Source organism: Caballeronia sp. LZ024 (assembly GCF_031451455.1).
GTDB lineage: Bacteria > Pseudomonadota > Gammaproteobacteria > Burkholderiales > Burkholderiaceae > Caballeronia > Caballeronia telluris.
Genome location: NZ_JARUXL010000006.1, coordinates 1 through 53,832, shown reverse-complemented (window position 1 = coordinate 53,832; position 53,832 = coordinate 1). Strand labels below are relative to the sequence as shown.

Below are 53,832 nucleotides of genomic sequence, written 5' to 3'. Positions count from 1 at the left end.
GACCTCGTGCAACTCACAACTTCCATTCGCCATTCGAGGTCTTCGCCGCGACCCTCGCATCAGCAAGTCAACCTCAAAGCTCTAAACATTAACCCCGGTGTTGCGCTTCACACTTGAAACCGCCCTTCTTTTGCTGGCTATTGCTTAACACAAAACGCCGGATGCCGTGATAATGGTCGTCGCTGCCAGCCGTCCGATTCTTGAGCTAGTGACACAGATCGTGCACCGAGTCTCAGTCGTTTTGCCGGTTCACAGCGACGTGGCATCGGTCTGGCTCTCGCAGCGCAGTCCCCACTTCTCGGTTCACTCATAACCGAGGCCGCCGCGATGACCTTGGCGGCGCTGCTACTGCGTGATCATTGCTTCACGACGCCAGCCGAGGAAAAATGGAAATATGGTGCCTCAACTGTTTTGTTCGACGTTAACGTCTCGATCGGTGATACGCTGACCGCCTATGCTGCTCCACCGGTCCTGATGGGCGCGTCGACCTGGAGATGGGACGCGGCTTTTTGGCCAGCACGTTCGGCTGGAAGGCGGCGCTCGCCGTGCTCGTCAACACCACTGTTTTCGTAGCATTGATCGCGCGGCACATCCAAGCACCGAGTAGCGATGGAGATAGCGCACCGCAGCGCAATGTCATCCCGTTCAGCGTGGCGTTCGTACATGTTGGTTTCTTGATCGCGATCGTGCGATACGCGCATCAGCAGCCATGTTCATTGGCGTCTTCCTATTTTCTTTGAGATTCACTCAAGCATACGAACGATATCAGGCGCCGTTGCTCCTTCGCGAAAGTTTGCTGGTCGGGTCTTTTCTATGTGTTTTTCGCGATGACTTCATTTAACAGGAACGCATGACGAAATACTTAGTCGGACCTGCAAAATTGGGTTTTGTTCGTGGACGCCTCGGGGCGTTCATCAGGTGGCCTTGTACTTTTCGAACTCAGGCAGTTGTAGGAGGTGGGAGCAAGGTTCCTCGCGAGGCGTTGTGGAGGCTGCGCAGCCACTCGAGAACAAAAAACACGGGCGCAAGCCCCAGGCGAACAATAGCGCGCAGCAACCAGCGAAGGTTATAGCCCACCGCGCATAGCACCGCATGTAAGGCGTCGCCGGTTTGCCCTTTGAGCCAGCAACGCTGCATGCCGTGGTCCTGCTTCACATGCCCGATGATCGGTTCTATCGCTTGCCGGCGTTTCAGCCATCGTCGTTGTGTACTGCTTAGCGACTTGTGTTTACCTCGGTGAATCAACTGTACTGGCGCGAGATCGGCATCCACACCGCGATACCCGAGGTCCGCCAGAACGGTCTTCGGCTTTGACACGCCCGGCAGATCCTGAAGCAGGATGGACGTTTGTTCAAGTTGTCCGGACAGAGTATGCCCGTCATAGGGGTTGCCCACAAACGAGCGTGCACCGACAATCAGGCCTTGCTTCTCCGTGATTGCGAGGCTCACCTTGACGCCAAACTCATACGGCTGGCGAGCCTTGCCTTTTGAGATGCACTCCACTTCTGGCGCATGAAGCGCATAGAGCTTGTGCTTATCTTTCGCTCGCTGGCGGCAGATACGCCAGGCGCGCTCAAGCCAGATGCTTAAGGATGCCTGTTGCTCAGTGGATGCGTTCGGTAACTTTCTCTCGATGTCGCGCAGCAATCGTCCGAGGATCGTGCGCTGACGCTTGAGCACCCGGCGCAGTCGCTTGAACTGCTTCGCATGCGCATAGCCACCGGCGCGGCGACGCAATTGTTTCCCCTCTCGCTCGTATGTTTGCTTCAGTGCCAGTCCGGCACGTTGCGCGAGCCTTGCGAGTTTGCCTCGTGCAATCTCCAGCAAACGGCTGTCAGTCGGATAGGCAATCGCTTTTTGTTGGACCGTCGTATCGACAATCACGCGCTCGAACTCGGCCGGCCTCACTGCTTTCATTTCCACGGCCGCTGCAATTGTCGTCGCGAGCAACTCCTCGACACCAGCTTCGCCCAGCGCCTGCCGAAAGCGCACGAGGTTGGTCGGATCGCACGGCATGTGGGGTTGAAAATACTCCTCGCCGCAGAAAAACTGGAAATACACGTCTTGTGCCCAGCGCTCACAAACCGATTCGTCACTTTCGTTGTAGGCGTGCTTCAGATAGAGCAGCCCGACCATCAGCCGGATCGACAGGCGCGGACGTCCGGCAGCGCTAAGGCCCGCACCCGCCAGCTTGGGCGCCGTGCCAAAAAGATCAGTCTCCTCGCTCGTTCGGCCTTCGCGAGCACGTCGCTCGAAGATCGGTGTCAAGGTCGCTTCTATCGACCTCCACGGCATCCGGTTGGCCAGTACCGCCAGCGGATGCCGCAAATCGATCATCGCGTCCAGGCGGCTGCGGGAGAAATCCGGTGTGCTCATCGGCGCTTCTCACTCCCAGAAGATAGGCCCATTTCATATTGAAACTGGGAGTTTCGCAACTGCTTATCTGCACCTATCCGCACGCTGCGCTTGGCTTCGCGCGATTCTGCAAGACCGACTACTTAAAGGGCCCACAATGGTTCCCAATGGTTCAGGGATTGTCCAATGCACTCCGTTCCCAGGAAATAACGAGGCTTGCGTTCGCCCATTGAAGATTAGGAGATATCTCTTCGTGCTGCCCATCGGCCTCCAAAACGCCTCATAACCGTTTCGATAGCGACCTATCTCAAGGCGACCGACCGTGCGCCGTCCATTCGTTCGGAAGAGGGAGACCGATTCACCATCATCGAGCTTGAAGGAGCCCCTACGGAAGGTCCCGCCCTGATCGACCGGTAGGTGCATGCCGCGTCCGATGAGGATGCCACAGCCGCCTTGCGCGGCGCCCAAAGAAACCGGCGCCGCGCTAGCAAAGGCGCATGCACCAAAGGTAAAGACAGCGATTCGTCGTGATATTTTGTTCACCACAGAAGTTATCCGAAAGGCCGTCCGCGTCTGACGTATCGTCGACGAACCTAAAGACTACTTCAAACAAGCGACCGAAGTCGAGATCGAACTTGAGCCGACGGATGAAGGAACACGAACGCGCGCTTGTGCCGCTACATTGGGCCCTTACTAGCCTGGCGTGGTTGAAGCGCGTCGTCAGCGGGACAGGTGCCTTTTCCCCTGCGTCTTAAATATTCTTTAACACGGCCGGCGCACCGCATTTTCAAGTAATGGAGGTGTGCCGTTGCGCTGGTGATTATCGTTATCAATGCATTTCCACATCCTATAGAATAATGCCTATAGCGTACTGGCAAGGCCTCCTGATCGAAAACATTCACGATGCTTGTATGACCGACTTCGATGCGTCGGCCCCGCAATTTTGTCACTTTCGCGCGGGGGTCACCGAGATTTATTGTGCGCGTCCACGTATTCGTGTGCGATGGTTCGACCCGCATCTCATCGGCGGCCGTCGATGCGTTGTTCAATGAGTGCAGATGTCTTCCGCTTTGAGAGACCGCGTTGATGTCCGGCGCGGGTGTATAGTCTTGCTCCCGTGATTGCATTTCCTGATAGGCGGTAATTCCTGCTCCCACTCGCGGATGCTCAAACGAAGATCTGCACAGGCGCTCGTCAACAAGGCGCCGACTGAGGCCTCTTGCTCTATTTCAGTGACCGCGCTCTAGGTGACAGGGCAACACGGTCAACCCAAAGAATAAATTGATGCATATCCTAACATCGCTCTACATCTTCTCAACTGCACTTTGCCTAGTCTGGACGGCATTTGCAGCCATAGCAAACCGGTATTTTTCGGGCAGTTGGGTTCGCACGAACATCGCAGGGCTTCATCCTATGAACATCCCAGTGCATCGCTCGGGACCGTCGCCGACCGTAAAAACAGTGGGCTTTTGGGGAATCGTTAGCCTCATGCCCTTTATGAATGTCTCGACGATATTGGGGTGGACCGTGTTTGGCGCCGGGGTGAGATTGATGTCCAAACGTGTCCCGACCTAGAGCGGAGGACCCCGTTGCTGATTTAATCGCGTCGAGGGCCTCGACTGGTTGGGCGAACGCGAATGACCGGCGTTGCCTGCCAACGAGACGTGCCTAGATTTCTCGTTCGGCAACTCGCCCGCCCCGGTTGGCACTGGACACTTTTTTTGCCCCGAGTTCACGTCCCGGCGTCGGACACGATGTCCATTTTTTCGCGGCTGACTTCTTGACGAACCACGACTGTCTTAGGCGCAAAATCCGGCGTTGACCGCAATGGGCGTAAGCGTCTGACGAAACCGACAGCGGCGACATGACATGATTATCACGACTCGGATTTTGATAGCCACCTTTATAAACCCCCTCCCAATCAGGGCGGTTGCGCCATCGCCGATAGTAGTTCAATGTCGCAATTTGGCTGCAGCGGTCGTTAAGGGCAATGAAGGCCCTCCCGATAAGCGACTCTTCCGGACGCCAACTTCAGCTTCGCCGTTACGATAAGCAACCGACGTTTCGCTGAAAGAAAGTGGTCGAGCAGCTTTCGGAGCCCTCCCTAGAGCGAGGACGTGTAGCGCGGGCGGGCTCGGATACTTTCACGCATCAGGCACATCTTGGCTGCCCATCTGGGCGGATAGCAGACCATGCCGGAAAGATATATCGTATTGTCGTTGTTCGGTTTCTGGATTCTGAAGTTTTCCAGAACGTGACCGGCCACTATTGACACCATGTTCCTTTCGCGCATCGCGCGATCATTTTTCTGGCGTAACACGATTTAAGAGGTGCCGTCTTGACCAAAGATTCGGCCAAAAGTAGTGCAGCGGCGCTAACGCTAGGCGCTATCGGCATTGTCTATGGGGACATTGGAACCAGCCCGCTATATACGATGAAAGAGGTATTCGCCAAGCATCACGCCATCGCGCCGGACTACGAAAACGTGTTGGGGGTCGTCTCGCTGATCCTATGGGGGTTGCTAATTGTCATTTCTCTCAAGTATGTGACCCTAGTCTTACGGGCGGACAACCGCGGCGAAGGCGGCATCATGGCGATGACGGCGCTCGCACTCTCCTCCGTCACGAAGCGCTCGCGCTGGTACTATCCGGTGATGCTGCTAGGGATGGTCGGCGCCGGCCTGTTTTTCGGTGATGGCGTCATTACGCCCGCCATCTCGGTCCTATCCGCAATCGAGGGCTTGGAAGAGGCGACGCCTGCCCTCCGGCCGTATGTTATCCCCCTGACCTTGGCGGTGCTGGTCGCCCTATATGTGGCGCAGCGCCGGGGTACAGGAGGCATCGGCAAATGTTTCGGCCCGATTGTCCTAGTCTGGTTCATCACACTTGCCGTATTGGGCATCATCAATATTTCTCGAAACCCCATCGTCTTAGCCGCTTTTAACCCACTCCATGCCGTGGACTTTCTAATTCGCAACGGCTGGTTGGCTTTCGTGGCGCTCGGTGCGGTAGTCCTAGCGCTCACCGGTGCAGAGGCGCTTTATGCAGACATGGGTCACTTCGGGAAAAGGTCAGTCCGGCTGGCATGGTTCTCTATTGTCTTCCCCGCGCTAGCCCTGAATTATCTTGGACAGGGCGCCTTGCTGTTATCCAATCCCGCGGCAGTTTCCAATCCGTTTTTTCAGCAATTGGGTTCTTGGAGCGTCTACCCACTAGTCGTGCTCTCGACCATGGCGACTGTCATCGCATCACAGGCGACAATCTCGGGTGCTTTCTCGGTTACGCAGCAGGCGATTTCGCTGGGCTTTCTGCCTCGCATGCGGATTCGTCAAACATCCGAAATCGAAAAGGGGCAAATCTACATCCCGCTGATAAATTGGTTGCAACTCGCAGCTGTCGTATTGGCAGTAATCGGCTTCGGCTCCTCGTCGAATCTGGCTTCCGCTTATGGGATTGCAGCGACCGCCACCATGCTGACAACGACGTTGCTGACCTTCTTTGTGGTTCGTTTCGGTTGGAAATATCCGGTGCTACTTTCCGTGGCAGCGACAGGCGCCTTTTTGACGATTGACGTGGCGCTGTTTTCTTCGACGAGTTTAAAAATCGTCAGCGGCGGTTGGTTCACCTTGAGTATCAGCGCATTCATGGTTACCGTCATGATGACGTGGAGAACGGGGCGGGAGCTAGTATTTCAAAGCCTCCAGCGGCAATTAATTCCCATCAAGGACTTTCTCCAGTCATTGTTCATCGACCCGCCGTTGCGCGTCGCAGGCACTGCGATCTTTTTCCGTGCGGAAGGCGACGGGGTGCCGCACGCGCTATTGCATAACCTACTGCATAACAAGGTCCTGCATGAACGAACGATTTTTTTAACTGTGTACGGGACCGATATTCCTAGGGTTCCTGATGAGCAGCGCGTCAAGGTCACGCAACTTGGCCACAACTGCTATCAGCTCAATGTGCACTACGGGTTCTCGGACGAGCGCGACATACCACGCGCGCTGGAGAGATGCGATTTTGTTGGACTGAAGATCGACCCGATGCAGACCTCCTTCTTCATCGCTCGCCAAACAGTGCTTGCAACCCCCAAAGCTGGCATGGCACTATGGCGCGAAGCGTTGTACGCCGCAATGTCCCGCAATGCGCGAGATGCCGCAGACTACTTCAAAATCCCGCCCAATCGAGTGATTGAACTGGGCGCGCAAGTGGAGATCTGACTCAATCTACTATCGTAAGTTAACCTCGCTTCAGAGTACCGCAGGTGATACGGAAAGCCAAACGCAGTCCGGAGCTCGTGAAACGATGGATAACTCCGAGGTCGGAGCGTCGGATTGGTTAAACAATCCGCATGCACTTATCGATTGCATGACGCGCCGAACGCACCTCGATGGCGCGAGCGGTCCTCCCGCAGCTTATTCACAACCCGATGAAGGTGCAGATGGGAGCAGGTGCGTCGCGACGTTCCAGGGCAACAGTTCGTCGATGCGGTTGGCCTGGTGATCCGCAATGTGTGTAAAAACGTATTCCAATTGCGACACCATATCGTCGAAGAGTTGCCACACGCGAAACGGCAGCAGCCCCTGGGACCTCGCGCCAGCGCCTTCGGCCGCGTACCACTTCTACCAGACCGCCACGCTCATGTTGGCGATGTTGCCGAGCGTGACGTCGCGCAAGGTCTTGCGATCGCCGTCCGGCTGATCGATATCGGCGTAATGATTGGATGCTCAGGACCTTCGTTGCGCGCGTATTAGCAGCCGGTCAGAGAGGTGAAGGTCAGCGCTCCGTGAACGCGAGCAGCGGCTTGGCGTCGTGTGCTGCGCTCTCCGCAGCCGCGAAGGCTTCGAGTACGCAATCGACGCGATAGCAGCGCGCTGCCGGCGGCTTCAAAGTACCCTCGGCCATTCGATCGAGCAGGCTGCGCAGCGTCCAGCTGCCCCCACCCACCCCCTCGCGCGCGAGCCACGAGAAGATGAGCCAGCCGCGCACTTCCGCACTGGAGTAAATGAGCGCTGGGGCAAAAATCGGCATCTCGAAAGCCGCCGCATCGTTCTGACGATGCGACGACAACGCTCCATAGACGAGCAAGCGTCCGTTCGGGGCGAGCTGTCGCGCAAGCGTGGCGCCCGTGCGGCCGGCGACGCAGTCAATCGCGCTCGTGATGCCATCGCCGCCAATAGCCTGCCTCAGCTGGTCCGGCCAGCCTTCGTGCGCGGTGCATAGTACGACGTCACCCCCAAGCGCCTGAATCTCAGCGACCTGCTCTTCACGGCGTACGAGGTTGATGGTGCGAAACCCCTGCGTTCTGGCGATCTGCAGCACGAGGCGACCGACCGCCGACCCGGCCGCGCTCTGCACGAGCCAGTCACCGCGTCCGAGCTTATGCTCGCAAATCGTCATAGCCCATGCCGTCATCGGGTTGATGAGCGCCTGTGCGGCGTCCTCGTCCGAGATCGCCGCCGGTACAGGAATCGCCCGTTCAGCCGGACTGATCACCTGCTCTCTCCAGGTTCCCGGCACGTTCAACAACACGACGCGCTCACCGATCCGCGTGCGCGGCACGTCGCTGCCCACGGCGTCGATGATTCCGACGCCCTCCGACCCGGGCGAGGCAGGCAGTTCGGGCTGACGTTGACGTGCGAACCGTCCGCGGATGACGTGCAAGTCGGACGGGTGCACCGGCACCAGCAGCATCGCCACGCGGACTTCAGCTGGTCCGGGCGTGGGCGCGGGCAAATCGCGCCAGTGCACTACCTCCGACGGCTCGCCATTACGTTCGATGATCAAGGCCTTCATGTGCTTTCTCCTGCGCTTGAACTACGATGCTAGTCACGCCCCGCGGACGCGACGGCAAGCCTGCGTACCCGTGCGTAAATCCCCCCTGCCTGTGATCGCATAAAGTCTATACGCAAGCGCAACGGAAAGTCATTGTCTAAAGGCATGATCGCCGGATGTCCGCCGCTGACTCCCGCTATGGTTCGGAGCATGGCTCGCTCATTCACGGCAACGATTGGTGGTGCAGGCATTTCCGCCACCGCCGGGAGCTAGCTGCGGAGCTCGGCCCCGGGCCCGCAGCACCCAAGCGATGGAAGGCGAAGCCTGCCGGGCAGCACCTCAACCTTCACCCGGCTCATAGGGCGACGCCCGGTTTTCAATCTTCCATTTCTTTTCAGCTTCCGTATCAGGCCGAGGTGGTCGAATGCCGTCGATCAACCACAGTTCTCGCGGCGTTTCGCCTACGTGCAATTCGTAATGGTAGCCCCGATCCTGGACAAATGGCGCAATCGCGGCGTTCGCCTTGTGAAGCCACGACTTCGTCCATTCGGCATCCTTGGAAATATGCCTGGCGAATTGGTCCAATCTGATTCTGACAAAATCGCCTCGCGACTCACCGCCCATGAAGAAGGAGTCTTTGGGCTGTTCATGAAACAGGACGCCTACGTAGCAGCGAGGAATGATGTAAATGCCCACGATCCGCCGGGCCATCTCCTGCTTCTCCTCTGCCGTGTAGGCGCCCACCGGATGATAGATATTCCATAGTGGCATTTTTCGTCTCCATGCTCAATAGATGCCGCGCTTCGAGTCAGGCGGCGGGTGTCGGTAGCCCGGTGTCAGGCTGCCGGTTAAAAAGCCATGCTAGTTGCAACCGATGATCGGTTTCTATGGTGCGCTCGCCCCCTTGCTATTGGCGAGGGGGAAGTCCGAGTATGCTGCGAGCCTCATCGGGCGTCGCCACATCTGCGCCGATGCTTTTGATGATACTGACCGCACGTGTGACCAGCGCCGCATTGCCTGGCGCCAGTTCCCCTTTGCCAAGGTAAAGATTGTCCTCGAGGCCCACGCGGACATGGCCGCCGAGAATCACGCTTTGCGCCACGATCGGAAACTGGGCGCGAGAGATGCCGAACGCCGACCAACGTGCGTTCCCGGGCAGGTACCGCTTCATTTGAAGAAGGCTCTCCGTATCGGCGGACGCTCCCCAGGGCACACCCAGACATAACTGAAACAGCGGTGCCTGCAGAATTCCCCGCGTTTCGATCAGGTGGCGCGCCAGACGCACGTGCCCGAGATCGAATACCTCGATTTCCGGCTTCACGCCGGCTTCCTCGATCAACGTTGCCATCTTGATGAGATGGTCAGGCACGTTGACGAATGCCCGGCTGCCGAAGTTCATGGTCGCCACATCCAAGCTGCAGATTTCCGGACGCAGTTCGAGCACGTGCCGGACGCGGGCCTCAGGCGTCATCATCGTACTCAGTTCACTTCCCCGGTTCGGGTCTTCGTCGCTGGGGACGAAACGCGCACCCGGGCCCGTCGTCAGATTGATCAAAATCGGGCACCCGCTATCGCGGATACGCGAAACGACTTCTCTGTAGAGCGACAACTCCGTGCTCGGAACGCCGGTCCTCGGGTCACGAACATGAATGTGCGCGATGCTTGCACCGGCCTCACATGCTGCAATCGCCTCGTTGGCGATTTGCTCGGGCGTAACGGGCACTGCAGGGCTCTGCCTCGGGGTATCCTCGCTACCAGTGAGTGCACAACTGATAATCGTCTTGCTTGTCATGGTGTTCGTTCCAAGGAAATAGGAATGAAGCGCAACAGTCGCGCGCATAGGCGGCAGTACTGAATCCGTTCAAGACGCGCGCGCGGGGCCGAACGGCGCAGCCCCGACATCGGCGACCCTGATCAGCTTCTTGTTGACGAACTCGTCGAAGCCCAGTTGCGAAAGCTCTCGACCAAAACCTGAACGCTTGACGCCCCCGAACGGCAGTTCCGCCGACGTGCCGAACGGCTGATTGACGAACACCATGCCGCTTTCGATCTGCGCGGCGACCCGCTCGCCGCGTTCGGTATCCGCGGTGAATACCGACGCACCGAGACCGTACGGCGTGCCATTTGCGAGCGATATCGCGGCGGCTTCGTCCTCGACGACGTGGAAGGCCGCAACCGGGCCGAACAGTTCTTCGGCGAAGACCGGATTGTGCGGCGTGATCTCAGTAAGAACAGTCGGTTGCAAGTAGAATCCCGGGCGGTCCACGCGCCTGCCGCCACACACGATGCGCGCGCCGTGTGAAGTCGCACGGTCGATTTGCTCGAGCAGCAGATTCAAAGCGCGCTCGGACGAGACTGGCGCGACGGCGGTCGCCGGATCGGCCGGATCGCCGGTCTCGAGCGCTGCCATTTTCCGCGCGAAGCCTTCGAGGAACGCGTCGCCGCGCGCCTTGCCGACCACGATGATGCGCTTCGAACTAACGCAGAGTTGACCTGCATTGAACATACGGCCCGCGACCGCACTTTGGATCGCCCAGTCCAGCGGCACATCCTCGAGTACGATCAACGGGTCGCTGCCGCCCAGCTCGAGCACGACCTTCTTCAGATTGCGGCCGGCACGCTCGGCGACGGCAGCGCCGGCGCGCTCGCTACCCGTCAGCGTCACACCCTGGACGCGTGCGTCGTCGATGACGCGCCCCGCCTGCTCGATCGAAATGAACAGGTTCGTATATACCCCTTCCGGCGCACCCGCTTCCTCGAACAGCCGCGCGAAAGCCAATGCCGATTGCGGCACGTTTTCGGCATGCTTGAGCAATAGGACGTTGCCCACCATCAGTTGCGGGCCGGCCACCCGCGCAATCTGGTAGTACGGCAAATTCCATGGCTCGATGCCGAGCAGCACGCCAATCGGCTCGATATGCACCGCCGCGCCGGGCGCTTCCGCCAGCGGGCGTGGCTGGAGATAGGTTTGCGCGTGCTTTGCGTAGTACTCGAGGATGCTGGCCGCCGATTCGACTTCCCTGAGCGCCTCGCCGTAGCGTTTGCCCATTTCCAGCGTCAGATAGCCCGCGTATTCGACAGATTTTTCCCGCAACAGCGCCGCGGCGCGCGACACGATGCGTGCGCGATCGCTGACCGGACGACGGCGCCAGTCGGTTTCGAAAGCGCGATGCGCGGCAGCGAGCTTTGTTTCAAGCAACGGGTCGGATATGTCGTCGTAGGTGGCGAGCAGTTCGCCGGTAGCAGGATTGATAGTCGTGTAGGGCATGAAGTTCCCGCGAATACGTTGGTATCGAGTGATCGAATGACTGCATGTTAGCATCGTTAACACCAGCCCTGTCCACACTTTTGGGATCAGGAATAACCCTCATGGATATTCATGTTAACGCTGTTACTATGGTTATGCACTTTTCAGCGGAGGAAGGCGAAATGGCAAAGGGATATTGGGTGGCGGCGTATCGAGCGATTCATGACGCAAGCAAGCTTGCGGCCTACGGCGCCCTTGCGACAGCCGTGGTAAGAGCGGCGGGCGGAAGGTTCCTGGTGCGAGGCGGCGAGGTCGTTGCGTTTGAAGCGGGCCTGAAGGAGCGGACTGTTGTCGTCGAATTCCCGAGTTTCGAGCAGGCCCTTGCCGCCTATCGGAGCGAGACCTATCAGCAGGCGTTGGCTGTACTGGGAGACGGTGCCGAAAGGGACGCGCGCGTCGTCGCAGGTGTCGATGACTGAGATGCGCCCAGGTGAGCGCCCGCAGTGTTGAGGGCGCTATTCACCCTGGCCGTTTTTGCTCCGACATAGAAGCGAACCTCTTCGGCTGTTACTTTTTTCAGCGAAGAAAAGCACTGACGCCAGCCCATTATTTAACTATATGTTATCAATGTTAATTTGGAAATTATCGATTGTTTGAACCTGACGAAATGGAGCAAGCATGGACGAAGCAATTGTTCTGAAAGAACTCATAGGCCACGTGACGGTACTTACGATGAACCGTCGCCCGCATAACCTGATGGGTCCGACACTGTATCGCGCGCTGCTCGACGAATTCGACGAGGCAGTGAGACGCGGCTCGCGTGCGATCCTGTTGCGCAGCGGTCTTCGGCACTTTTCAGCAGGGGCCGAAGTAGCGCTTTTTCCGGATCGCATTGACAAGGAAGGAAAGGCGTTGATGGATCCGCTCGAGGTGCTTCGTGGCTTCGAGACACTACCGATCCCGATCGTCGTCGCGGTGAACGGCACATGCCTCGGCGGCGGCTTCGAAGTGGCGCTCGCCTGTGACTTCAGCGTAGTCGCCGAATCGGCAAAGATCGGCTCGGTCGAGGTCGCGCTCGGTTTGCATCCGCTGCTCGGCGGCATCCAGCGTCAGGTGATGCGAGCCGGTCCAGCGCGTGCGAAAGAACTCGCGTTGCTCGGTCGCCGGTACGACGCAGCCACGCTCGAACGATGGGGCCTGATCAATCTCGTTGTGCCTGACGACAAGCTCGATGAAGTGGCGCTCTCGATTGCGCAAGAACTGGCGGCCGGTCCAACCATCGCGCATGCCGCGACCAAGCGGCTAGTACAGGTCGCGATCGACGAGGGTGTCGCTGCTGCCGACGAGGCGATGTTCGAACTGCAGAAGCCGATCTGGGCGTCGCAGGATCTGAAGCGTGGACTGGAGGCCTTCGATAAGGCCGGTCCCGGCACTGCCGTTTTCGAAGGGAACTGACATGGCCGGACCACTCGAAGGACTGAAGGTCGTCGATTTTTCCCGCGTGCTGGCGGGTCCCCTGTGCGCGCGGACGCTAGCCGATCTCGGCGCCGACGTGATCAAAATCGAGCCACCGCGGCCCGATGTGTCGCGAGCGGCGTTCCCGAATTGCGATGGTATGTCGGGCTACTACGCGCAGCAAAATAGTGGCAAGCGTAACGTCAGCATCGATCTGAACGCGCCGCGCGCACGCGAACTTGTACTACGCCTGTGCGACGAGGCGGACATTATCGTCGAGAATTTTCGGGCCGGCACACTCAAGGGCTTTGGACTCGATTTCGACACGCTCTCGCGGCGCAATTCAAAACTGATCTACGTATCAATCACAGGCTACGGCCAGCGTGGCCCGTGGGCGTCGCGCATGGCCTATGCGCCAACTGTGCAAGCCGAAACGGGTTTCACGCACACCACTCTGCGCCATTTCGATGGCGCGGACGACGGCCGCAGGTGGACCGATCCGCTGTCGCACGCGGACGTCTACGCGGGCCTTCAGGCGACGATTGCCGTGCTCGCGGCCGTGCGCAAACGTGAAGTAACCGGACGCGGCCAATACATCGACGTCGCGATGGCTGCGGTGATGCTGTCGATCAACGAACGCGCTCACCTCGATCTGGCGGGTGTCGACACGGGCGCCGAGCCGGGCATCCTCGGTGCCGCCGACGGCCCGCATTTCGTTGGCCCTGGCGGAGAAGCGTTCGTCGCGGCTCAAAGCATCGTCGGCAGCAACACGTTCCCGAACTACTTGCGCGCCATGCGCCGCATGGACCTTGCGCAGGATCCGCGCTTCAGTACCGCTGAGCGCCGCCTGCAGAACTACAAGGCACTGCACGCAATGATCCAGACGTGGATGCTTTCATTCCGCGATCTCAAGACGCTCGATGCGCAGCTCGACGAAGCGAAGATCGCGATGGGCCAGATTCGTACCCTGAAGGAACTGGCCGAGACCGATTGGGCAAAGCAATGGGGTGCGGTGCACGAGATTCCGGATCGTCGCGGCGGCTCGTATCTGATACACGGCTACCCATGGCACTTTTCCGATGACGAGCTCGGAATGCGAAGCGCACCCGCGTTTCGCGGCGAGCACAACGAGCAGGTATTCCGCGAAGTGGGCCTGGCGGACATGGAAATTCGCAATGCGGTCGACACAGGGGTTCTCGTTGGAGGATCGCCGGTGTCCGCGAAGAAGATCGAGACTGCCGTACTTGCGGAAGCGCGTGCGTCGCAGAAAGTGACGGGCGATCTTTGATCATTGCAGTACGCCTCGCATGACCGGCATCAAACCCGACAGGTCGGAGGACCGAATGGAAGTGGTGAAACAAGCCTACGTAGACGCGTCATCGTCAGATGACAACGCCCTTCTTAGGAAGGCCTACGCTTCGGCGCAATGGAGGATATTGCCAATATTGTTTGGCCTATGGATGCTGGCGTGGGTCAGTCGTTCGAACGTTGCTTTTGCGAAGTTGCCAATGCTCGTGGATCTGCGATTCAGCGAAACCGTCTATGGATTGGGCGCAGGTCTTTTCTTCGTCGGCTATGTGCTGTTCGGCATCCCTACCACGATGCTGCAAAAGAAGTTCGGTGCACGCGCTGTGCTTGCTGGTATCGCCGGCGCCTGGGGACTGACGAGTGTCGCGATGACGTTCGTCAATAGCGCGCCGACGTTCTACGCGCTGAGGTTCCTGCTCGGTTTGTTCGAGGCGGGTTTCTATCCGGGCGTCGTGTTGTACTTCAATGCATGGTTCCCGGGGGAAAGGCGCACGCGCAACTTCAGTATCTTCCGCTCAGGGGCGCTTTTCTCGACGGTCACAATTGGTCTGACGGGAGGATTCGTGCTTGAGTACATGAACGGCCTGGCCGGCTTTCAGGGCTGGCGATGGATGTTCTTCGCTCAGGCCATCCCTACGGTCGTCCTGGCGTGCGTCGCGTTCATGATACTTCCGGATCTGCCCCGCAGCGCGAAGTGGCTCTCGGCGCGACAGCGTACGCTCATCGACGATGATCTCCGCGTGAACGCTGAAACGATGAACGATACCCGCGCAGACGAACGTCCTCTGTTACTCAATCCCGCCGTCTGGATTTTGAGCGCCGCCTACTTCTGCCTTCTCGCCGCCACCGCGGCATTGTTTTTCTTCTCCCCGACGATACTTCATGAAGCGGGGTTCCGCGGATACAGAGAGATCGGCCGTGCAGTCGCCGGCGCATGCATGTTGGGGGCGTTGGGCAATGTGCTCATCTGTAGTATTGGAGGCAGTGCGCATCGGCGGCGGCTTTTCTGTGCGCTCGCGTCGGTCTTCACGGCGGCGAGCCTCTCGGGACTGGTTTTCGTATGGCACAGCAGTGCTGCCGCGACGTTTTTCCTGCTTGTTCTGGGGTTCGCGGGAACGGGAGCGGGCATATCGCTATCTGGCAAATGTCGGTCGGCCTCCTCAGCGGCAAGTCGTTATTGGTGGGTGTTCCGTTGATCAGTTCCGTCGCCAACATCGCCGGCTTCGTTACGCCTCTTCTGATCGGGTATGTCCGCGACGCAACGGGAACGTATGCGAGTGGGTTCATCATGATCGCCTGTGTCCAGGCACTTGGCGTTGTGGTCTTGCTTTTCGGCGTGCAGCGCATTGCGGGGAGGCGATCTCCCGACAATGCATCGGTTCGAAGGGCGGCGTGATTAGTCGACTGATGTGGGCGCGCCAAGTACTTGGGCGAGCGTGCCCGCTGTGCACCGAACGGCTGCTCCGGGCGCTGCAGGTCCTGAGCGGCCCCGCATGCCGGTGTAGCCCGATCCTCCGCCGCTCTATAAGCCGTTAGAATGCGTGTAGCGACACACGCTTCTTTAACGCGTGATCCGCTACATTGCGCGACTCTTTGCGCAGAATCTACAATCGATTCCTTGTTTTTTTCCCTCGAACGAAGGTCACGTGAGTCCCAAATCATCTATCGCGAAGAATGCGGATTACCACCACGGCAATCTGCGTACCGCGCTCATCGAAGCGGGGCGTCGCGCGCTCATGGAGCTATCGGCGCAAGACTTGAGCCTGCGTTACCTGGCGCGCATGGTGGGCGTATCAGAGGCTGCGCCCTCTCGCCATTTTTCGGGTATCGATGAACTGCTGGCCACGATTGCGGCAAGCGGTTATCGTGACCTCGCCGCGCTGCGCGTTGCCATCCGCGACAGCGAAGATACGGCGCTTGGCAAAGCGTACCGGATGATGCGGGTATATGTTGAGTTCGCGCAGCGCCACAATGGACTCTTCGGTCTGATGATCGGGCCTCGCATCGTGGCGCATCAAGCGTATCCAGAACTCGCTGAGGAAAGTAACAGGTCTTTCGGGTTGTTTTCCGAGACGATCGAGGCGCTGGCCATCGAGAGTGGCTGGGCCCGCTCGGACCTGAAGCTCGTGACCCATGCCGCGTGGAGCGTGGAGCATGGTCTCGCTACCCTACTGCTCGCGAACCGCGCGCCGCGCGCGGACACGAAAGTCGCGATACCCAGATTGATCGACTTCGTCCTCGCCGCACTACTTGGCGCCATTACGGCGGGTCCGGATCATCTGCAGAACGTGATGCAGCAATGCGCGCTCTTGCAAAAGCCAGTGGTCGCACGCACAGTTCGAAAGCGCGCCAAAGCCTAGTCGTCGTCGGTATCGGGAGCACGGCGCGCGTGGCGCGCCCGTGGCGATTTGGTCGTCTTACCGGTTCAGCGAGTCCACGTCCGCGGTCGCAGTCAGCTTCTCCTTTTCGAGAAACGGTGAGACGTTTGCCATCGCGCGAGTGACATAGGTATCTTTTTCCCCCACCGGAGCGACGTAGTGAATCGCGCTGCGTGCCGCCTCGATGCCGGCCAGACGTGCGATGATCCAGGCCGCCAGATACTGCGACGACAGGCATCCGCCTGCCGTCGCGACATTGCCGCGGGCCGCGAATGGCCGGTCGAGCACCGCCACCCCCGCTTCTTCGACCCAAGGCTTGGTCGTCACGTCCGTGCAGGCCGGGACCCCGTCCAGCAACCCGAGCTTCGCGAGTATTAGCGTGCCCGAGCATTGCGCCCCCAGCAACTGGCGTGTCGGGTCAAGCCTCAGCCGCGCCATGAGTGCAGGATCGGCAACGACCTCTCGGGTGCCAATTCCGCTGCCGACCACCACCGCATCGGCGCTGCATGCGTCCTCCAGCGAGGTGTGCGCCTCGAGTACGATGCCGTTCATCGAACGCACTCTGGACGCGGGACTCGCAATGGACACTCGCCATCCGGTCTTCTTCACCCGATACAGGATATTGAGTGCAACCAGTGAGTCGATTTCGTTGAAGCCTTCGAAAGTCAGGATAGCGATGTGCATCGAGTCCTCGCACGAATAGGGGTTGCTTGTAAAACCATCGTCGAGCCCAAGGTCGACACAATCAGACTATTGCCGGCACAGGTGGCCGCGCATTCCACCGGCCTAGACTGCGATCCGATCAACTGCGCGAGCTTCACGTCGTACTTCCTGCGGCGGCAGGCCAAAGCCGCGCATGAACGCTTCGCGCATATGCCGCCGGTCGCGAAAGCCGGTCTCTTTCGCGATCACTTCCAGCGAGTGCCGGCTCTTTTCGATCATCAACCGCGCGGCTTCCAGCCGCAACCCTTCGATTGCCTTAGCGGGCGATTGTCCTGTCTCAACTGTAAACACCCGGCTGAACTGCCGCAGGCTCAAATGTGCGGTACTCGCGAGTTCTTCGACGGTGAGCGGCCGACTTAAATTCTTGCGCGCATAGTTCAGCGCATCCTGAATGCGGTCGGACTTGGGCGCCAGATCGAGCATTTCCGAATGCTGCGACTGGCCCCCCGCGCGCCGCTGATGCATGACGAGCTTGCGCGCGACCGAACGCGCTATATCGGCGCCGAGATCCTTCTCGACCATCGCGAGCGCAAGGTCGAGCCCCGCGGTCATACCCGCTGACGTCCAGATGGGTCCATCGATGATGTAGATGCGATCTTCCTCGACGTGGATGTCAGGAAACCGGGCCATCATCTCACGCGCGTGGGCCCAATGCGTCGTCGCACGCCGGTTCGCGAGTAACCCTGCTTCTGCCAGCACGAAGGCGCCCGTGCAAATGCCTGCGATGCGTCGTGCGCGCGTAGCCGCCTTGCGCAGGAACGCGACCATTTCGCGTGGCGGCGGCGAGTTGAGCGGTGCGTTGACACCCGCAGCGATCCACGTGTCTATTGCGGCACGCGCCGCAAGCGGGCGCGTGAGCACCGACATGCCCAGCGAGGAGCGCACCTCGCCACCAGCCACCGAAAAATTCTCGATGCTGTAGAAGCTTTCGCCGGTCGCAACGTTCGCATACTCGAAAACCGATTGCGACGCGAGTGCCATCACCTGGAAGCCATCGCTCAACAAATATCCGATCCGGTGCATATCTGCCATCCGCTGTTCGTCAGACTAAACATCGGTTGCAAGGCGATGTCCTGAATCATGACGTTATACGTCATTTACGTCGGCGTCAATCATGACGACAATCGTCTCGTGCAATAACCGATCAACCTCCAACAGGAGTCCCCATCATGACGCAGACATATCAAGGCACCGCGCTAGTTACGGGTGCATCCACGGGCATCGGCGCGGTCTATGCCGAGCGGCTCGCAGAACGGGGCTACGACCTGATCCTCGTTGCGCGCAGTCGCGACCGGCTCTTGAGTCTTGCCGAGCGCATCGCCAACGAAACCGGCAGGTCCGTCGAGATCATCGACGCCGATCTTAATGATCCGACTTCACGCGCCACGGTCGAAGCGAAGCTCACCGAAGACGCGAGCATCACGCTGCTCGTGAACAACGCGGGTGTCGGCACCCATACGCCATTGCTCGATAGCGATGTCGACGCCATGACGCGGATGATCGATCTGAACGTCACCGCACTTACCCGCCTCACGTACGCCGCGGTGCCGGGTTTTGTCTCGCGCGGCAAGGGCGCGATCATCAACATCTCGTCGGTCGTGGGCATCGCGCCCGAGCGCCTGAACGGCGTGTATGGCGGCACCAAGGCCTTCGTGCTGGCGTTCAGCCAGTCGCTTCATCACGAGCTTGCCAGTAAAGGCGTCAAGGTGCAGGCGGTGCTGCCCGGCGCTACGGCCACCGATTTCTGGGAGACCGGGGGCTTGCCGCTCGAGAACCTGGACCCGGCCATTGTCATGTCCGCAGGCGACATGGTTGACGCGGCGCTCAGCGGCTTCGACCGGAATGAACTCGTGACGATTCCGGCCTTGCATGACGGCGCGAAATGGGATGCCTTCGAAGCGGCGCGCGCGGCGATGTTCTCCGAACTCTCGACCAGTACTCCCGCACTCCGTTACACCGCTAACAAAACAACCGTTCACGGCGCATAGACACGTCGCGCGAATACATGCGGTAACGATCCGATAGGGAAACCGCGCCCGTAACGGTGGGCGCCGTGAAGGCGCGCATCGATTTTCAAGGAGTATCCCATGTCCATATTTACCACGAGGCAATCTCGACAAAGGTCGTCCGCTGCTTCAGCCGCAGCTGTACTCGGCCTGCTCCTGGCTGCCGGTCTGACTAACGCCCATGCCATCGTGCCCGCGGATCAACCTTCCGCGATCCCGGGCATTGCGACTGAAGACGACTCGATCCGTCCGTTCAAAATTCATGTGCCGGACGAAACACTTGTCGACCTTCGACGCCGCATCGCGGCGACCCGGTGGCCCGACAAGGAGACCGTCGCGGATCAGACCCAGGGCGTGCAGGAAGCAAAGATCCAGGCGCTGGTGCACTACTGGGGAACCGACTACGACTGGCGTAAGGCAGAGGCCAGGCTGAACGCCCTGCCGATGTTCGTGACCACGATCGACGGTGTCGATATCCAGTTCATCCACGTGAAATCCCGTCAACCGAACGCGCTGCCGCTGATCATCACGCACGGCTGGCCAGGCTCGCCGCTGGAGATCGAGAAGGCCATCGGTCCACTCACCGATCCCACCGCTTATGGCGGCCGTGCGGAGGACGCCTTTGATGTCGTGGTCCCCTCGATGCCCGGCTATGGCTTCTCCGGCAAACCCGCTGGCGTTGGTTGGGGCCCCGATCACATCGCTCGGGCGTGGGATGTGTTGATGAAGCGTCTCGGATATAGCCACTATGTCTCTCAGGGCGGCGATTGGGGTTCGGTGGTGGCCGATGCAATGGGGCGTCAGGCTCCGACGGGACTGCTGGGCATTCACGTCAATATGCCTGCGACCGTGCCACCCGACGTCGCGAAGGCGCTCAACAATGGCGAACCGGCACCGGCTGGGCTGTCCAATGTGGAAAAGGCCGCGTACGAATCACTCACTATTCTTTACAAGAAGGGCGGCGGCTATGCCGCGATGATGGTCACGCGCCCGCAAACCGAGGGCTACGGCCTGGCCGATTCTCCTGCGGGCCAGGCCGCGTGGATGTACGACAAATTCGCGGCCTGGACCTATAGCGGCGGCGACCCCGAGCGCTCGCTCACCAGGGATCAGATGCTCGACGACATCACGCTGTACTGGGTAACCAACACGTCGACCTCCTCGGCGCGGCTCTACTGGGAGAACAACAATAACAACTTCAACGCCGTCGAACAGAAGACTGCCGATATCCCCGTCCCGGTTGCAGTGACGGTTTTCCCCGGCGAAATCTACCGGGCGCCGCGAAGCTGGACCGAACGCAGCTATCACAACCTCAGCTATTTCCATGAGGTGAATAAGGGCGGCCACTTCGCGGCATGGGAGCAACCGCAACTCTTTGCCGAGGAGCTCCGCGCGGCGTTCAGACCGTTGCGCCGACAACAATGAGCTTACGCCCTGATGCTGCCGGCCCGATTCGCTGGCAAGCCCAGGTCGTCGCGGGCAAAGTCGGCGGCTCCAGGTCGGCGACCGGTCGCAAACGTGACTCCAACGTTTGTTGATTCATGCGTCTTGACCTTCATGTCCGACTGAAGGCACAACCCCGGGCGACCAGGCGCGCCCGATTGCAGGAGGAAAATGGAATGAAACACGTCTTTCGATCCGTGGTCGTTGCCGCGGCGTTATCGGCAACGCTGTCGACGTTCCCGCAACCGGCCGCTGCAGCTTGCGCCAATGGCATACAAACCGGGGCCTCCGCCGCGCCCGTGACGTTTATCGTTGACGGTGCATCGGGAGGCACCTTGTGCCTTACCTATGTCGTGAACGATGGCTGGCGTCTGGACGCGTCTGATGACGGCCCAGACGCTGCGACAGGACAGTTGACACCAGTTGCCAGGGGGGCGCAGGATCGCCGCCGGCATCCGCCGACGGTCTTCATTGATGGTGCTACTGGATACACATATACCTGGTTTCAGAACGAAGGCTGGCAATTTGTGGGTCGCATCGCGGAACGCGCCCCTTGATCTGAACGAGCATGCATAGGGGGTCACCGTGGACAGTTCCCCCCGCTCCCGCGCCAGGTTTTGGAAGCGACGCAATTGTTCGAAGCGAAAGCTCGCTGTGGTTGCCGACGGTGCGAACGCCGTCGCCCAGCGACCGCTGGAACAGAAACCGAAGCGGTTTCCCTTCCCATAGCTCGTTCCGAGCACGTGCGTCTTGACGCCACCGGCCAGAGCCTGATTCTTTTGGTTCAATGATTGCTTACCGCTATGGGCAAGCGAAAGGAGAACAGGAATGACCCGCCTAGCATTGACTGTCGCTGTATGTCGAGAAGACCCGTGGACCCTGGACGCGCGCACGCTGTTGGACGAGCTCAGCGCGACACTGGCACTATTTCAAGGCCGTAGTAACCAATCGCCTTTCTGCATCTCGGACGTGTGCACTGTTCGCAGTGCATTTATGCTCGCCCGCGCTCCCGACGGGAACGCTGTGGGATGCGGAGCCTTCAGGCGCGCTAGCTTTGGAACTGCCGAAGTAACTGGAATATACAGTCGCCACAAACAAGTCGGCGTGGGAGAGGCGATTCTTGTGCAGTTGGAAAGCGGCGCCGCGGCGGCGGGCTATCACACACTGCGAGTCAACGTTCCGTCGCTCGGCCGCGCTGCAATTAGCTTTTTCGTCCAGAACGGTTTCCGACCGACATCGCCACTGAGCGCCTGCGTGACTACGCGCCGAAGAGCCATAATGGTAAAGAAGCTACGAGCCTGATAACGTGAGCCTGAATGTCGGCTCCCGTCGACGTGGAGAAGGCAGCCAAATGACAGAAGCCGGCAGGCTGCTATTCCTCCACCCACGTGGGATTGCGCACGCGGCGCTCAGAGATAACGTCGGTCCCCTCCATTACTCTAACAATGTACGGCCTCTCCCGACCGTCGAGAATTCGGGTCCACTGTACAGCCAGGCCCTCGTCCATGGTTTCTAGGACACCGATGCGGGTACCGTCGGGGCCGATTTCTGAGCGCAAACTGAAAGTCGTGTCGCCCACCTGGTCGATAAGTTCGACGTCTGCTTCCGAAATGGACAACTCAAATCGTCTAGCCACTTATTGACTCCGACTAGGAATGAAGCCCGGCAGTTCAACTGCTTCGGGCAGCCGCGACGCGGATACGGCGTCAGCGAACATGCGCGCGAAGCCTTCGACCGTGGACGGCCTCCGGTCGACATGTTGTCGCAGGAAGTCCGCCCAAGCAAACTTCGCGTTGAATTCACCGGGGTTGTCGTAGATGCCCGCCATGCGGAGGAACGCGGCGAGGCTCTGAAATATGTCGTCTGGAAGTTCTGCGATGGAATGTGGGAGGTCTTGTACCGAAATCTCGCGCCCATCCTTGTCGAATGCATGTAGCCATCCGCGCTCAGCCATCCTTTCGATGAACACGTCTTCGGTAAGGTCGCTGAAGTTCGCGACCGGCCGGACCACCGCTTTGGGCAAACCCAAATCGAACCACGCGCGCGCCCAGTGGTGGTGGTCAACGACGTGAAGCGTCCCCGACGGTCCCCGAACAACCTTAATGGCTTGTTCCCGGAGAAATTGGCCGCGCTTTTCAGCAGGCATTCCCAGATAGCTCATGTTCTTTTCCAGTACCTGGACGTAGCCGACTGCGCCTTGGGTCGGCCGCAGTGAGTCCCACTCGACTTGAATGGCTGAATCGCTGCCCTCGACACCGCTTTCGCCCCTGTTGCCTTCATTCATATGCGCCTCCTCGGCGACGACGCGAGAAAACCAGGCTAATAAACCCGACCGAATGGCAGCAATCTCTGCTAGCAATCGGTGCGCCGTGCCCCCGGTCATAGGGTACGGATCTTGCCCTTTGGTTCACCAACGGATTTTAGAGGACGTCGACATGAAAACCGAACAGACGAACAATGCGGCCGGCCGGGAGCAACTGGCGGAGACGAACTTTGCCACATTCGCGGACCCGCTCGTCAATGAAGCTATTGAAGGAGCTTCGGCTCTGAAGGACACGGCGGACGCAGAAAAGCTGCACAAGCTTCGCGTCGCGTTGCGGCGACTACGAACGTTGCTGTGGGCCTACCGGCCCATTCTCGACGAAAAATTCGACAACAAGCAGCGCGCGCTGTTCAAGTTCTTCGCCAACGCAGCAGGTAACACGAGAGACTGGGACATCCTGATTAGCCTTGTCGAAAAGGACAGCGGCGAAGCCTTGTTGGGCGCCATGCAGAAACACCGGGATGAGACGGCTCGTAAAAGCAGCGAGACGCTCAGCAACTCGAAGCTTGAAAAGACGCTGCACGATGCTATCCACGAAGCCAACCGCGAGCTCAATACAGCTCCAGCGCGCACTCCGCTTAGCGTCTTCGCGCAGAAGCGAGTATTGGCCGCGCAGAAGCAACTCAAGAAGCGTATGCATCATGCCGCAAAGGCGGGCGGTTCCGACTACAGTTCGTACCATGACGTCCGCAAGGCTGGGAAGAAAGTACGTTACCTGATTGAATTTTTCGAACCGCTGCTCGAGAAGAAGCAACGCAAAGGCGTGAAGCGGCTTAAGCGATTGCAGAAGCAGTTTGGCGCGCTCAATGATGTAGTTGCGAGTCGCGACCTATTATCGTCGCATCGTTCGGCGTTCCCAGAAGGCGTCAACGCAGAGCAAGCCCTCCGTTCGCTGAAAAAAGAGCAAAAGCGACGCATCAAATCGGCGGCCAAATTGCTTTGACGGGCAGTCAGCGCGCGAGGGCCCGAGCTCCAATATCGGGCACGTTCGGGCGGTCCAACAAGGCCGCCTCGTGCTTCTTGCCCGGCGAGATGCCGGGCTCAATCGGGTTCACATCGGGCGGAGCACCTGCGTGAGCCCGGGCTCGGTCTCCGACGCGCGACCAGCGTGTTTACTACGCTGCGGCATTGTGCGCTGCCGATTTCAGTGGCCGGACTTTGCTCGGAGCGGTAGAGAGTGCACGGCTGAAGGCGAGCGAAGCCCGTCGGCGAGGGCCCGCCTCTCCGCGAACTATTGCACGGCGACACTGCGCTACGGCCCCTAGCAATCCCGGCCCTTTTTTCTTCCGAGAGCAGCGGTATAGTCATTGCTCGTACATATGCAAAGGCGTAAGCGCGCAGCTTCGCTGGACCGCAACCAAACCGGGAGCCGCGATGAATAAACCCAACGCTGCGTTAGGTGTAGCGACGGAACACGGACCGTACGCTGCGGAGGACGGAGATGCGACTTTCCGGCTACTCGTCGATTCCGTTGGCGAGTACGCAATCTTTAGGCTGAGCGAGACAGGCATAGTCACCACCTGGAACCGTGGTGCCCAACGGTTGAAAGGGTATGCCGCCGGGGAAATAATCGGCCGACACTTTTCCCTTTTTTACACCCCGGACCAAGTGGCTGCGGGGCATCCCGAAGAAGTCCTGCAAAATGCACTCGCAGGCGGCGAGTATTCGGAGGAAGGCTGGCGCGTCCGCAAGGATGGCTCCCTCTTCTGGGCAAGCATCGTTATTTCAGCGATTCGGGACGCAAATGGCAACCTGTCCGGATTCGCAAAAGTGGTACGCGACATGACGGAGCGCCGAAGACTTGAGGAACTCGAAGCGACGACCCGTCGGATGAACGAGTTTCTCGCTATGCTGGGACACGAACTTCGAAATCCGCTTGCGCCAATCCGAAATGCGGTCGGCGTCCTTCATCGGCACGAAGCGCCAACCGCGGAAGTCGTGCGAAAGACGCGTGGCCTGATTGACCGGCAACTCGCACAGATGACCCGACTCGTCGACGACCTGCTGGACGCGGGACGAATAACGACAGGGAAAGTGCGCGTATCCACGGCACCGCTCGTCGTGCAAGAAGTCATTCGTAGGGCGGTCGAGGGCGTCCAGCCGAAAACCGACGGCAAGTCGCAAACACTCGACGTACAAATGCCCTCCGAACCTGTGATGGTCCATGGCGATATGACCCGCCTTGTCCAGGTACTCCAGAATCTCCTCGACAATGCCTCGAAATTCGCGCCGGCAGGCGGCCTCATCCGTATTGAACTTACTCAAAGTCACCGGCTGTTAGCGCTGCGCGTTAGAGACACGGGCCGTGGTATCGAATCTGAGGCGCTCGAAAGGGTGTTCGACCTATTTGCCCAGGAGAAGGACCCTTCGTCTGCCAGAGATGAGGGTGGCCTTGGCATCGGACTTACGCTTGCTCGTTCTCTGGTAGAGCTACACGGCGGCCGCATCGAAGTTGATAGTGCGGGCAAAGGAAGTGGTGCCACTTTTACTATCTGGCTTCCCGCAATAGAGCGGGTCCCGGAGCCCCCGGAGGCGGACAGCCAGCCCTCGTCGGCCGCCGGACGAGTCCTCAAGGTTTTGGTTGTTGACGACAATGAAGACTCTGCGGACAGCATGGCAATGCTTCTGGAGGCAGGAGGTCACATTGTGAGCGAGGCGTATGGTGCCGCCGAGGCCATCTCGGTCGCTCCCAGCTTCTCCCCAGACCTAATACTTCTCGACCTGTCGATGCCGCTCATGAGCGGATACGAGGCCATCCCCCGGCTGCGACGTGTCGTACGCAACGAGGCCCTTGTCGTAGCCGCGATGACCGGCTTCGGGCTTGAGGAAGACCGGCGGCGTACAGAAGCGGCCGGGTTTGATGCGCACCTAACGAAGCCCGTCGTTCTTGCTGAGCTCGAACGTGTCATCGACTTGGCAGACGCCAGACGCAGCGAACACGCCGGTTGACAACGCACTCGCGTTGGCCAATGGCTCATCGACCGCAACGCTCGGCAACGGCACGGCTATGCATGTTCGCCCTGTACGCCGGCTATTGTTCGGTAGGCTGTTCCGGAGCCGCATTGCCGGATGCTAGGTCGACGAATACGCCCACCACTCGCCTTGAACTCCGCGGCGGGCCACAGTGGCGTGAATCGCCCTCAGCCCGACGTCGAGACTGCTCAGCCATGGCTATCGACCCACGCGCGAGCCCAACCGAGGCCGGCAAGTTCGGCTTCCGTTTCTGCGTCGAAATGGCCGAGAACAACCGATGCTCGATTAGCCTATTGCGGAGGGTATTCGTGCCGCTCGCAGCGTCTCTAGCGGGTTGCTGGGTGTCTGCTTGCTCAAGGATTGCGTGGCCCCATATGCGGTACCCCTGATAGTTTTCAAATTGCATCAATACATGCCTTTACGAGTACGCGTCGAACATGAAGGTATCGAATGCCGCCGCCCCGGTAAAGCCGTCCCTAGAGCCGGCTTATGCAACGACACGCCTTTGAGCGGCCGCGTCGACAGCTTTCCAGTCCGACAGGGCTGTATTCCGCGGTCACTTCGTCCCAGAGCGCTCGTCTGTACCGCGCACAGTATATGTCAGCCAAGTCGTCGAAATGCCTCCCCCGCGGCATTTCGGGAAGACCGAATCGAGAGCACCGTGCGAGGCGTTGCGGCGCGAATCGTTAGTGGGATGACACGGTAAGTCTCATTGGTCGTAAATCAGGGCAAAGCGGTCCGACGACTCGGGGAGGGGTTAGGCAGAGCGCGCCCGGCGTTCCGGCCAATGGCAGAATCATGCAACCATATCTTGCGGTCTGCGACCGGATTCGAGCCCAGATAGCAGCGACATCAGTTCCTCCATGTTGAACGGCTTGGAAAGAATCGTAATGCCAAGAAGTCTCGCCCGGTCAAGCTCGTTGGCGTAACCGGTCATAAGTGCTATTCGCTGACTGGGCAACGTTTGTGCAACGAACTCGGCCAGCTCAATGCCATTTATCTTCCCAGGCATCTGCACATCAGACAAAATAATGTCGAACATGCCGCCCTGCTGAAGCAGTACGAGCGCCTCATCTGCGCAAAGTCGGTGATGTACGTCACAGCCAAGCAACTCGAGAAGTGCCGTTACGCCAGCCGCAACCGCTTTGTTGTCCTCAACTAGAAGAACGGAACGCCTGCCAGCAACGCCTCCGCCGTTTTCTTGGGCACGTTCCGGCGTCTCGCTGATTGCGCCGAGTAACGGGGAAGGTACAGCCGTACGTTTGTGCCTTTGCCCTCGATGCTATCAATTCGTGCCGTGCCGCCCGCTTGCTCACACATGGCAAGCACCTGAGCGAGGCCCAGCCCCGCACCGACTGCCGATGTCTTTGTGGTGAAGAGTGGCTCAAACGCATGCAAAACCGACTGTGCGCTCATTCCAACGCCATTGTCCACGCAACTGACCATGACATAGTCCCCATCCGGGAGCGAATCTTCGCTGCTCTGAAGCCGTATGTTCTGGCACCGCACGACGAATCGCCCCTCCGATGGCAACGCCTCCCTAGCATTCTCGGCGATGGCGACAATCGCTGAGTTGAATTCCTGCTTGTCGACGAAGACCGGCCATAGTTTGCCAGAAGCTTCAAAGACGTATTCGACGCCTTCCCCCGTCGCTGCCTTGATACTTTCCGCCGACTCATTGAGCATTTCGTGGACATTCTGAATCGCGCGCCGCATTGGCCTCTTTCGCGCGACCGTTAGCAGACGACGCATAAGCCCCTCTGCGGTCGCAATTGCTCCTTCTACCTGAATTACCTCGCTCTCTAGGCCAACAAAGCGCTTGTGGCGCGCCACCTGCATGTTGGACGCGACCACCATAAGAAGATTATTGACGTTGTGCGCGATATCGCCGATGAGATTGGTAAGCGCGGACGTTCTGCGAAGGCGGTGGGACGACGCTTCCGCCGAGATGCGAATTGCAACTTCACCATGCCATCGCTCCCAGGCGGCCTGCTCGGCGGCGAGTTGCCGGAGAGAAAACGCGACGAGACAGCAAACACCGAGGGCGGGCAGCGCAATAGCGCCAACGATGACGAGATAGCTACTCAACCATTGTTGCCATATCGCACGCGTCGAATAGGAAGACGACGCATAGACGGGATAGTCGTCGACCTGCCTAAACGAGACAACCCGCTTTATATCATTCGGCGCGAATCCCATGACGGTATGGCCTGACGCCTGACCGTTGATGAATGGTCTTCCTGAGTCCTTGGCCACCAAGCCTTGTGCCGGCGTATCGAGAGGCAGGGGCCCAACAAGGAGAGAACCGTCGCTTTTATACAAACCGACTCCGAAATCGGGGCGACTCTTCGTAAGCCGAGAGTAAAACTCGGAAAAGTACTGCCGTCGCAGTGCTATTGATACGACGCCGATAAAGCGCCCATTTGAGTCGAGCCGGGCAAACGCTGTATTAAATACCTCAACGTTTCCAATCTTGCTTAACATGGGGGACGAAAAATAGGTTTTCGGGCTTCGTGCCCGCGCCGCGCGGAAATCCTCGCGCTCACCTACTGAGAGGTCCGGGACAGGCCACGTCCTACTTGTAGCAAGCACCTTTCCTTGCGCACCAAAAATAGATAAGGAGGCAATCTGCGGGAGGCTGGTTGCTAATGCCGCCAGTCGCGCATGAATGTGTTGCTCGTTGGCGGTAATGGCCCCGTCGTCGCTAGTGCCGAGGAGCTCAGTGACGCGTGCGCCAATCTGCGCATCAAGGTCAAAAACCTTGTCCGCTTGTTCGCTCACGACGAGCGTGCGCCGGTCCGCTATGTCATTAGCCTCATTGACGCGTCGCTGATAATCGAAGTATCCGTACGTTATGGCAAACAGGCTCGGTAGCAGGATGGCTACGCAAAGCAGGGTGCGCAGCATGCGGCGGACGCCAGAAAAATTTCGTGAGGGCGGCGGAAGGTCCCGGTCTGCAGCCCATGCCTCTGTGGACATAGTGTAGTTAGCTTTTGCAAGGGGATTGCGTTCGGAGGCGTCGCGGTAATAAGGGCCGCCCGCAGATGCCACTACCAGCTCCGCCGGTGTGCTGGTAGGCTCTGCGTCCTTTCAAGCGCCGTTTCCCCGCCAGCATCGCTGGCGCCGTCCGGGACAGCAATGTTCATGCCCAGCAAGAACTCGCACCCGACTACTCATGCACTGGGCGTGCATTCGGCTTGAGTTCTCTCAAAGTAAGCCGACGAAAAGCCATCTACAAATCATCCGGTCCCGACAGTGCCGACGTCGTCGCATGACAGCTTCGGCGGCCACACTGCTTGCGTCGGCCCGAAGTGTCGGGCTCGTGGATGGGCGGCGACAATGTTCTCGTCCGATCGTGCGTCACCGCGCTAGTTGCATCCATGTCGTTCGCAGCGGGTTGCAAACGCAGCGCGGAATCGAGCGGCGGGTCAGCAAGCGATACAGCGGCCTCGGCGCCGATGGCATCGGCGCCGGCTGCCGCGGTGAGATCCGCCCAGTCCGGCCGGCGTGCCGCCAGGAGCGGATCCGGCATGAGGACAGCGGGCTTGGGGTAACAGCGGATTGTCGGAAACATGGCACGTACAGCGCTCACCCATCCATCATCGGGCGTCGAGCTGACCACATCGGGTCTTACCGATACCATCGACGTGCCCCTCACCGCGAATTCCCAAACCGTCCCTACCGCCGTGCGTAGCTTTCGGCTGAACACAACGAAGCAGCAAGCGCGAATCTCGTTTCACCCTCGCCGCGCATCGGGCCTTCCATCGGCTCGTACCCTTCGTCATCGCGGTGATCCGTGCGGAAAGACGTTGTAACCAGGCGATCGTCGGCGACACAACGGCCACGTTCTCCATCATGTTGCGGTCCTCGTGGTCGAGGATGTGACAGTGCATCGCGAACTCGCCGGTGAAATTTCGTAAGCCGTGGGCATCTGAAGGGTATATCCGCCTTGATGAAGAGCGTATCGCGTATCACGCCTTGCAGGTTGCAGTACTCCCTGTCGTCGGGTGCCAGCTCCTCTTGCGTGCAGCCTCCCGCGCCATTAAAGATCGAATTAGTGCCATCCGTTTTTTATGTCGACGATCTTGAACGGGTTCGTGTAAATAACGCTCGGCGAGCAGGACGGCCGGAAGGCGCAGCGGGTGCCACCGAATGTCCGGCATGGCGCTTGCGCCGCTGTTCAGCGTGCACGAAGCGACGACGCAGCTTCTGTTCCGTTCGCTGCGCACGGCGCCGTTCATCGCCCGCTATCTTGAGGCCCGCGCCGACATAAACTGCGCCCGAAGGATCGATCATGCTCAACGACGAAGAACTCGCTACCGTGAAGTCCATCGCGCCGTTCCTACTAAGCGAGGCAAAGACCGCGCTTGCTAGCAACGCGCAGTACACGTTCGCGATGGAACTCGAGACACACGTGCAGCCTGGCTTTTGGTTCGTTCGCCCGTAAGTCCAGGCGACGACACGGACTCACCGCCTTTCCCGCTGGACCTATTCGTCGGCTTGCCAATCGCGGAGTTGCGCGCGCGCGCGAACGCTGGCGACACCGAGCGCGACGCGCTGGTCGCACGCTTCGGCGCACGCTTCGGCGCACGCTTCGCGCCGCGATTGTTGCGTTCGATCCAGCATCTCATGCCGCACGACGTCGACTACGAGGCGGGCTGCCAGAGCGAGCGCGGCACCATCGCGGTGCTGCTGGAAGATGAGGGGAACTGCTGCTGCGGCTGAACCGTCTCGTCGACGAAAGCGCGGCCGCTTCCGTCGATCTGCTCTTCATCGATTTTGACCGCTTCAAGGACATCAACGATTCATCTGGCCACGCGGCGGGCGATGAAGTCCTGCGTGCCATCGGCGAGCGTCTTTCGGACATGCTTGCCGAACGCGCGCATGTTTCGCGCATCGGCGGTGACGGATTCGTCATTTTTCTCGTTGACGCTACGCAAGCGCCTACTTATGTCGAACGGTAACGATGCGCGCGGGCCGTGGATTGAAGGCGGCGACTGGCAGTTCGTCGAGGATTCGCAGCCGGCGGTCAGCTTCGCGTCCGTTGCCTTCTCTTCTCCCAACGCCTCGAGCAGAAGATTCAGCCGTCGGTGTAGCCAGCCTTTTCGCCAGCGTAGTGAGGCTCCCATATGCACCAATCTCACAGTGTCGACTTTCTGAGCGGCGGCGATCTGATCAGTTTCTTCTCCGCACTGTATATATCCGAGAGTCCATGAATGGAAAGACCGCTGAGAATTTCGGCGGTCATGACGATTCTCCTATCGACGAAGTGAGCAGGGGCGCAGAACCCGCGCAAACCTCGTGCCGCCCCGGGCGTTGTATGGCGACGGTAGCGGTGAACTGCCCACGGCAATCAGCCAGCCGCCGCCGATTTCCATATAAAGACCCGACAGCGTTTGCAGCCACGGTTGGTCCCGCGCCATGCGCCCACCGGCTCGACGGCTCGCGGGAACGAGCGACCACTAGCTTCGGTGCGTCCAGGCCCGGGTTGCAAAGGTTTGCCGCCCGTCGCGTCGCTTCGGAACCCTTTATAAGCGGTGAACAATGGAAGATGATCTCCGCGCTGCCTTTCGCTTCGCCGGTTTCGCGTGATGTAAGTCACAACACATAGGCCATCCATGAAGGCATGACGGTTGCTAAGTTTGAATTGACGTCGAAACGAGCGGTCGAAGGACTGAAGACGACGGAGGAACACATGCGACGGCACACGAACGATCTACTGGTGCGGGCTACTTACTCAGGTTCGGCGGCAGGGCTCGCCTCCGCTGCGGCCGCATCGATGGGCGCCGTGAAAGCGGGCCATGGGCCCTTCGCCGCGCTCAACGCCGTGTCGCATTGCCTGTGGCCGGATGCAATCTGGCAGGAACAGCCGAGCGTCAGCTACACGGCAGCCGGCGCGGCCATTCACATGGGCAGCGCGGTCTTCTGGGGCGCGTTGTTTGAAGCGTTGTGCGGACGCCGTTCCAGCGTGTCGACGATCGTCACGGCAGCCGCGACGACGGCACTCGTCGCCTACGTCATCGATTACCACGCCGTACCGAAACGCGTCACACCGGGATTCGAGGCCCATCTGCCGAAGCGCTCGCTCGCGATGACCTATGTTGCGCTGGGCGCTGGCTTCACGATCGCGGCACTGGCGCGCCAGCGGAAATTGCGCTGACCTCTTTACAAACTATGGAGCATACGATGAATCGCGATCAGAAGGAAGGCATTAAGGAACAGATCAAAGGCTGGACTGACACCGCTATCGGCGCCGTCACCGGCAGCGAGGAGCGCAAGGTCAAGGGCGATGTCGAGATAACCAATGGCGCGAACCAAAAGGACTACGGCGATCAGAAAGACAACATCGACAAGGGCGTTGAGGATCCGGGCGACCCCACCAATCAATGACTGCGTACTGAAGCCTCGGGCCGCCGATCGCATGTTCCGGAACGCTCGTTGCAAAATGGCTGCCAGCGCCGCACGCGCTCTCCGCTGGTCCGACCACCAATCAAAGGAAAAAGGAGTATCGATCATGAGCACGCGATCCGAGAACCGCGAGCAGGGCGAATCACCCCCCGGTGACGAAACCGGCACCACCGACGTCTCCGAAGCAGACGACGAACGCACGACGGTCCGCGAGACCACAGCGAAGAAGGACGACCTTTCAGAGGTCAAACCATCCACCAACGACAAAGCACGGGAATGCTGCAACCGGGATAACCGGCGTGCACACTGCCTAGAACCAAGCGTCGATTTCTTCTTAAAGGAACAAAGACCATGGCACGCGAAGAATCCTCTAGCGGTTCCAACAGCCTATTCATTCAGATTCAAAAAGCGTTGAAAGGCGTTGACTACCCCACCGATAAACAGACGCTCGTCGAAACAGCGCGCAGCAACGGCGCGAGCGAGGACGTGCTGTCGGCGCTGGGCGCGCTGCCAGACCAGCAATTTCAGACGCCCGCTGAAGTCTCAAAGGCAGTAGGCGAGGAAGAGACCTGACGTCTGTGCCCGTTGCACGCCCGCACAACCCATCCGGGGGTTAGCACTTGTCGGTAACTCGAATGAACATCTGGTCATCGACGCCTCGCGCACGGCCGCACCCTTCGTCGCCGGTAAGCAAAGTACCACGCCGCGGTCGACCGCCCTCATCATATCGATAGGACGGTGAACGCGGCTGCTTCAGCCTCCATGAAACCACCTGCGACTGGCTCGCATAACAACTGTCAGCCGACACGCGCTATTCGCCCGCTCGCATAGAAGGAAACATTAAGAAGCCGCGGGTGTAGGACTTATGCGAAGCTCGAGCCGAGGCCGGAGCCTCTGCAATACCATATCGCGATTGCGGAATAAGCAACCTGAGCGCCCGCCACGCAATCAGCGACGTCGCGCAATCGTCCCGTTACGCACAGAGCAATGGACTTGAATAAACAGAACGAGAAGCACACTCTGAAAAGAGTGGCATACGGGGGAACTATTGTACTTGGATACTGCCGCCGAATTGGTGGACCGCTACACAATTCTCATGAGCGAGATGAATCGGTACGCCCCGGAAACTTGCCCGACAATGTTGCACCTCTTCGCGTCGCCGACGGTCGTTAATGGACAACTCTTCGTCGCGGGCTCCGCTCACAAGATTCATGCTCACGGCTTGTAGCGGTGGATGCGCTCAATTGGCATCGACACTATTCACGACTTTGCTTTAGCCAACGCAGAGGCGTGGCGAGTAGCGTGTTAAACACGTACTTGGATGCAATGTAATTCGCGGCGCACCCGGCGAAGGCCAACATCTTCGAGGCAAGGACCGCATTGGCAGGAACGACGAATCGGTGGTGCCGTGACGAGCGAGAACGATGCTATGCGGTATAGACCGCGCTATTCAGGCGACCGCAACCTTGGGTGGCAGAATTATGCACTGCCATCCGGCGAGAGAGGACGGTTTCCGTTCCGTCTCGACCCGACCGGTGTCAGCCGGCTGAGTACCGATTTCCGCTTCGGCTTTCGCGCTTCTCGGCAAGCGGCCGTGGCATCCTGCCATGGACATGCAGTCAACGTACCGATTCGGTCAGGATGTTACGGAGCAAATCATAGTCCACCGGCTTGCTGAGATGGAAATCGAACCCAGCGGAACGCGCGCTTTCTTTATCGCGCGGCTGGGCCCACCCGGTCAACGCAATGAGCGTTATAGAAGGACCGTTCGGCCGCTTCCGAATCAGCCCAGCCACCTCATACCCGTCCAGGCCGGGCAGCCCGATGTCGAGAATAATCGTTTCGGGATCGAAAATATCAGCAACCGAAAGGCATGTGATGCCGTCAGAGGCCGTGCGCGTGTCATGGCCGTCCAATTCGAGCAGCATCGCGAGACTGGTAGCGGCGTCATCGTTGTCGTCAACGATAAGAACGCGCTGCCTGCGATGGCCGTCGACAGCAATTGTCATCGACGAGCCGCCCTGCGCTGCCTGGCCGATTCCAATCGGAAGCCGCACAATGAATTCGCTTCCGAGTCCAGTTCCTTCACTGTTGACTTCGATATTGCCGCCATGTCGTTCCACAAGGGCTTTGACGAGCGACAGTCCTATGCCCAGTCCGCCTTGCGCGCGGTCATGTCCCGGCGGCAACTGCGCGAAAATCTCGAATATCGACGGTAGCTGCTCGGCGGCAATGCCTATCCCTGTGTCGCGCACCGAAATCACGGCCTCGTCGGCGTCGCGTCCGATACTGAGCCAGATCGTTCCGCCGGCAGGCGTGTACTTGGCGGCATTGTTCAAGAGATTTTGGATAACCTGCGACACCTTCGTGGGATCGGCTGTCAAGATGACCGGCTCCTCAGGCAGCTCGATTTTCAGGGCATGCGAAGAAGCATCGATCAGCGCGCGCGAGGTCTCGACTGCCTGCATAGCGACTAACGAAAGGTCAACGACAGCGGTGCGAAGTTCGAGCTTACCCTCCGCAATGCGCGATACTTCTAGCAGATCGTCAACGAGGTGAGCGATATGGCCAATCTGGCGCTCAAGGACGTCGCGTGACCAGACCACCTGCGGATCATCAAAGGTTTTGCGACTAAACACCTCGATGACTGTTCGCAAAGGCCCCAGCGGATTCCGGATTTCGTGCGCGAGCGTAGCAAGAAATTCGTCTTTACGACGGTCTGCCAGTCGCAGGGCCTCCTCGGCTGCGTGCTTCGCCTCGAGCGCCTGCTCGGACTTCTGTCGCGCCAGAAGTAGCTCCTGCTCGTATTTGTGGCGGTCAGTGACGACGACAAAAGCAAAGTCGTCGTACTCGATATCCTCGTGGCGCCGGCGGGCGGCGTTGATAAGCATTGGGATTTTGCGCCCGTCACGATGGCGAATGTCGAGCTTCACTTCGGCTACCGAACGCTGGATCTGCAAGAGCGGCGCCCAGTGGGTTTGGTGAAATACCTTTCCTCCGACGGTCAGAAGGTCCTGCACCCGGCGCCGTTCAAGCAACTCGTCAGCGCGATAACCTACCCACCGGCAAAATGTCGTGTTCACCCGAACGATGGTGCCGTCCGCGCTCGTTGTGAGAAGGCCGCAGGCTGCGTGCTCAAAGGCGTCACCGATCGCCGCGAGGCTGCGCCCAGGGCTGTCCATCAGAGCTCCAGTCTGCGCAGAAAGTCTTCCGTGGCCTCCTTGCTGGCACCCGGTGCGCTCAGATGCGGGCAGTGACCGACATTTTCTACGATGCTTAGTGTGCTACCGGCGATCTTGCTATTCATGTATTCGCCAACCGTCATAGGGGCGAGCAGGTCGTCGTTCGACTGAACGATCAAGGTCGGTGTTGTGACCCTGAGAAGTTCCGCGCGGTGGTCCGCCATGAAGGTGACCCGGGCGAAATGCTTGGCAATCTCTGGATCGGTGCGGCAGAAGCTATTCGTTAGTTCCTGGGCGAGATCAGGGTGCTCGGGCGAGCCCATGATCGCTGGCGCCATCGTGCTCGACCATCCTAAATAATTACTTTCCAACGCCTCGAGCAGCTCTTCAATATCAGCTCGCGTGAAGCCGCCGACATATTCACCGTCGTCGATGAACGACGGCGAAGGCCCGATCATCACGTTTGCCGCGAAGCAGTCCGGGCGTTCAATCGCAGCAAGCATCCCGATCATCGCACTCACCGAGTGCCCGACGTAAATGACTGCGCTGTCAGCGAACTCGTCAACGATATCAAGTACGTCCGCGGCGTAGCCGTGCAATGACCCGTATTTCTTCCTGTCGTACGCTGAAAGGTCGGACTTTCCGCCACCGACAAGGTCGAAAAGAACAGTTCTGTATCGATCCTGAAAGCTAGGAGCAAAGAAACGCCACATGTTCAGGTCACAACCGAAACCGTGCGCGAAAACCATGGTTACCGGTCCCTCGCCGGCTACTTGTACGTTATTGCGCTGTTGGACGCTCATGGCGGCACCGGTAATGTTCATTATTGTTATTTTCGCACAGTCGACGCTGTTCATATCGCGTCGGCTCCAGGCCTTGGCGCCAGCCCCACCACAGATCAAGCACTGTACGCCTGCGTCATAGATCGAAAGATGCGCCAAGCGCACAAGCACGCTATGCAAAAGAAGCTGCGCTCCGAGACTTGTCGGGCTGAAGAGGCATTCCAATTTCTTGCGCTGGATCAGGTTCGAAATCGTCAGCCACTTTTCTATATGATGAAGCCTTCTATACAGGCTTGAATAGGTCCCAGGCATGAGCAGCGATTTGTCCGATTTTGCGCACGCGCTAGGTGCCACGGACGCCAATAGCTGACCCGCGAAGATCCAGTCGGAACGCGTTAGCAGACAACTTTGATCTAATCAGTCCGCTGCCATCAGATATTCCAATTGGGCGATCATCAACGGTACACGCTCTGTCTTTACCATGGTTCTTCTCCGCAGCGTCGCAAATAAGACGACAGCACGAAAAGAGGATTTCTAGAACCTACCTCGTCCCATGTTTCTCGGGTTGGCGGCTGCTGATCATGACCTGTAAGCGCTGCATATCCGCTCGTGGGGCGGAACAGTCATTGCGATGGCGGTGTCGGATGCCCGCCGACAGACCGTTTTCGCCGAACCCGGTCCCCTCGAATCTTGGTCTCTACCCATTCCATCTGTCTATATCGGACATGAGGGGACCCGAAGCGAACCGGCTGGCGCGACCCGCTACAAACCAGCTAGGGCATTGTCGATTTCCGATCATCAGATTCGTCGTCAGTGAACCCATTCAAAGGATCTCCCATGAAATACCTCGGCCTGGCCTACTTCTCCCCCGAAAAATTCGCCGCGATGGCGCCAGACGAAGTCAAGGAATTAGTGAGCCAGTGCCCGGCATTGGACGAGAAGATGCGCGCTACCGGCAGGGTCCTGATTTCCGCCTCCCTTGGCGATTTGGACAAGTGGAGGACGCTTCGCCCGCGCACTGGAGAGACGCGCATCACCGATGGGCCTTACACCGAGTCGAAGGAAGTAGTGGGCGGCCTATTCATCATCGAGGCGGACAGCCCTGACGACGCGTTACGCATCGCGTCCATGCATCCGGCTGCCACGCTGGGGGAAGAAGGCGGCTGGGCCGTGGAGCTTATCCCGTTGGATTTCTATCTGGCGCGATGAGAATTTGGACGCCTGTCTCGAAAAGGCGCTTGGCGTTCCTACCATCGCAGGCACTTTCACTGTGTCGGGAGTCATCGCAAATCATCGCGGCGATGTCCTCTGCTGGCCCCGGTTTTCCGCCTTTCGACAAGTCACCGCGGAGCGCATGTCGAGCGAGTATTTTTATACAATTTTGCGCTTCGCCTCCCGAACGTCCCAATGACAAGCAGTAACGGCCGATGAGCAGCGGCCCGAAGCGCCGCAATGCGTACCCATCGAAGCCGTCCTGCGGGCGTACGACGCGGAACTGGAGCGCTTCCGCTTCACACGATCGAAGCGGCAAACGTGCGGCGAGGCCGCATGAAACGCGTTCGTCACGGCGACAATATCGAGCAGGACGTCGCTTCTTCAGCATCTTCGCTGGAACTCTGTATGGACCTCAGAGAAGCGCCGTTATCGGCTTCATCGCACTCGCGCGCTGACTCACCGGCGGATCATCGACGGCGTCCATGGGTTGCCGGTCAGATAGCGCACGTCGACCCGCCACGCGAGCGCGGCGCGCAACGCACACGGACGACAGCACGCTCGATGCGAAGCTTCGCCACGACGGCGACTGATCCGCGAAGCGTTCACCCACAAACCGTAGGTCCGGACGCTTCATAAAATCCTTGTGGGCCACGCAGTCGTCGACTCGCAGATTTATGAACACCTTGCCGCGCAGCGCTACCGCCAACAAGAGGAACCGCTCGAGTTCCTTGGTTTCAGCGCGCTGCGTCCTCGACTGATGCGGTATCGGCTCAGATACGTGCCCACCGCATTGATGTCGCGTTGCGCCTGGATGTAACAGAAAGCGGCTGAGCGGTTCTTGCCGTCGGCACCGGAGAGCGCGTGCGGCACTGCGAGTCACTCCGGCACGCCCTCCTGCTCGCCCGAGGCGATGTCTGCGTCGACCGTGAGACTGAGCGCAGTCCGCTGCCGCGGCAGCCAGCTGACAATCGCGCGGGCGCGCCCCGGACTAATCCCCGGAAATCGAGCGCCAACCGCTTGCGCCGCGCCGAATGCAACACGCGACGAGCTCGCCCAACGTCGCAACGTGCAGTTCTGGCGCACGGCACTCGATGAGCGCATGCTCGTCTGCACTCGTCACCTGCACCGGCCTGTCTTTCAGCGCCGACTGGCGCTCGGACATCCGATGATCGCCTATAGTATCCGCACGTTTTAAGGGATGGTCTGAGCATATGGTCGCCATAAAGACGCCGCTCTACGTCGGGATCGGCACCATCAGTTCGCTTCTCTGCAAACCGGGCGAACGCAGTGCCTCCGCCGTCGATATCACCTTACCAGCGTGCGCGTACTGACCGGCCTCCTCTGGAACATGGAATTGGCCAAATGCTCATCCTTCGGCTCACGGTAATGAATTCGCCGGGTGCTGGCGACGTTCAGGGTTTAAGCTATCACCATCATGGCCTCTATCAAAGACACCGCCTCGCCGCCGTTGCATCACTACCGGAAGAAGCGGAACTTCGCGGTCACTCCCGAGCCGGCGGCGCCCGCCGGTCGTCCACGCAAGCGCGCCGGGAACCCGAGCTTCGTCGTGCAGAAGCATTGGGCCAGTCGACTGCACTACGACTTTCGCCTGCAACAGGACAAGGAGAAGCGAATGGCTCTTCATGTCGAAGACCATCCGCTCGACTATGCGCAGTTTGAGGGCGCAATTCCACCGAAGCAGTATGGCGCTGGCGCGGTCATCGTTTGGGACCGGGGCACGTGGGAGCCCGTTCGCGACGCCCGTGCGGCGATCGCGGCCGGAAAGCTAATCTTCCGGTTGCACGGTGAGAAGCTCGCCGGCTTGTGGGAGTTGGTGCGCATTTCGAAGCCTGACGACAAGGCTGACCAGTGGATGTTTTTCAAAAAGCGCGACGAATGGGCACGCCCGATTGGCGAATACGATGTCATCAAAGCGCTTCCCGATAGCGTCGTCGCGAATTCGCTCGGGCTCGTCGAAGAGCGTGAGCCGAAAACGCCGCGACGTTCTCACGCGGATGAAGTGCAGCTCGATCTCTCAGCAGCGCTGCCGGCACCGCTACCCGCGAAGCTCGAGCCGTAGCTCGCCACGCTGGCCAGCGCCCTCCCCACAACGGGCGACTGGGTGACCGAGACGAAGCTGGACGGTTACCGGTTGCTCGTTCGTATCGACGGGAAAAAAGTAAGGCTGTTCACGCGAAATGGTCACGACTGGACCGCGAAGTTGCCGACGCTCGAGACTGAGATACAAAAGCTTGCCGTATCGAGTGCCTGGATCGATGGGGAGATTGTCGTTCTGAAGGACGGTATCCCGAGCTTTTCTGCTCTCCAAGACGCGATTGGCGGAGTGAACAATAGGGAGATTAACTTCTTCTTATTTGACCTGATGTACCTCAATGGAAAGGACTTCAGGAAAGTACCGTTGTGGTCACGGCGTGCACAGCTTCGGACCCTTCTCGAGGGCGCTGGGGAGCATTTGATATTCAGCCAAGATTTTCGACGCACTACCGGCTCAGATATTCACAGCTGCCGCCGAGCTTGGTCTTGAGGGGCTCGTGCTCAAGCGCCGCGATGCGCCGTACCAATCAGGTCGAACGGAATCTTGGTTGAAGGCGAAAGCACGGCTCCGGCAAGAATTCGTCACCGTCGGCATGACCGCACGCGGCGGCAACGCCGGGGAAGTCGGCAGCCTGTTGCTCGGTTATTACGTCGCCGAGAAGCTGCACGACGCCGGAAGCGTTGTCACTGGATGGAACTCAAAAACCGCGAGAGACCTTTGGAAGCAACTGGAGCCACTTCGGTCGACGCCCCTCCATTCGACACACCGGTTAAGAAGCCGGGGCGATGGTCGCGTCGCACAGCTGGAAGCGAGCGGTGGGCGAAGCCCGCCGTGGTCGCAGAGGTCGAGTTCGCAGAGTGGACCGCAGAAGGTGTTGTTCGGCAGGCATCATTCAGAGGTTTGCGACTCGATAAGCCTGCCAGCAGCGTCGTGCGAGAAGGAGGAAAGACGGAACTGCCGGCACCACTCCCTGACTTGAAAATCACTCATCCCGAAAGAGTGATTGACGCGTCGTCCGGCATTACGAAGGCGGACCTTGTTCGTTACTACGCGAGCGTCGCTGAATGGATGCTGCCTCACTTGCGAGACCGCCCGGTAGCTTTAGTCCGCGCTCCAGATGGGATGGCTGGTCAGCTCTTCTTCCAGAAGCACGCCGAGCGTACTGCGATGCCCGGCCTAGCAGCTCACGACCGCGGCCTATGGCCTCGGCATCCGCCATTGTTGACCGTCGACACAGCGGACGCCCTTCTTGCCGCTGCTCAGATGAACTCCATTGAATTTCATATGTGGAATTCGGATGTTTCTCGGCTCGACAAGCCCGACCGCGTCATCTTCGACCTCGACCCTGGCGAGGGCGTGAAATGGGCGCATGTGCAAGAGGCCGCCTTGCTCGTTCGAGCGTTGCTATCGGAACTGGAATTGGAGGCGAGGCTGAAAACAAGCGGTGGCAAGGGACTGCATGTGGTCGTGCCGCTGGGTCCGCGAATGGACTATGCGAAGGTGAAGGCTTTCTCGCAATCGTTCGTTCGACATCTTGCCAAGACAGTTCCTGAACGCTTTTCAGCCGTGTCTGGACCATCTAAACGAATCGGCAAAATCTATGTCGACTACCTGCGCAACGGCAAAGCACAAACAACCGCTTCGGCATTCTCTTCTCGGGCTCGACTCGGAATGGGCGTTTCGATGCCGGTCGCGTGGGAGCAGCTTTCCGACCTCAAATCCGGAGCTCAGTGGAACGTTCAGACTGCACGTGAATATCTGAGCTTCCAGTCGAGCGACCCCTGGAAGGAATTTTGGTCGGCGAGACAGTCCTTGGCAGCAGCAATCGAGCGTCTACCGTAAGCGGCTTTGGGGCGGATTGCGCAACTACCGTCAAGCAGACCCAAGCTCGGCAGAACGTTAGTTGCGAATTAGCGAGATTATTCGGACAAAGCCAGCGTAACGACTTTTTGCGAGCAGCTCGTCAAGCGCATCACGTGCCAATTGAAGTTCATCAACAGCAGCGGCGAGGCGAGCTAAATGCAAAGCCCGGGCGCTTTCGGTCGTTGCCCTTTGCTTTGGCGTGTTCTTCCGACGCATCGGTTGCCGACAGCACCTCCCGCGCTGCACTCGCGACGCGTGAGATTGCCTCGGACTCGCCAGTCTTTTGTTCACTCTCGGCTGCCCCACATAGCCAATCAGTCTTCGACGCGTAGGCCTCATGATCCGGTGCGGACGACCAAGACCAGCGTGCATGGCGCCACCGAAGTGACGCTCTGGGGAAACGCCCACTGCGAAGCGACGACTCCCGAATTCCTAGTCGCGTCAAAAAGCGCTGATCAACAGCCTCGGCTTCTGCCCGCCTTGCGTCGACTCCTTCAAACCAGTAAGTTTGCGCGGTTTTACGTCCTGAGACGGCGTACAGGTCGTCCTTTTTGCCTCGTTCTGCCCACAAACCCTTTGTTTTCGGGCCTCCTGCCGTTGCGTATTGGTGTTCGCATTGATAGGCTATTGGCAGCTCGAGGAATTGCACCTTTGCGTATGTCGATGACTATTCAAAGGCAAGAATCTCGGGCCAATCTTTGGTCATAGACGAGGAACACATGGCAAAAGCAAGTGCAACAAACACTGCAAAGGCACCTAAAACGGCTCCTACCCCTGTTGCGAAGAAAGCGAAGGCACCTCAGGTTAAGAAGGCCGCCGCACCTGCCACGAAGAAAACGGTGGCTGCTGCTGCACCGTTGAAACCCATCAAGGGCTCGTTCACGAAGGCATCGCTCACCGTACATCTCGCCGAGCGTGCTGGCGTTGAACCTAAGGCCGCGAAGGCGTTGATGGCGGCACTCGAAGAAACGGTGCTCGCATCAGTCCACAAGAAAGGCGCCAAGGAGTTCACGCTGCCGGGTCTTTTGAAGGTGGTGGCGCAAGACGTACCCGCCAAGAAAAAACGCTTCGGGAAGGACCCGTTTACCGGCGAGGACAAGTGGTTCGCCGCGAAACCGGCATCCGTGCGTCTGAAAGTGCGTCCTCTGAAGAAACTCAAAGACGCCGCGCTGTAGATCGAGCGCTACGGTAAGAAACGCCCCTCTGGACTAAAAAAGTCGGAGGGGCGTTTTGCTATCTTCGAACGCGCAACCAAGCTCGGCGCTTCCCCGTTACATCATTGTATTGCCGTCGCGTTCGCAGTCTCGGGCACAGTTGCCGGGACGGGGGCTGCAGTGGCCTCTGACGCCGTGATCGTCTTTTTCGGGGCGACCGCCTTGCGACTTGCGACCATGCTTTTCGCAACCTTCTTCACTGCTGGCTTTGCTGTTTTCTTGCCGGCGAGGCGTTTGGCCCGAACGACCGGTGCTTCCTTCGCTGTTTTCTTGACGGAAAGGTTCCGTGCGGTCGCCGCGTTCTTCGCTGCGCCAGCCTTCTTGGCAACAGCCTTCTTTGCTGCGGCCTTCTTCGTCACGGCACCGCTTGCCGCTGCGTCGCCGACGCCATCGATCAGAAATTTGGTCCGGTCTTTCACATTGGCAATCCAGGCCGGCGCACGAGCGTGACCGCTCCACGTTGCGCCGGTTTTCGGATCGCGATACTTCGCCCCGAGAGACCCTTTGCCCTGCCCTTTGACAGCAACGGTCCGCGCCGTGGCTGAGGTCTTCTTGAGCGCTGCCTTCGTCTTGCCGACACCGTTCGCGGCGAACGCCGCGCCACCGCCATCAATCAGGAACTTCGTGCGGTCCCGGACTTTTGCAATCCAGGCGGGAGGTCGAGCGTGGCCGCTCCAGGTCGCGCCCGTTTTTGGATCGCGGTACTTCGGAGGCAGCTTACCTTTCGGCGAACTCGACGCAGTCGATCTGGCCGCGGCCTTGTTCCTGGTGACCTTCACGGATGGCGCCCCGGCCGGACGGCCCGGACGCTTTTTCGTCGAGGTATGTGCAGCGATATCGGCTGTCGTCAATCCGTGCTGGGCCATGAGCTTTTGGATGTCAGTAAGCGCGGTCTGCGCCTGCTTTGCGATCAAGGCCTGGGCCTGTGCTTGAAGTCGTTTCATTTTTCCTTGGATTTGTTCGAGGGTGGCCATAAAGGTCTCCTTTAGGATGTCGTGTCCGAACTATGCCACCGTTCACATCGAAAACGAAGAATGATGCGAACTGAAAGAGCTGTATCTTGTGACTGAGCCTTTCAAGCGAACGAAATTTGGAAGGCGCCTAGCGCGAGCAACAGTCCCTGAGTTGTGAAAGTCCCTCCAGTACCTAGGACTTGTGATTCGCCCATACAGCACCTCGTCAACAGATGACGCGCACCGCCTCGTTTATAATATGAAGACAGCCTCAGCAAGGGCAGGAGCCTATTCATGAGTCAACCGCGCGGGCGATATTCTGGATCTCGAAACAGCGACCAACGCCAAACGCGTCCCGTCAAAAAATCGCCGAATAAACGACAGAAGCGACCATACGTAAAGGGGCAATCTGCTCACGAGCCCGCCGAGACTGCATCAATTTTCAAGACACGATCGTTTCATTTGCTGGTTGATATGGTCGGCGCGGAGAACGTCGCGTTAGGGCTTGATTCCAGCTTGAAGCGGGTGGCCGAGCTGATGAAAGCCGAAAATTTACGCCCGAAACGGCCTTCCATATGGAAACGACGCTTGGGTTGCCACACGGTTTCTTTGACGACCACAACCCGGTGCTCGGGCCAGAGATTGTCGCGCGCTTGAGGTCCCCTTTGGACTTCGTTCAAACGGACGTCGATCTCGAAATGGTGTCCAGATTGACTGAACGGGATTTCGTCCCAACCGTCAGCCAAAAGTCATCTTTTAATAATCGCTTGCGTGAGGAGCCGGGAATGGCCAAGAAAACCACTGGCGCGTCGCCAAGAGCCGTCGTACGATCCAGCGGTGGCAACTCGCCAAAAAAAGACAGACCCGGCAATGCGAAGATTTCGCCACAAAGCAGCGAACAACGATCGCTAGGGTTGGATGGCAGCGCTGCGGTAGAAACCATTCGGCGCGCCAACCTTCACGTGCTCACGACACGCAACGGCTCAAAAGTGAAGCTTGGTACGATCATGGCGCTTACCGGCTCCAACATGGCCCATCGACTGCATGGCAAGAAACGCATGGACGATGCCGAAGCGAAACGTTTCACGGAGCGCCTGGGCTTACCAACCGGCTGGTTGGACGCGCCGCGTTCGGAAGCGGACATTCCGGAATCGGTGTCCGATATGCTTCGCCCTACTTCCCGCGGCAAGGCATCTCAGCCGCAGCCACCGGCCGAGATTGCCGCGAAAAAAGATGCGAGAGAGAACGCCAATCTCGGAATTGTCCGCACCGCGGGCGTCCCGATGATTACAGCTGTCGATGAAAACCCGCATGCTTTGATAGAGGCCACTATTGAGGCGATCGTCGTCAGCGAACAAGGCCGTGCCAGCAAAACCTCGACTGAGTTTGCCAATCCCTCGTCTGCGGAAAGCGATGCTGCATTCCCGAAAGCGCTCGAACCACTTCCCGATGCTGCGGCCCCGCTGGCACGTTCGTTCCCGCGCTCCTTCACATCCGTGACGAGCCTGGACAGCCTTGACGGCATCGAACCGATCGCGGAGGCGTTGATAAAGACGCTCGCGGGCAAAGCACGCACTGGCCGATTGGGCGAACTGAAAGCGCTAGAGCTTTTGCAGCAGGCGGTGTTGCTTTAAACCGTTATTCGGTCGAGGTGGCGCTTGCGAGTGCTCGAGAAAGACACGCGAAGGCGCTAGAGGAGCACATCGGCCCAGACCCGATGCGGGGCATGTCACCCCGCTTCTTCGCCCGCCCCGTTGACTCTGTTAAATGGTATCCGCGACGGCAGGATTACAAGAGCAATTCAGTGATGCGCTCTCGACTCGAATTGGCCAGCGGGCGTAAATGCTAGAAGTGAGCTCAACGCGGCCTGCGAAATCCAGCGGTCGTCGCTGAGACAGTACGATCTGACGCAAATCGGCCTTTGCGGATGTTCGGCGGACCTTCCTCGAAAGTCGACAATAAAGCCGGTCGCCGACGTTGACGGCGTCGTGCAGCAGGACGACAGCTTGCTGCAACAGCGAGGAGTGCGGCTGGCCGGCGTCGCCACGACCCAACCTAGGTTCAAGACCAAGCTCAAAAGAAACGGGGTGACCGCTTCATATATCGAGCCCGTCTGAATTGGACACACAAGGTCATCTGTCACGAAACTTCCATCTGTCTCGTGCTGCTGTCTTTGCTGGTAATGACTGCGGCGTCAGCCTGGAGAGAAAGTCCTTTGTTTCAAACTTCATATGGTCGTGGCAGTAGTGTTCGACGGCTCGCTGCTCAGAAACGTAGAAGCCGCTAAATTCTCTCGGACTGACGGGTCGGCGTCGATCTCCCAATGGTGGCTCATTTGACACCAGTAAATGCTTGCCGTCCCATGTGATCTCGAAAATGGATCGCACGTCGTTCAACAGAAAGCGAACCGTCAGTGAATGTTCGCGTGAAAGTTTGTCAAGAGCGGCCAACGTTGGATCGTTTTCTCCAAGTCGGTCCGAAATGTATATGGTGATTTGTACACCTCGTGCGAGGCACGAGCGAATCCTTCTGAGTACGTCCCCGTCAATCTTGGAGAGAGACGGATTGGTCGTTGTGATCTCCATCGAAACCTCAGAATTGTCCAAAGCCGAAGCAAGATAGTATTCGCCCTCGTGACATCGGACCGGAACTACTGGGATGCGATTAAGCTCCTTCGACACCGTCTCTAATTCAGCTTCATAGCGAGCCTTCTTCTCTAGCAAGGAGTCGCTTCGCTCTTCGCCAAGGCGCATCTCGACGGCGCCTAAGTTGAACAGGAGGACACTTCTGCGTTGAACAAGCGAAGCCACGTTTGGACCTCCCTCGCTCCCGCTGACCAAGTCGCGATAGCGTTTTCGAATCGCCTGACCTCCTGCCTTGTTTGCGAAACCTCGCTCGACTCCGATTAGCTTTGCCAAGCCCACCTGGGCACAGGCCGTAGTCAACTCATTATCAATCGAACCATTTACAGCGAGGCGCAAAGACAGTTCCCCACTTGATGCTCTATAGATCAGCGCAAGCGCCGGCCTGAAACGCCCTAAAGACTTGTGGATTTTCGTGACACGAAGCACCTCGAAACCCGGCGCAGTTGATTCCAAGGGCGAACTCGTAGTCGTTCGAAGTTTGTTAATCTCGCCGACGTCCAATTCAGAGAGTTGTGGCAGTGCAAATGCGTTTGAGATCGGAGCGGTAATTCCAGACGGATCAGCACGTTGTTTCGTATAGACAATGGTTCTCTCGAGCAGGCTTTTCTGTATTGAATCCCACAGAAGATAGATTCGTCGGTCGGAAGGACTGGACTCCCCGTTTTCGCGCAAAGCCTCTTTCCCGCGACGTAGGAGCACATGGTGCCCAAAAGCATTCTTTCCTATGTAATCTCCATCGCATAGACTTTGTAAGAGACTCTCGCCGTAGGTGGCATCCACGCCGAGAAAGGCACAGATATCACCGCCCTCAAATAGTCCCGAATCAATAACACGCAGACAGAACTCGATCGGTGCGGGAAGGGGCCGACGATCAAGACCGATCACGTCAATAGCGAGAAGTTGTACAGGCAGATGAACCGTAAAGTAGTCGACCAGCGCATGTCCTTCAAACGTGTCAAATCTGCGCGCGCTTTCATTTTGATCTCTCATAGGTCTTCCAGCGAGCAAAAATCAGTGTTAGCGCGGATGTAGTCGATCACATCGCGGAACGGGTTTTTGCCTTTGGCTCCATGACAAAAGTCAGCGTCCCCTACGATCACGAGGGCATCTCGCGCTCTCGAAAGCGCGACGTTGAGCCGCTCCTTCTCCCGCTGAAATCCAATTTTGTTGAAGGAGTTCGACCGCGTGACGCTGTATAGGCAAATGTCCGCCTCTCTCCCCTGAAACGCATCAACCGTGTTCACTTCAATCTTGAAGCCGGTATGAACGCCGATCTGCTGCGCGATCTGATCACGTAGTAGAGCGACTTGGGCCGAGTAGGCAGCGACAACCGCAACCTCCACAGGTTTTTTACTTTTTCGGGTCTTGCGGGAGATTGTTTTGAGTTGTTCAATGATCTCGTGAGCCTCAATCCCATTCTCATATGTACGTCCTGGCGTCTCGGTCTCCGCGCGCTTCGGCTTCCTTGAGGTCGAAAACCAAGTCACAGCCTTGGGGTAGACGTCAACTATTATGGGATTGCGTTCGTCATCTTCCCTAACGTTAATGAGTTTTCGATCATAGAAGACCTGACTTACCAAAGAGCCAATCGTGCTGCACATTCGACGTTGCTCAACAAGCTCTTCGACGTTTTCCGATGGCAAGCGCGACAAAAGGATGGAAAGAAGACTCTCCTTCGCCTCGGCTGAAAACGGAGATTCACCGTTACCGTTGCTGTCGGATTCGATATGCGGCGGAAGCTGCTTTGGATCACCGACCAGAATTGACCGCCGACTGCGCGACATTGGGACAAGGGTTTCCGTGGCGGTGGCCTTGGACGCTTCGTCCACGATGCATAGGTCGTACTCATCCTGCTGGAACGCTGGAGTACTGCCTAGTCCGATACAAGTTCCAGCTACAATTCGAGCTTCTCGAAGGACAGCGCCATGGAAAGAGCGCTCAGATCCGAGTCGGTTCAACCAGTCGAGATGCAGTTGCATGAGCGGGAGCAGCTCCCTGCGCGCGCTGTTCGTAGTGACGAGGCCATCGAGCAGGCTTTCGAGATCACAGTCTTCGGCGTCGCTGAAAACGGAACCCAGTCCATCCAGCTTTTCCAGGCTCTGCCACGTTCGGCCTAAACGCGCCTCAACCGACTCAATGTTTCTTCGAAGATCGTCCTCTTCGGTCAGAGTCTCTTCGGTCTGTCGCAAGACTTCATGTGTATCGGGGACCCGGCCATCCTCGATATTTTTTAGACGTCGATCGTTAATCGCCAACTTGCTTCGCCTCACCTTATTTTCTCTGTCGCGCAACTCCTGAAGCACACCTCGAGTCTTCATGTAGCTGCGGCCAAGCAACTCGACTTTTATTTCATACGCGCTGATACCCTTGCGCTCAGCGTATGTCTCCATAAACTCTTCAGAACGTGCCTCGGCCTTCAGGCACCAGTCCTTGACTTTTCGCTCCAGTGTCAATCGCTCTACCGACTTATTGACCTTGTGGGAATTTTCAGATCCGAATGAAACGATGCGCACCACATCATCGGCCAGACCTTTCTCGTCCAGCTTGGCAATGATGTGATCGAGAGCGACGTGTGTTTGCGATGAGAGAAGAATGCGCCTTGTGGGGTATCTTTTCAGATATGCACTGATTAGTTCTGCAATTAGTGTGGTCTTCCCCGTGCCGGGCGGGCCATTCACGACGAGCAGGCTGCTCACTTCCATCGCCTTGTCGAGAACTTGACGCTTGTCGTCGCTCAAGTGTTCGGGAAACTGTAGACCGGCTGGCTCTGGCGGCTCGGCCGAACTCGGATCCGACAGGACATTGCCGATGACAGGACTAACAGCCCTACCTCCCCTGATATCTTCGAGTGCGGCCCGTTGCTTCTGGAGAGACTTTCTCTCGGCCTCAAAATTAGTCTGGAGCACCACATTTGCACGCGGTATATCCGCTCTTTTCCCTGAGCGGAGGAAAAGCTTGACCTGGTCTGCCTGGACATCCACGACTGTCAAGATTATCGGCTTTCCGCCCGGCGTCTGAAGTACTAAAGACGCCCCGAGTTCCTCCCGGTCGAAGTCGCCATCAATCGTAGCTACTAGGAATTCCTCCTCGTCGTCTATGCGCCTTGCGAGAAAATCCTTCTGCTTCGTTTTATAGAGACGTTCCTTTTCTCGCAAAAATTCCGACCAACAGTCGAACCAAAATGAACGTTCCTTCTCCTGGAGTTGATTAGCAAGGACATCGTCCATGATCTCAAGCCGGCCGATGAACGTACGCAGATCGTCGCGGGCCACTTTTACGTTTCGAGCCGTCTCAGATCGAAACGAAACGCCTGGCACAGTCGCCTGTGTTTCGCGGATTTCTCGTGCACGGTCAGGCGTGTGAACCGTCAGTTGGTCGAGTGACAGGTCGTGCTCCCCAACTTTGCCCCTGAGTCGTATCGTGGCACCAACAATTTGAATAATCCCGGTCCGAAGATCGTAAGCAGCAGTCCAGCCACAATTTAGGTCGTCAATGACGTACGGCGTACATTGTCCCTCCTCCAAGCCGGAGTACTCCTTTCTCAGCACCGTTATGCATGCCTCGCCGAGCCGGACATGGATTTGCGTCTGGATTTGCGCTCTCGTAAGAGCGGCTGCGTGGTACGCATCGAGATCTGCAAGCAATACAGCGGCTGCCTCTTGGCGCTGATCCGGTGACGCAGCCAAGGCCTTCTGTAAGATGCCTTTCGGACCGGAGAGCTCGCGCATTGCATCCAGCGCAAAACGCAAGTCTTCTTTTGTATGGAACACCTGACCAGTAAGACACGACGTTGCTATCGCTGCCCATGAATATATGTCACGCCTAGCACTGTGATAACCATCGTCCGCTTCGTCAGGCGTGTACGGTGGCGATCCGGATCGAAAAAAAGTCAAGCCTAGTTGGGGGAGATCCGTGTTGCGCGCTATGCCAAAGTCTACGATTTTCGGTAATCCGGCTGCATCAAATAGCACGTTCTGCGGCTTGAGGTCACGATGTGCCCATTGCCGCTGGTGCGCATAGGCCAACGCGCGAAGCAAGGGCCGACCGAGTGTCTCGTAGAAATCGCTCCAACTCACGGGGCCTTGCTCACGAATGCGCTTAGCTAAGTCACCACCCGGCAGCCATTCAAGCACGAGGTAGGGGATGCCCGAAACGCTTCCGCCGTCGAATTGCTGGACAATGTGCGGATGGCAAAGGTCGGAAAGAGCGCGCTTTTCTCGCTCGACCGAAAGCGCCGATCTCGCATAGTCCGCTCCTGGTAACGACACCTTTACTGCACGACTAAGCTTGCTTCCCAAGTCAGTCGCACGAAAAACTGCCGACATGCCACCGTCGTATCGATCATTGGTGATCTCGTATTTGCCATCCAACACTAAACCGGGTGTAAGCGGAAAGTCGGTGTCTGCAATCGCGGCTTGCCGCGGCTCGTCCTTAGGATCCATTGCTCTCATCTCAAAAGCTTCAGCGATTGGCGAGAGCCAACCGCGCACAGATTTTGCCGCCGGCCCTCCGCTCCCTTGCCGTAAAAAAGCGGAACGGCGTCCGCACCACGCCTACTCGGGGCAAAGGTTAGGCAATTTGCCCCGCGCGCGCAAGGCCACCTCAATGCCCAAACAAGCGGAGCCAACTCGCACGACACCGATCGCGCTTATCTTTCGCAGCCTCATTGGCTCTCTTTGTTCAGGGGGCAGAATCGAGTTGAAGGTAGACATGGTTCGGCTCACGTCTTAAGCCTTCGGCAAGATACGTTCGCACGAGCCGCCGATTTTGAGCATCGTAGCTTATTCCATCCACGAGGCATGCTTCAGCGACGCGTGGATTGTATTCATGCAGCCATACGTAGTTTTTCTTAGTCCATGTCAAGATCACTTTCTGAAGCGCTCGGCTGTCTCTGTCGTAGTTACCCTGCCTGGTTATGAAGCCCATTACATTTAGACAGAAACCAAGGATGCGTGCACCCTTGAAATTTGGGAATCCGTTCATGTCCGCGACCTCGTTATAGAGTAACCGTCTAACCTTGAACTTAACGATCCTGCCAGCGGCGCCACTAAGCCGTCCAACGTGGAATAGTTCGCGCCAAACGGAGTTGTGCTGAACCCACCAGCACTGACCGCTCGGCGACGTCACGGCTGAGGCCGCAAAGATGACTTCGAAGATCATCTCGGCAAGATGATCATAGAAGTTGTCAAGGTGCGGTTGTTGCTCGCTCGCGTCCCGACTTCGCAATCGCAGATGGTATGGAACCGACCTCTCGTCAAGAACTTCAACGCAGTCCCTGATGAATTTGACCACGACCCGTAGACGGGAATGTACGTCGTCGTCCCAAGCCTGGTTGGTAACGCCGTCGAGTTTATATATGTCGGAAACCGAATTCTCGATATAGCCCTTTGCTCGATAGAGAACGAACGAGTGGTTCCCAAGTGCCCGTTCCGCGTAATCGCGGAACGTAATTAGCACGAGCCGGCAGTAAGCTTGCCACTGGGCAGCGTCCCACTTTGACCGGTCCATGAAGTCCAGGTCGAACAGGGTCCCAATGGCCTCGACCATTCTGTAGTTAGAGAACATCGCCTGACTAAGCGGCTGATGATAGCCGATCAACCCCGATTCGTACCCCTCGGTTTCATGGTAAAGAAAAGAGTCGCGATTCCTCAATGCTTCGCTCACGATGTTGCGAGCAAAGGTTTCGACTTGAATCCCATACTTCTTCGATGCGCCCATTGTTCGGAAGATGGCGAGGGCGGTGCCCGGAGACGACTCGACTATGGCTCTGCACAACCTTTTGTCCGCAATTAGCAGCAGGAGGTCGTTCGCATAAGCTTCGACTTCTGGAAGTACGCGTTCCTCCTGTTCCCCAAGCTTGCTTCGGTAGTGCTTCAAATGGCCCCAGTCCGTGGCGTGGCGTACGAGGGAGGGCACCGAGTTGGCAAGTTCGTCTGCGATGACAGCGAGTTCGGACAATGATCCCTTTAAGATGAATTCGTAGAGGGTTCGCGCGAAGCGCGCAGCGTTGTATTTGCCATACCTGGTTGGCCGGATAAAGGCGAACCAGGTCCAGGTAAGGAATGTTAGGAGGAGCAATGCACCGAGAAGCGCCTGCCAGATACCGGGTGTCAGCAACTTACCTTTAGGCACGAGCCACTGCTCAACGCGCCAAAGGTCCGTCAACAGCGTAAGGACGCCGACGATCGCGACGACCGAAAACGTAATGCCGAGCAGAGGTACCGGCGCCGTTCGGACGCGGAATCGGTAGCGTACATCGCCGATCGTCCATGCCAGCACCATGAGTGCGAGGCCTGCGAGAAACTCCGAGAAGCCAAAAAATTTCTGCCCGGTCGAATCAAGCGGGACGAAACAAACGCCCAGAAGACACTTTTCTACAACCATCAGAGCCTCGTCTCCTCAATAGTTCGGCTGCATGTTAGCAGGCCGCCATTCCTTACTGTCGGTGCCGTATAGATCGCCAAACTCTTTTCGAGAAGCCGTCAGCGGCCCGATTTCGGCCGGTATTATCACCGCAGACTGGATGACACAGGACCAGCAAGCGGACCCACGAGCATGCCGCCCCGTTTGGCGTTGTTGCAAAAAGTCGTGCTTGAGCGCCCGTCCGCTGGGCCTATGCGGACTGAGCGACGTCGATCGTGGTAGGTGCGTCGATCTTGACCGTGGTCGTCGTCTCCGTAAGCACCTGACGTCCCATGCGCAGGCCTCTGCCCGTCGGGGCGGTGGTCGTGGAAATATCGCCGGGGCGGCTATAGGCAGCGTTGATGGCTGGCGTTCAACGCGACGGCAATATGGATGACCGGTCTCCCTCGGTCAGCAGCCGATCCAGCGTGGATCGATGAACGTCCGCAAAGGCCGATAAGCGGGCCGTCAAAACCTCGAACGCCTTTTCTGGATGGGGCAGGACTTGATACAGCCCGGCCCGAAGCTAGGGACACTCCAGCGATTCATGTGGCGCCCTTCGCCGCTCGTTCAATTCTTAACGCGTAAAACGCTTGTCGAGCGTCCTTCAGTTTCTGTATGGCGGCCGCAAAGCGCGCCAACTCGGGCGCTTCAAGCCATGTGATGTGCCGCACGAAAAAAGTGCTTCGAGTGCAACTGATGCCGGATGTACTTCCCGTGTTGCATTTGCGACCCGCTCAAGCGCCCTCGCCTCGCTTGACTTGTCCTTGCTCTTCGTCATCTGGGTCCTAAGTCCTGCCGTTCGAAGTCGTGTGAGGGTTGAGCTAATCGCTCCGACCGCCGAACGACGTGCCTTGCGTTCAGCTACCGCAACAATCCGCACGATCCAGAGGCTTGTGATGAGGTAGTTCGTCCGAGGCGAACTCCTCGGACGGACGCCACCCTGCGCCGGCATCGGGCGACTGCGCTGGATCCCTTGTGAGCAAGGTGACACGCCAGCGATAGCGCGGCCGGCACGCGCCCCGACATTCGTAAGCGCTCGATCTCCCACACACGGGGCCAAGATGGCCGCGTAGCAACGGTCGCGTCAATACGGCGGTTGGATCAAGCGTTGTTACGCGGTCAAGTCG

General features: G+C 58.4%; 40 protein-coding genes and 4 pseudogenes. 24 read left to right on the top strand and 20 right to left on the bottom strand.

The genetic code is table 11. From position 1 onward, the window contains the following. Nucleotides 1-172 precede the first annotated feature (172 nt). Nucleotides 173-841, top strand: a pseudogene (locus QCE48_RS31995) (putative Na+/H+ antiporter). 98 nt (nucleotides 842-939) lie between these two features. Here QCE48_RS31995 and QCE48_RS30160 read toward each other — a convergent pair. Continuing rightward, entirely contained in the window at nucleotides 940-2,376 is a 1,437-nt protein-coding gene (locus tag QCE48_RS30160; protein WP_309788928.1) for an IS5 family transposase, read from the bottom strand. Nucleotides 2,377-4,693: 2,317 nt separating this feature from the next. Here QCE48_RS30160 and QCE48_RS30155 point away from each other — a divergent pair. Continuing rightward, nucleotides 4,694-6,571 (top strand): potassium transporter Kup, encoded by a 1,878-nt coding sequence (locus QCE48_RS30155; protein WP_309788927.1) that lies wholly within the window; start codon nucleotides 4,694-4,696, stop codon nucleotides 6,569-6,571. A 195-nt stretch (nucleotides 6,572-6,766) separates the two neighbouring features. Here QCE48_RS30155 and QCE48_RS30150 read toward each other — a convergent pair. From QCE48_RS30150 to QCE48_RS30130, 5 genes and pseudogenes are all read right to left on the bottom strand, one after another. Further along, nucleotides 6,767-6,883: pseudogene (locus tag QCE48_RS30150) on the bottom strand (transposase domain-containing protein); the annotation flags it as partial. Nucleotides 6,884-7,127: 244 nt separating this feature from the next. After that, the gene (locus tag QCE48_RS30145; RefSeq protein WP_309788926.1) at nucleotides 7,128-8,147 is read right to left on the bottom strand and encodes a zinc-dependent alcohol dehydrogenase family protein; all 1,020 of its coding nucleotides are present in this window, start codon (nucleotides 8,145-8,147) and stop codon (nucleotides 7,128-7,130) included. A 318-nt stretch (nucleotides 8,148-8,465) separates the two neighbouring features. Next, nucleotides 8,466-8,897, bottom strand: coding sequence for a tautomerase family protein (locus QCE48_RS30140; RefSeq protein WP_309788925.1), 432 nt, complete (start codon nucleotides 8,895-8,897; stop codon nucleotides 8,466-8,468). 136 nt (nucleotides 8,898-9,033) lie between these two features. Continuing rightward, nucleotides 9,034-9,918 (bottom strand): 3-keto-5-aminohexanoate cleavage protein, encoded by an 885-nt coding sequence (locus QCE48_RS30135; RefSeq protein ID WP_309788924.1) that lies wholly within the window; start codon nucleotides 9,916-9,918, stop codon nucleotides 9,034-9,036. Between the two features lie 69 nt (nucleotides 9,919-9,987). After that, complete coding sequence (locus tag QCE48_RS30130) at nucleotides 9,988-11,394, bottom strand: NAD-dependent succinate-semialdehyde dehydrogenase (protein ID WP_309788984.1); 1,407 nt, start codon at nucleotides 11,392-11,394, stop codon at nucleotides 9,988-9,990. Nucleotides 11,395-11,555: 161 nt separating this feature from the next. Between QCE48_RS30130 and QCE48_RS30125 the strand changes: the two genes are divergently transcribed. The 5 genes from QCE48_RS30125 (at nucleotide 11,556) to QCE48_RS30105 (ending at nucleotide 16,496) form a co-directional block, all read left to right on the top strand. After that, nucleotides 11,556-11,852, top strand: coding sequence for a DUF1330 domain-containing protein (locus QCE48_RS30125; protein WP_309788983.1), 297 nt, complete (start codon nucleotides 11,556-11,558; stop codon nucleotides 11,850-11,852). Nucleotides 11,853-12,051: 199 nt separating this feature from the next. Continuing rightward, nucleotides 12,052-12,828 carry an enoyl-CoA hydratase/isomerase family protein gene (locus QCE48_RS30120; protein ID WP_309788923.1) on the top strand — a complete coding sequence of 259 codons (777 nt, stop codon included), beginning with the start codon at nucleotides 12,052-12,054 and terminating at the stop codon, nucleotides 12,826-12,828. A 1-nt stretch (nucleotide 12,829) separates the two neighbouring features. Beyond that, on the top strand, nucleotides 12,830-14,116 hold the full coding sequence (locus QCE48_RS30115) for a CoA transferase (RefSeq protein WP_309788922.1): 1,287 nt from the start codon (nucleotides 12,830-12,832) through the stop codon (nucleotides 14,114-14,116). Between the two features lie 55 nt (nucleotides 14,117-14,171). After that, nucleotides 14,172-15,332 carry an MFS transporter gene (locus QCE48_RS30110; RefSeq protein WP_309788921.1) on the top strand — a complete coding sequence of 387 codons (1,161 nt, stop codon included), beginning with the start codon at nucleotides 14,172-14,174 and terminating at the stop codon, nucleotides 15,330-15,332. Between the two features lie 450 nt (nucleotides 15,333-15,782). Beyond that, entirely contained in the window at nucleotides 15,783-16,496 is a 714-nt protein-coding gene (locus QCE48_RS30105; protein WP_309788920.1) for a TetR/AcrR family transcriptional regulator, read from the top strand. Between the two features lie 57 nt (nucleotides 16,497-16,553). Here QCE48_RS30105 and QCE48_RS30100 read toward each other — a convergent pair whose 3' ends face one another. Continuing rightward, complete coding sequence (locus QCE48_RS30100) at nucleotides 16,554-17,198, bottom strand: DJ-1/PfpI family protein (RefSeq protein WP_309788919.1); 645 nt, start codon at nucleotides 17,196-17,198, stop codon at nucleotides 16,554-16,556. Between the two features lie 102 nt (nucleotides 17,199-17,300). Then, entirely contained in the window at nucleotides 17,301-18,260 is a 960-nt protein-coding gene (locus QCE48_RS30095) for a GlxA family transcriptional regulator (RefSeq protein ID WP_309788981.1), read from the bottom strand. 146 nt (nucleotides 18,261-18,406) lie between these two features. Between QCE48_RS30095 and QCE48_RS30090 the strand changes: the two genes are divergently transcribed. The 3 genes from QCE48_RS30090 to QCE48_RS30080 all read left to right on the top strand — a co-directional run bounded on the left by QCE48_RS30090 (nucleotide 18,407) and on the right by QCE48_RS30080 (nucleotide 21,243). Beyond that, complete coding sequence (locus QCE48_RS30090; protein ID WP_309788918.1) at nucleotides 18,407-19,225, top strand: SDR family oxidoreductase; 819 nt, start codon at nucleotides 18,407-18,409, stop codon at nucleotides 19,223-19,225. Nucleotides 19,226-19,324: 99 nt separating this feature from the next. Next, complete coding sequence (locus QCE48_RS30085) at nucleotides 19,325-20,668, top strand: epoxide hydrolase (RefSeq protein ID WP_309788917.1); 1,344 nt, start codon at nucleotides 19,325-19,327, stop codon at nucleotides 20,666-20,668. A 194-nt stretch (nucleotides 20,669-20,862) separates the two neighbouring features. After that, nucleotides 20,863-21,243 (top strand): hypothetical protein, encoded by a 381-nt coding sequence (locus QCE48_RS30080; protein ID WP_309788916.1) that lies wholly within the window; start codon nucleotides 20,863-20,865, stop codon nucleotides 21,241-21,243. 1,079 nt (nucleotides 21,244-22,322) lie between these two features. Here QCE48_RS30080 and QCE48_RS30075 read toward each other — a convergent pair. Then, nucleotides 22,323-22,970: a ParB/Srx family N-terminal domain-containing protein gene (locus tag QCE48_RS30075; RefSeq protein WP_309788915.1), complete on the bottom strand. Its 648-nt coding sequence runs from the start codon at nucleotides 22,968-22,970 to the stop codon at nucleotides 22,323-22,325. A gap of 151 nt (nucleotides 22,971-23,121) precedes the next feature. Between QCE48_RS30075 and QCE48_RS30070 the strand changes: the two genes are divergently transcribed. Next, the gene (locus QCE48_RS30070; protein WP_309788914.1) at nucleotides 23,122-23,952 is read left to right on the top strand and encodes a CHAD domain-containing protein; all 831 of its coding nucleotides are present in this window, start codon (nucleotides 23,122-23,124) and stop codon (nucleotides 23,950-23,952) included. 431 nt (nucleotides 23,953-24,383) lie between these two features. Further along, complete coding sequence (locus QCE48_RS30065; RefSeq protein ID WP_309788913.1) at nucleotides 24,384-25,958, top strand: ATP-binding protein; 1,575 nt, start codon at nucleotides 24,384-24,386, stop codon at nucleotides 25,956-25,958. A 212-nt stretch (nucleotides 25,959-26,170) separates the two neighbouring features. On the opposite strand, the pseudogene QCE48_RS30060 reads toward QCE48_RS30065, so the two are convergent. The 4 genes and pseudogenes from QCE48_RS30060 to QCE48_RS31990 form a co-directional block, all read right to left on the bottom strand. After that, a pseudogene (locus tag QCE48_RS30060) lies at nucleotides 26,171-26,388 on the bottom strand (hypothetical protein). Between the two features lie 390 nt (nucleotides 26,389-26,778). Beyond that, complete coding sequence (locus tag QCE48_RS30055) at nucleotides 26,779-27,093, bottom strand: response regulator (RefSeq protein ID WP_309788912.1); 315 nt, start codon at nucleotides 27,091-27,093, stop codon at nucleotides 26,779-26,781. A 47-nt stretch (nucleotides 27,094-27,140) separates the two neighbouring features. Next, nucleotides 27,141-28,889 (bottom strand): ATP-binding protein, encoded by a 1,749-nt coding sequence (locus QCE48_RS30050; RefSeq protein ID WP_309788911.1) that lies wholly within the window; start codon nucleotides 28,887-28,889, stop codon nucleotides 27,141-27,143. Between the two features lie 692 nt (nucleotides 28,890-29,581). Further along, entirely contained in the window at nucleotides 29,582-29,926 is a 345-nt protein-coding gene (locus QCE48_RS31990; RefSeq protein WP_409014740.1) for a multicopper oxidase domain-containing protein, read from the bottom strand. Between the two features lie 350 nt (nucleotides 29,927-30,276). Between QCE48_RS31990 and QCE48_RS30045 the strand changes: the two genes are divergently transcribed. From QCE48_RS30045 to QCE48_RS30020, 6 genes are all read left to right on the top strand, one after another. Continuing rightward, nucleotides 30,277-30,429, top strand: a complete 153-nt coding sequence (locus tag QCE48_RS30045) for a hypothetical protein (RefSeq protein ID WP_309788910.1) — start codon at nucleotides 30,277-30,279, stop codon at nucleotides 30,427-30,429. A gap of 68 nt (nucleotides 30,430-30,497) precedes the next feature. Continuing rightward, complete coding sequence (locus QCE48_RS30040) at nucleotides 30,498-30,707, top strand: hypothetical protein (protein ID WP_309788909.1); 210 nt, start codon at nucleotides 30,498-30,500, stop codon at nucleotides 30,705-30,707. Continuing rightward, entirely contained in the window at nucleotides 30,692-30,946 is a 255-nt protein-coding gene (locus QCE48_RS31985) for a diguanylate cyclase domain-containing protein (protein WP_404983523.1), read from the top strand. The genes QCE48_RS30040 and QCE48_RS31985 overlap by 16 nt, the downstream gene beginning before the upstream one ends. Before the next feature lie 662 nt (nucleotides 30,947-31,608). Next, entirely contained in the window at nucleotides 31,609-32,142 is a 534-nt protein-coding gene (locus QCE48_RS30030; RefSeq protein ID WP_309794403.1) for a hypothetical protein, read from the top strand. A 26-nt stretch (nucleotides 32,143-32,168) separates the two neighbouring features. Then, entirely contained in the window at nucleotides 32,169-32,372 is a 204-nt protein-coding gene (locus tag QCE48_RS30025; protein ID WP_309788906.1) for a CsbD family protein, read from the top strand. Nucleotides 32,373-32,741: 369 nt separating this feature from the next. After that, complete coding sequence (locus QCE48_RS30020) at nucleotides 32,742-32,963, top strand: DUF2795 domain-containing protein (protein ID WP_309788905.1); 222 nt, start codon at nucleotides 32,742-32,744, stop codon at nucleotides 32,961-32,963. A gap of 1,046 nt (nucleotides 32,964-34,009) precedes the next feature. Here the strand turns inward: QCE48_RS30020 and QCE48_RS30015 are convergent. Then, the gene (locus tag QCE48_RS30015) at nucleotides 34,010-35,572 is read right to left on the bottom strand and encodes an ATP-binding protein (protein ID WP_309788904.1); all 1,563 of its coding nucleotides are present in this window, start codon (nucleotides 35,570-35,572) and stop codon (nucleotides 34,010-34,012) included. Then, a complete protein-coding gene (locus tag QCE48_RS30010) occupies nucleotides 35,572-36,375 on the bottom strand; it encodes an alpha/beta hydrolase (protein WP_309788979.1) in 804 nt (267 codons plus the stop codon). The genes QCE48_RS30015 and QCE48_RS30010 overlap by 1 nt, the downstream gene beginning before the upstream one ends. A gap of 816 nt (nucleotides 36,376-37,191) precedes the next feature. Between QCE48_RS30010 and QCE48_RS30005 the strand changes: the two genes are divergently transcribed. The 5 genes and pseudogenes from QCE48_RS30005 (at nucleotide 37,192) to QCE48_RS29980 (ending at nucleotide 42,663) form a co-directional block, all read left to right on the top strand. Further along, the gene (locus QCE48_RS30005) at nucleotides 37,192-37,563 is read left to right on the top strand and encodes a YciI family protein (RefSeq protein ID WP_087633762.1); all 372 of its coding nucleotides are present in this window, start codon (nucleotides 37,192-37,194) and stop codon (nucleotides 37,561-37,563) included. A gap of 1,441 nt (nucleotides 37,564-39,004) precedes the next feature. Further along, the gene (locus tag QCE48_RS30000) at nucleotides 39,005-39,649 is read left to right on the top strand and encodes a DNA polymerase ligase N-terminal domain-containing protein (RefSeq protein WP_309788903.1); all 645 of its coding nucleotides are present in this window, start codon (nucleotides 39,005-39,007) and stop codon (nucleotides 39,647-39,649) included. Nucleotides 39,650-39,691: 42 nt separating this feature from the next. Next, nucleotides 39,692-40,114 (top strand): hypothetical protein, encoded by a 423-nt coding sequence (locus QCE48_RS29995; protein WP_309788902.1) that lies wholly within the window; start codon nucleotides 39,692-39,694, stop codon nucleotides 40,112-40,114. A 103-nt stretch (nucleotides 40,115-40,217) separates the two neighbouring features. After that, nucleotides 40,218-41,467 (top strand): annotated as a pseudogene (ligD, locus tag QCE48_RS29985) (DNA ligase D). Nucleotides 41,468-42,207: 740 nt separating this feature from the next. Beyond that, nucleotides 42,208-42,663, top strand: a complete 456-nt coding sequence (locus tag QCE48_RS29980) for an HU family DNA-binding protein (protein ID WP_309788900.1) — start codon at nucleotides 42,208-42,210, stop codon at nucleotides 42,661-42,663. 101 nt (nucleotides 42,664-42,764) lie between these two features. On the opposite strand, the gene QCE48_RS29975 is transcribed toward QCE48_RS29980, so the two are convergent. Together QCE48_RS29975 and QCE48_RS29970 are read right to left on the bottom strand one after the other, a co-directional pair. Then, nucleotides 42,765-43,676: an H-NS family nucleoid-associated regulatory protein gene (locus tag QCE48_RS29975; protein ID WP_309788899.1), complete on the bottom strand. Its 912-nt coding sequence runs from the start codon at nucleotides 43,674-43,676 to the stop codon at nucleotides 42,765-42,767. Between the two features lie 437 nt (nucleotides 43,677-44,113). Next, complete coding sequence (locus QCE48_RS29970) at nucleotides 44,114-44,401, bottom strand: hypothetical protein (RefSeq protein WP_309788898.1); 288 nt, start codon at nucleotides 44,399-44,401, stop codon at nucleotides 44,114-44,116. Between the two features lie 39 nt (nucleotides 44,402-44,440). On the opposite strand from QCE48_RS29970, the gene QCE48_RS29965 reads away from it, so the two are divergent. Further along, on the top strand, nucleotides 44,441-45,289 hold the full coding sequence (locus QCE48_RS29965; protein ID WP_309788897.1) for a hypothetical protein: 849 nt from the start codon (nucleotides 44,441-44,443) through the stop codon (nucleotides 45,287-45,289). A gap of 498 nt (nucleotides 45,290-45,787) precedes the next feature. Here QCE48_RS29965 and QCE48_RS29960 read toward each other — a convergent pair whose 3' ends face one another. From QCE48_RS29960 to QCE48_RS29950, 3 genes are all read right to left on the bottom strand, one after another. Next, on the bottom strand, nucleotides 45,788-47,290 hold the full coding sequence (locus QCE48_RS29960) for a hypothetical protein (RefSeq protein ID WP_309788896.1): 1,503 nt from the start codon (nucleotides 47,288-47,290) through the stop codon (nucleotides 45,788-45,790). Beyond that, the gene (locus tag QCE48_RS29955) at nucleotides 47,287-50,742 is read right to left on the bottom strand and encodes an AAA domain-containing protein (RefSeq protein ID WP_309788895.1); all 3,456 of its coding nucleotides are present in this window, start codon (nucleotides 50,740-50,742) and stop codon (nucleotides 47,287-47,289) included. Before QCE48_RS29955 ends, QCE48_RS29960 begins: the two co-directional genes overlap by 4 nt. Nucleotides 50,743-50,980: 238 nt before the next feature. Continuing rightward, the gene (locus tag QCE48_RS29950) at nucleotides 50,981-52,684 is read right to left on the bottom strand and encodes a hypothetical protein (RefSeq protein WP_309788894.1); all 1,704 of its coding nucleotides are present in this window, start codon (nucleotides 52,682-52,684) and stop codon (nucleotides 50,981-50,983) included. Nucleotides 52,685-53,832 lie beyond the last annotated feature (1,148 nt).

Coding starts and splice junctions, on each gene's coding strand:
- QCE48_RS30115 (WP_309788922.1), top strand. CDS start 12,830: ATGGCCGGACCACTCGAAGGACTGAAGGTCGTCGATTTTTCCCGCGTG.
- QCE48_RS30130 (WP_309788984.1), bottom strand. CDS start 11,394: ATGCCCTACACGACTATCAATCCTGCTACCGGCGAACTGCTCGCCACC.
- QCE48_RS30125 (WP_309788983.1), top strand. CDS start 11,556: ATGGCAAAGGGATATTGGGTGGCGGCGTATCGAGCGATTCATGACGCA.
- QCE48_RS30160 (WP_309788928.1), bottom strand. CDS start 2,376: ATGAGCACACCGGATTTCTCCCGCAGCCGCCTGGACGCGATGATCGAT.
- QCE48_RS30085 (WP_309788917.1), top strand. CDS start 19,325: ATGTCCATATTTACCACGAGGCAATCTCGACAAAGGTCGTCCGCTGCT.
- QCE48_RS30015 (WP_309788904.1), bottom strand. CDS start 35,572: ATGGACAGCCCTGGGCGCAGCCTCGCGGCGATCGGTGACGCCTTTGAG.
- QCE48_RS30075 (WP_309788915.1), bottom strand. CDS start 22,970: ATGAATGAAGGCAACAGGGGCGAAAGCGGTGTCGAGGGCAGCGATTCA.
- QCE48_RS30135 (WP_309788924.1), bottom strand. CDS start 9,918: ATGACAAGCAAGACGATTATCAGTTGTGCACTCACTGGTAGCGAGGAT.
- QCE48_RS30020 (WP_309788905.1), top strand. CDS start 32,742: ATGGCACGCGAAGAATCCTCTAGCGGTTCCAACAGCCTATTCATTCAG.
- QCE48_RS30095 (WP_309788981.1), bottom strand. CDS start 18,260: ATGCACCGGATCGGATATTTGTTGAGCGATGGCTTCCAGGTGATGGCA.
- QCE48_RS30010 (WP_309788979.1), bottom strand. CDS start 36,375: ATGAGCGTCCAACAGCGCAATAACGTACAAGTAGCCGGCGAGGGACCG.
- QCE48_RS30065 (WP_309788913.1), top strand. CDS start 24,384: ATGAATAAACCCAACGCTGCGTTAGGTGTAGCGACGGAACACGGACCG.
- QCE48_RS30090 (WP_309788918.1), top strand. CDS start 18,407: ATGACGCAGACATATCAAGGCACCGCGCTAGTTACGGGTGCATCCACG.
- QCE48_RS29960 (WP_309788896.1), bottom strand. CDS start 47,290: ATGAGAGATCAAAATGAAAGCGCGCGCAGATTTGACACGTTTGAAGGA.
- QCE48_RS29955 (WP_309788895.1), bottom strand. CDS start 50,742: ATGGATCCTAAGGACGAGCCGCGGCAAGCCGCGATTGCAGACACCGAC.
- QCE48_RS30070 (WP_309788914.1), top strand. CDS start 23,122: ATGAAAACCGAACAGACGAACAATGCGGCCGGCCGGGAGCAACTGGCG.
- QCE48_RS30030 (WP_309794403.1), top strand. CDS start 31,609: ATGACGGTTGCTAAGTTTGAATTGACGTCGAAACGAGCGGTCGAAGGA.
- QCE48_RS30005 (WP_087633762.1), top strand. CDS start 37,192: ATGAAATACCTCGGCCTGGCCTACTTCTCCCCCGAAAAATTCGCCGCG.
- QCE48_RS30025 (WP_309788906.1), top strand. CDS start 32,169: ATGAATCGCGATCAGAAGGAAGGCATTAAGGAACAGATCAAAGGCTGG.
- QCE48_RS30000 (WP_309788903.1), top strand. CDS start 39,005: ATGGCCTCTATCAAAGACACCGCCTCGCCGCCGTTGCATCACTACCGG.
- QCE48_RS30140 (WP_309788925.1), bottom strand. CDS start 8,897: ATGCCACTATGGAATATCTATCATCCGGTGGGCGCCTACACGGCAGAG.
- QCE48_RS29980 (WP_309788900.1), top strand. CDS start 42,208: ATGGCAAAAGCAAGTGCAACAAACACTGCAAAGGCACCTAAAACGGCT.
- QCE48_RS30050 (WP_309788911.1), bottom strand. CDS start 28,889: ATGCTGCGCACCCTGCTTTGCGTAGCCATCCTGCTACCGAGCCTGTTT.
- QCE48_RS29950 (WP_309788894.1), bottom strand. CDS start 52,684: ATGGTTGTAGAAAAGTGTCTTCTGGGCGTTTGTTTCGTCCCGCTTGAT.
- QCE48_RS30080 (WP_309788916.1), top strand. CDS start 20,863: ATGAAACACGTCTTTCGATCCGTGGTCGTTGCCGCGGCGTTATCGGCA.
- QCE48_RS29975 (WP_309788899.1), bottom strand. CDS start 43,676: ATGGCCACCCTCGAACAAATCCAAGGAAAAATGAAACGACTTCAAGCA.
- QCE48_RS30110 (WP_309788921.1), top strand. CDS start 14,172: ATGGAAGTGGTGAAACAAGCCTACGTAGACGCGTCATCGTCAGATGAC.
- QCE48_RS30145 (WP_309788926.1), bottom strand. CDS start 8,147: ATGAAGGCCTTGATCATCGAACGTAATGGCGAGCCGTCGGAGGTAGTG.
- QCE48_RS30120 (WP_309788923.1), top strand. CDS start 12,052: ATGGACGAAGCAATTGTTCTGAAAGAACTCATAGGCCACGTGACGGTA.
- QCE48_RS30045 (WP_309788910.1), top strand. CDS start 30,277: ATGCTCAACGACGAAGAACTCGCTACCGTGAAGTCCATCGCGCCGTTC.
- QCE48_RS29965 (WP_309788897.1), top strand. CDS start 44,441: ATGGCCAAGAAAACCACTGGCGCGTCGCCAAGAGCCGTCGTACGATCC.
- QCE48_RS30100 (WP_309788919.1), bottom strand. CDS start 17,198: ATGCACATCGCTATCCTGACTTTCGAAGGCTTCAACGAAATCGACTCA.